The sequence below is a fragment of the Sphingomonas flavalba genome, from assembly GCF_004796535.1.
GTDB lineage: Bacteria > Pseudomonadota > Alphaproteobacteria > Sphingomonadales > Sphingomonadaceae > Sphingomonas_L > Sphingomonas_L flavalba.
In genome coordinates this window covers 1-49,420 of sequence record NZ_SPHY01000016.1, presented here as the reverse complement: position 1 = coordinate 49,420, position 49,420 = coordinate 1, and the positions used below count along the sequence as shown (strand labels likewise).

Annotated in this window: 51 protein-coding genes, 1 tRNA gene and 1 pseudogene; 21 read left to right on the top strand and 32 right to left on the bottom strand. The window is 68.0% G+C overall.

Going from position 1 to position 49,420, the window contains the following annotated elements:
• A partial coding sequence (locus E4A53_RS13020) for an ABC transporter ATP-binding protein (RefSeq protein ID WP_136163542.1) occupies nucleotides 1-379 on the top strand: 379 nt, incomplete at its 5' end.
• Nucleotides 376-1,017, top strand: coding sequence for a heme exporter protein CcmB (ccmB, locus tag E4A53_RS13015; RefSeq protein ID WP_136163541.1), 642 nt, complete (start codon nucleotides 376-378; stop codon nucleotides 1,015-1,017). The genes E4A53_RS13020 and ccmB, both read left to right, overlap by 4 nt.
• A gap of 7 nt (nucleotides 1,018-1,024) precedes the next feature.
• On the opposite strand, the gene E4A53_RS13010 is transcribed toward ccmB, so the two are convergent.
• Both E4A53_RS13010 and mutL read right to left on the bottom strand, forming a co-directional pair.
• Nucleotides 1,025-1,357, bottom strand: coding sequence for a YnfA family protein (locus tag E4A53_RS13010; RefSeq protein ID WP_136163540.1), 333 nt, complete (start codon nucleotides 1,355-1,357; stop codon nucleotides 1,025-1,027).
• Entirely contained in the window at nucleotides 1,354-3,105 is a 1,752-nt protein-coding gene (gene mutL / locus E4A53_RS13005; RefSeq protein WP_136163539.1) for a DNA mismatch repair endonuclease MutL, read from the bottom strand. Before mutL ends, E4A53_RS13010 begins: the two co-directional genes overlap by 4 nt.
• A gap of 135 nt (nucleotides 3,106-3,240) precedes the next feature.
• Between mutL and E4A53_RS13000 the strand changes: the two genes are divergently transcribed.
• The 6 genes from E4A53_RS13000 (at nucleotide 3,241) to E4A53_RS12975 (ending at nucleotide 9,021) form a co-directional block, all read left to right on the top strand.
• Complete coding sequence (locus E4A53_RS13000) at nucleotides 3,241-4,284, top strand: rod shape-determining protein (RefSeq protein ID WP_136163538.1); 1,044 nt, start codon at nucleotides 3,241-3,243, stop codon at nucleotides 4,282-4,284.
• 135 nt (nucleotides 4,285-4,419) lie between these two features.
• The gene (locus E4A53_RS12995; RefSeq protein WP_136163537.1) at nucleotides 4,420-5,307 is read left to right on the top strand and encodes a rod shape-determining protein MreC; all 888 of its coding nucleotides are present in this window, start codon (nucleotides 4,420-4,422) and stop codon (nucleotides 5,305-5,307) included.
• Nucleotides 5,307-5,822, top strand: coding sequence for a rod shape-determining protein MreD (locus E4A53_RS12990; protein ID WP_239018301.1), 516 nt, complete (start codon nucleotides 5,307-5,309; stop codon nucleotides 5,820-5,822). Before E4A53_RS12995 ends, E4A53_RS12990 begins: the two co-directional genes overlap by 1 nt.
• Nucleotides 5,819-7,771, top strand: a complete 1,953-nt coding sequence (gene mrdA / locus E4A53_RS12985) for a penicillin-binding protein 2 (protein ID WP_136163536.1) — start codon at nucleotides 5,819-5,821, stop codon at nucleotides 7,769-7,771. The genes E4A53_RS12990 and mrdA overlap by 4 nt, the downstream gene beginning before the upstream one ends.
• Nucleotides 7,768-8,877: a rod shape-determining protein RodA gene (gene rodA, locus E4A53_RS12980; protein ID WP_136163535.1), complete on the top strand. Its 1,110-nt coding sequence runs from the start codon at nucleotides 7,768-7,770 to the stop codon at nucleotides 8,875-8,877. The genes mrdA and rodA overlap by 4 nt, the downstream gene beginning before the upstream one ends.
• Nucleotides 8,878-8,945: 68 nt before the next feature.
• Nucleotides 8,946-9,021, top strand: a tRNA-Lys gene (locus E4A53_RS12975).
• A gap of 349 nt (nucleotides 9,022-9,370) precedes the next feature.
• On the opposite strand, the gene E4A53_RS12970 is transcribed toward E4A53_RS12975, so the two are convergent.
• From E4A53_RS12970 to E4A53_RS12940, 7 genes are all read right to left on the bottom strand, one after another.
• Nucleotides 9,371-10,675, bottom strand: coding sequence for a phage/plasmid primase, P4 family (locus tag E4A53_RS12970; RefSeq protein WP_136163534.1), 1,305 nt, complete (start codon nucleotides 10,673-10,675; stop codon nucleotides 9,371-9,373).
• Nucleotides 10,672-10,851: a helix-turn-helix transcriptional regulator gene (locus E4A53_RS12965; protein WP_239018300.1), complete on the bottom strand. Its 180-nt coding sequence runs from the start codon at nucleotides 10,849-10,851 to the stop codon at nucleotides 10,672-10,674. Before E4A53_RS12965 ends, E4A53_RS12970 begins: the two co-directional genes overlap by 4 nt.
• Before the next feature lie 148 nt (nucleotides 10,852-10,999).
• Nucleotides 11,000-11,626: a hypothetical protein gene (locus E4A53_RS12960; RefSeq protein WP_136163533.1), complete on the bottom strand. Its 627-nt coding sequence runs from the start codon at nucleotides 11,624-11,626 to the stop codon at nucleotides 11,000-11,002.
• A gap of 116 nt (nucleotides 11,627-11,742) precedes the next feature.
• Nucleotides 11,743-11,952, bottom strand: a complete 210-nt coding sequence (locus E4A53_RS12955) for a helix-turn-helix domain-containing protein (RefSeq protein WP_136163532.1) — start codon at nucleotides 11,950-11,952, stop codon at nucleotides 11,743-11,745.
• A gap of 106 nt (nucleotides 11,953-12,058) precedes the next feature.
• Entirely contained in the window at nucleotides 12,059-12,553 is a 495-nt protein-coding gene (locus E4A53_RS12950) for a GNAT family N-acetyltransferase (RefSeq protein ID WP_239018299.1), read from the bottom strand.
• Nucleotides 12,550-12,846: a type II toxin-antitoxin system TacA family antitoxin gene (locus E4A53_RS12945; RefSeq protein ID WP_206366324.1), complete on the bottom strand. Its 297-nt coding sequence runs from the start codon at nucleotides 12,844-12,846 to the stop codon at nucleotides 12,550-12,552. Before E4A53_RS12945 ends, E4A53_RS12950 begins: the two co-directional genes overlap by 4 nt.
• Nucleotides 12,847-12,896: 50 nt before the next feature.
• Nucleotides 12,897-14,039, bottom strand: a complete 1,143-nt coding sequence (locus E4A53_RS12940) for a tyrosine-type recombinase/integrase (protein ID WP_168694390.1) — start codon at nucleotides 14,037-14,039, stop codon at nucleotides 12,897-12,899.
• A 556-nt stretch (nucleotides 14,040-14,595) separates the two neighbouring features.
• On the opposite strand from E4A53_RS12940, the gene E4A53_RS12935 reads away from it, so the two are divergent.
• Entirely contained in the window at nucleotides 14,596-15,342 is a 747-nt protein-coding gene (locus E4A53_RS12935) for an IS5 family transposase (RefSeq protein ID WP_275401808.1), read from the top strand.
• 553 nt (nucleotides 15,343-15,895) lie between these two features.
• Here the strand turns inward: E4A53_RS12935 and E4A53_RS12930 are convergent.
• The 10 genes from E4A53_RS12930 to metX all read right to left on the bottom strand — a co-directional run bounded on the left by E4A53_RS12930 (nucleotide 15,896) and on the right by metX (nucleotide 24,673).
• Nucleotides 15,896-16,243 (bottom strand): hypothetical protein, encoded by a 348-nt coding sequence (locus E4A53_RS12930; RefSeq protein ID WP_136163530.1) that lies wholly within the window; start codon nucleotides 16,241-16,243, stop codon nucleotides 15,896-15,898.
• A 150-nt stretch (nucleotides 16,244-16,393) separates the two neighbouring features.
• Nucleotides 16,394-16,654 (bottom strand): ATP synthase F1 subunit epsilon, encoded by a 261-nt coding sequence (locus E4A53_RS12925; RefSeq protein WP_136163529.1) that lies wholly within the window; start codon nucleotides 16,652-16,654, stop codon nucleotides 16,394-16,396.
• Between the two features lie 9 nt (nucleotides 16,655-16,663).
• Entirely contained in the window at nucleotides 16,664-18,202 is a 1,539-nt protein-coding gene (gene atpD / locus E4A53_RS12920; RefSeq protein WP_239018298.1) for a F0F1 ATP synthase subunit beta, read from the bottom strand.
• Between the two features lie 24 nt (nucleotides 18,203-18,226).
• Nucleotides 18,227-19,102, bottom strand: a complete 876-nt coding sequence (locus E4A53_RS12915; RefSeq protein ID WP_136163528.1) for a F0F1 ATP synthase subunit gamma — start codon at nucleotides 19,100-19,102, stop codon at nucleotides 18,227-18,229.
• Nucleotides 19,103-19,116: 14 nt separating this feature from the next.
• Entirely contained in the window at nucleotides 19,117-20,646 is a 1,530-nt protein-coding gene (gene atpA, locus E4A53_RS12910) for a F0F1 ATP synthase subunit alpha (protein ID WP_136163527.1), read from the bottom strand.
• Between the two features lie 30 nt (nucleotides 20,647-20,676).
• On the bottom strand, nucleotides 20,677-21,231 hold the full coding sequence (locus E4A53_RS12905) for a F0F1 ATP synthase subunit delta (protein ID WP_136163526.1): 555 nt from the start codon (nucleotides 21,229-21,231) through the stop codon (nucleotides 20,677-20,679).
• A 208-nt stretch (nucleotides 21,232-21,439) separates the two neighbouring features.
• Nucleotides 21,440-22,144 carry a PEPxxWA-CTERM sorting domain-containing protein gene (locus E4A53_RS14800; protein WP_206366323.1) on the bottom strand — a complete coding sequence of 235 codons (705 nt, stop codon included), beginning with the start codon at nucleotides 22,142-22,144 and terminating at the stop codon, nucleotides 21,440-21,442.
• A gap of 168 nt (nucleotides 22,145-22,312) precedes the next feature.
• Nucleotides 22,313-22,837 carry a single-stranded DNA-binding protein gene (gene ssb, locus E4A53_RS12895; protein ID WP_136163525.1) on the bottom strand — a complete coding sequence of 175 codons (525 nt, stop codon included), beginning with the start codon at nucleotides 22,835-22,837 and terminating at the stop codon, nucleotides 22,313-22,315.
• 55 nt (nucleotides 22,838-22,892) lie between these two features.
• Nucleotides 22,893-23,561 carry a methionine biosynthesis protein MetW gene (gene metW / locus E4A53_RS12890; RefSeq protein ID WP_136163524.1) on the bottom strand — a complete coding sequence of 223 codons (669 nt, stop codon included), beginning with the start codon at nucleotides 23,559-23,561 and terminating at the stop codon, nucleotides 22,893-22,895.
• Nucleotides 23,558-24,673, bottom strand: coding sequence for a homoserine O-acetyltransferase MetX (gene metX, locus E4A53_RS12885; RefSeq protein WP_136163523.1), 1,116 nt, complete (start codon nucleotides 24,671-24,673; stop codon nucleotides 23,558-23,560). Before metX ends, metW begins: the two co-directional genes overlap by 4 nt.
• Nucleotides 24,674-24,738: 65 nt before the next feature.
• Here metX and hisC point away from each other — a divergent pair, with 65 nt between their 5' ends.
• Nucleotides 24,739-25,851 carry a histidinol-phosphate transaminase gene (hisC, locus tag E4A53_RS12880; RefSeq protein ID WP_136163522.1) on the top strand — a complete coding sequence of 371 codons (1,113 nt, stop codon included), beginning with the start codon at nucleotides 24,739-24,741 and terminating at the stop codon, nucleotides 25,849-25,851.
• Nucleotides 25,851-26,759: a prephenate/arogenate dehydrogenase family protein gene (locus tag E4A53_RS12875; RefSeq protein ID WP_136163521.1), complete on the top strand. Its 909-nt coding sequence runs from the start codon at nucleotides 25,851-25,853 to the stop codon at nucleotides 26,757-26,759. The genes hisC and E4A53_RS12875 overlap by 1 nt, the downstream gene beginning before the upstream one ends.
• A gap of 13 nt (nucleotides 26,760-26,772) precedes the next feature.
• Here the strand turns inward: E4A53_RS12875 and E4A53_RS12870 are convergent, their stop codons facing one another.
• Entirely contained in the window at nucleotides 26,773-29,439 is a 2,667-nt protein-coding gene (locus tag E4A53_RS12870) for a sensor histidine kinase (protein ID WP_136163520.1), read from the bottom strand.
• A gap of 129 nt (nucleotides 29,440-29,568) precedes the next feature.
• Between E4A53_RS12870 and E4A53_RS12865 the strand changes: the two genes are divergently transcribed.
• On the top strand, nucleotides 29,569-30,570 hold the full coding sequence (locus E4A53_RS12865; protein WP_136163519.1) for a threonine aldolase family protein: 1,002 nt from the start codon (nucleotides 29,569-29,571) through the stop codon (nucleotides 30,568-30,570).
• Nucleotides 30,567-31,502 (top strand): DMT family transporter, encoded by a 936-nt coding sequence (locus E4A53_RS12860; RefSeq protein WP_136163518.1) that lies wholly within the window; start codon nucleotides 30,567-30,569, stop codon nucleotides 31,500-31,502. Before E4A53_RS12865 ends, E4A53_RS12860 begins: the two co-directional genes overlap by 4 nt.
• Here the strand turns inward: E4A53_RS12860 and E4A53_RS12855 are convergent.
• Nucleotides 31,403-32,236 carry a Rossmann-fold NAD(P)-binding domain-containing protein gene (locus tag E4A53_RS12855; protein ID WP_136163517.1) on the bottom strand — a complete coding sequence of 278 codons (834 nt, stop codon included), beginning with the start codon at nucleotides 32,234-32,236 and terminating at the stop codon, nucleotides 31,403-31,405. The two genes, E4A53_RS12860 and E4A53_RS12855, sit on opposite strands and share 100 nt — an antisense overlap.
• A 68-nt stretch (nucleotides 32,237-32,304) precedes the next feature.
• On the opposite strand from E4A53_RS12855, the gene panB reads away from it, so the two are divergent.
• The 6 genes from panB (at nucleotide 32,305) to E4A53_RS12825 (ending at nucleotide 37,611) form a co-directional block, all read left to right on the top strand.
• Complete coding sequence (gene panB / locus E4A53_RS12850) at nucleotides 32,305-33,189, top strand: 3-methyl-2-oxobutanoate hydroxymethyltransferase (protein ID WP_136163516.1); 885 nt, start codon at nucleotides 32,305-32,307, stop codon at nucleotides 33,187-33,189.
• A gap of 92 nt (nucleotides 33,190-33,281) precedes the next feature.
• Nucleotides 33,282-33,983, top strand: a complete 702-nt coding sequence (locus tag E4A53_RS12845) for a tetratricopeptide repeat protein (RefSeq protein WP_136163515.1) — start codon at nucleotides 33,282-33,284, stop codon at nucleotides 33,981-33,983.
• The gene (locus tag E4A53_RS12840) at nucleotides 33,980-35,347 is read left to right on the top strand and encodes an outer membrane protein assembly factor BamB family protein (protein WP_136163514.1); all 1,368 of its coding nucleotides are present in this window, start codon (nucleotides 33,980-33,982) and stop codon (nucleotides 35,345-35,347) included. Before E4A53_RS12845 ends, E4A53_RS12840 begins: the two co-directional genes overlap by 4 nt.
• A gap of 117 nt (nucleotides 35,348-35,464) precedes the next feature.
• Nucleotides 35,465-36,865, top strand: a complete 1,401-nt coding sequence (der, locus tag E4A53_RS12835) for a ribosome biogenesis GTPase Der (protein ID WP_136163513.1) — start codon at nucleotides 35,465-35,467, stop codon at nucleotides 36,863-36,865.
• Nucleotides 36,862-37,068 (top strand): sulfurtransferase TusA family protein, encoded by a 207-nt coding sequence (locus E4A53_RS12830; RefSeq protein WP_136163512.1) that lies wholly within the window; start codon nucleotides 36,862-36,864, stop codon nucleotides 37,066-37,068. The genes der and E4A53_RS12830 overlap by 4 nt, the downstream gene beginning before the upstream one ends.
• A gap of 93 nt (nucleotides 37,069-37,161) precedes the next feature.
• Nucleotides 37,162-37,611, top strand: coding sequence for an Hpt domain-containing protein (locus tag E4A53_RS12825; RefSeq protein WP_136163511.1), 450 nt, complete (start codon nucleotides 37,162-37,164; stop codon nucleotides 37,609-37,611).
• Nucleotides 37,612-37,624: 13 nt separating this feature from the next.
• On the opposite strand, the gene bfr is transcribed toward E4A53_RS12825, so the two are convergent.
• The 5 genes from bfr to E4A53_RS12800 form a co-directional block, all read right to left on the bottom strand.
• Nucleotides 37,625-38,104, bottom strand: coding sequence for a bacterioferritin (bfr, locus tag E4A53_RS12820; protein ID WP_136163510.1), 480 nt, complete (start codon nucleotides 38,102-38,104; stop codon nucleotides 37,625-37,627).
• Nucleotides 38,105-38,200: 96 nt separating this feature from the next.
• Nucleotides 38,201-38,371, bottom strand: coding sequence for a (2Fe-2S)-binding protein (locus tag E4A53_RS12815; RefSeq protein WP_136163509.1), 171 nt, complete (start codon nucleotides 38,369-38,371; stop codon nucleotides 38,201-38,203).
• Nucleotides 38,372-38,429: 58 nt separating this feature from the next.
• Nucleotides 38,430-39,761 (bottom strand): DUF418 domain-containing protein, encoded by a 1,332-nt coding sequence (locus E4A53_RS12810; RefSeq protein ID WP_136163508.1) that lies wholly within the window; start codon nucleotides 39,759-39,761, stop codon nucleotides 38,430-38,432.
• Nucleotides 39,683-40,138 (bottom strand): hypothetical protein, encoded by a 456-nt coding sequence (locus tag E4A53_RS12805; RefSeq protein WP_136163507.1) that lies wholly within the window; start codon nucleotides 40,136-40,138, stop codon nucleotides 39,683-39,685. The genes E4A53_RS12810 and E4A53_RS12805 overlap by 79 nt, the downstream gene beginning before the upstream one ends.
• Before the next feature lie 236 nt (nucleotides 40,139-40,374).
• Nucleotides 40,375-41,604, bottom strand: coding sequence for a mechanosensitive ion channel family protein (locus tag E4A53_RS12800; RefSeq protein WP_136163506.1), 1,230 nt, complete (start codon nucleotides 41,602-41,604; stop codon nucleotides 40,375-40,377).
• Between the two features lie 198 nt (nucleotides 41,605-41,802).
• On the opposite strand from E4A53_RS12800, the gene E4A53_RS12795 reads away from it, so the two are divergent.
• Nucleotides 41,803-42,792, top strand: a complete 990-nt coding sequence (locus E4A53_RS12795; protein WP_136163505.1) for an NADP-dependent oxidoreductase — start codon at nucleotides 41,803-41,805, stop codon at nucleotides 42,790-42,792.
• 106 nt (nucleotides 42,793-42,898) lie between these two features.
• On the top strand, nucleotides 42,899-45,304 hold the full coding sequence (locus E4A53_RS12790) for a TonB-dependent receptor (protein WP_136163504.1): 2,406 nt from the start codon (nucleotides 42,899-42,901) through the stop codon (nucleotides 45,302-45,304).
• 87 nt (nucleotides 45,305-45,391) lie between these two features.
• Here E4A53_RS12790 and E4A53_RS12785 read toward each other — a convergent pair whose 3' ends face one another.
• The 6 genes and pseudogenes from E4A53_RS12785 to E4A53_RS14710 all read right to left on the bottom strand — a co-directional run.
• A complete protein-coding gene (locus tag E4A53_RS12785) occupies nucleotides 45,392-46,099 on the bottom strand; it encodes a GIN domain-containing protein (protein ID WP_136163503.1) in 708 nt (235 codons plus the stop codon).
• A 143-nt stretch (nucleotides 46,100-46,242) separates the two neighbouring features.
• The gene (locus E4A53_RS12780) at nucleotides 46,243-46,977 is read right to left on the bottom strand and encodes a head GIN domain-containing protein (RefSeq protein ID WP_136163502.1); all 735 of its coding nucleotides are present in this window, start codon (nucleotides 46,975-46,977) and stop codon (nucleotides 46,243-46,245) included.
• A 116-nt stretch (nucleotides 46,978-47,093) separates the two neighbouring features.
• The gene (locus tag E4A53_RS12775) at nucleotides 47,094-47,636 is read right to left on the bottom strand and encodes a CarD family transcriptional regulator (RefSeq protein WP_136163501.1); all 543 of its coding nucleotides are present in this window, start codon (nucleotides 47,634-47,636) and stop codon (nucleotides 47,094-47,096) included.
• A 228-nt stretch (nucleotides 47,637-47,864) separates the two neighbouring features.
• A complete protein-coding gene (fdxA, locus tag E4A53_RS12770; RefSeq protein WP_136163500.1) occupies nucleotides 47,865-48,203 on the bottom strand; it encodes a ferredoxin FdxA in 339 nt (112 codons plus the stop codon).
• Between the two features lie 86 nt (nucleotides 48,204-48,289).
• Nucleotides 48,290-48,559, bottom strand: a complete 270-nt coding sequence (locus E4A53_RS12765) for a S4 domain-containing protein (RefSeq protein WP_206366322.1) — start codon at nucleotides 48,557-48,559, stop codon at nucleotides 48,290-48,292.
• Nucleotides 48,549-49,420, bottom strand: a pseudogene (locus E4A53_RS14710) (helicase-related protein); the annotation flags it as partial. The pseudogene E4A53_RS14710 and the gene E4A53_RS12765, both read right to left, overlap by 11 nt.

Here is a 49,420-nt window from a genome sequence, read left to right as displayed (position 1 = left end):
GGCCGACGAGGCGGCGGCACTCGACGCGCGGCTGCCGCTGGCCGCTGCGCTTGGCTTCTGGGCGCGACTGGACGGTGGCGGCGCGCGGCTGGCGGCGGCGCTGGATGCGCTGGACCTGACCGCGCTGGCGCGGGTGCCGGTGCGCATGCTGTCGACCGGCCAGCGCAAGCGCGCGACGCTGGCGCGGGTGGTGGCGAGCGGCGCCGGGCTGTGGCTGCTCGACGAGCCGGGCAATGGCCTTGACGGCGACGGGCTGGCGCGGCTGGAGCGGATCATCGCCGCGCACCGGGCTGGCGGCGGCATCGTCGTCGCCGCGTCGCACCAGCCGCTGGGCATCGCCGCGCCGCAGGCGATCACCCTTGGCGGGGCGGCGCGATGATCGGCGCGATCATCCGGCGCGACCTGGCCAACGCGTGGCGCGGCGGCGGGCTGCTGCTGCCGCTGCTGTTCTTCCTGCTGGTCGCGACGCTGTTTCCGTTCGCCATCGGGCCGGACGCGCCGCTGCTGGCGCGGATCGGCGGCGGCACGTTGTGGGTGGCGGCGCTGCTCGCCGCGCTGCTGCCGGTCGACCGGCTGATCGAGCCGGACCGGGCGGCGGGCGTGCTCGACCAATATGCGCTGCGCGGCATTCCCGACGAGACGGTCGCGCTGGCCAAGGCGGCGGCCCACTGGATCGGATTCGGCCCGCCGCTGATGCTGGCGGCGCTGCCGGCAAGCGTGTTGTTCGGCATGGACGGCGATGCGTTGTGGCGGGTGGAGCTGGGCCTGCTCGCCGGCACCCCGGCGCTGGCGGCGCTGGCGGTGGCGGTGGCGGCGCTGACCGCCGGGCTGCGCAGCGCCGGGGCGCTCGCCGGGCTGCTGATGCTGCCGCTGGTCGTGCCGGTGCTGATCTTCGGCGCCGGGATGCTCGACCCGATGGGCGCCGGCGCGCTGAAGCTGCTGGCGGCGACCGCGCTGCTGATCGTCGCCGCTGCCCCGTTCGTGGCCGGCGCGGCGCTGCGCGCGGCGCGGGACTGAGCCTGGCTCAGCGGGGGCGCGGCCCCCACAGGATCAGCGCCGCGCCGAGCAGGCAGAGCAGCGCGCCGGCGACGTCCCACCGGTCCGGCCGGGTGCCTTCGACCAGCCACAGCCAGCCGAGCGCGCTGACGATATAGATGCCGCCGTAGGCGGCGAAGGCGCGGCCGGCATGATCGGCGTCGACCAGGGTCAGCAGCCAGGCGAACAGGCAGAGCGCGGCGATGCCGGGCGCCAGCCACAGGACGGAACGGCCAAGCTTCAGCCAGGCCCAGAAGGCGAAGCAGCCGCCGATTTCGGCCAGCGCCGCGGCGAGGTAGATCAGGAAGGTCGGTGCGGTCATTTACGACCGAACAGCTTCTCGATGTCGGCATGTTGCAGCTTCACCCAGGTCGGGCGGCCGTGGTTGCACTGGCCGCTATGCGGCGTCACCTCCATTTCGCGGAGCAGCGCGTTCATTTCCGCGACCGACAGCAGCCGCCCGGCGCGGACCGAGCCGTGGCAGGCCATGGTCGCGGCGACCAGATCGAGCCGTTCCTTCAGCGACAGCGCCTGATCGAAGGCGGCGAGTTCGTCGGCGAGGTCGGCGACCAGCCCCTTTGCGTCGCCGGTGCCGAGCAGCGCCGGCATCGCCCGCACCAGCATCGCCGCCGGGCCGAAGCGTTCCAATTCGAGCCCCAGTTCGGTCAGCTCGGCGGCGCGCGCCTCCAGCCGGTCGCAGGCCGGTTCGTCCAGTTCGACGACTTCGGGCAGCAGCAGCGTCTGCCGGGCGACCGCGCCGTCCGCCGTCGCCCCGCGCATCCGTTCGAGCACCAGCCGTTCATGCGCGGCATGCTGGTCGACGATAACCAGTCCGTCTTCCGCCTCGGCGACGATATAGGTTTTCGCCACCTGCCCGCGCGCGACGCCGAGCGGGTGGGCGACAGTTTCGGGCGGCGGCGCATAGGCCGGCTCCGCCCGCGCCATCGGCGGGGCGGCAAAACGTGCCGGGCGATCCCACACCGCATGCTGGGCGGGGGTGACTGGCAATGGCGCGGCGGCGGGCGCGGCCGGCACCTCTGCCTGCCAGGCGCCGAGGGCGGCGGCCGACGGGCGCTGGACACTGCGGAAACCGGCGGCGTCCAGCGCGTGGCGCAGGCCGCTGACGATCAGCCCGCGCACCAGCCCGGGATCGCGGAAGCGCACTTCCGTCTTGGCCGGATGGACATTGACGTCGACGGCGTCGGCCGGAACGTCGAGGAACAGCGCGACGACGGGATGGCGATCGCGCGCCAGCACGTCGGCATAGGCGCCGCGCACCGCGCCGACCAGCAGTCGGTCGCGCACCGGCCGGCCGTTGACGAACAGATATTGGTGGTCGGCGACGCCGCGATTGAAGGTCGGCAGCCCGGCGACGCCGCCGAGCCGCAGCCCTTCGCGTTCGAGGTCGACGGCGACGCTGTTGGCGGCGAGCGCGCGGTCGGTCAGCGCAGCGACGCGCGCCGGCTGCTCCTCCCCCGGCGGGACGGTCAGCACCACGCGCCCGTCATGTTCGACCGAGAAGCCGATGTCGGGCCGCGCCATCGCCAGCCGGCGGACGGTGTCGAGGCAGGCGGCGTATTCCGACCGGGGCGAGCGCAGGAACTTGCGCCGCGCCGGCACCCTGGCGAACAGCGATTCGACGCGGACGCGGGTGCCCGGCGGCAGGGCGGCCGGGCCGTCCGCCACCCGGTCGCCATTGTCGACGGTCAGACTCCAGCCGTCCGACCCGCGCGGGCGGCTCTCGATCGTCAGCCGGGCGACGCTGGCGATCGACGGCAGCGCCTCGCCGCGAAAGCCGAGGGTCGCCACCGCTTCGATCCGGTCGTCGGGCAGCTTGGAGGTGGCGTGGCGCTCCAGTGCCAGCGCCATGTCGGCCGGGGTCATGCCGCAGCCGTCGTCGGTCACCTCGACCAGATCGGTGCCGCCGGCGGCGAGGCGGACGGCGATGCGCGTGGCACCGGCATCGACCGCGTTCTCGACCAGTTCCTTCAACGCGCTGGCGGGCCTTTCCACCACTTCACCGGCAGCGATACGGTTGACAAGATGCGGCGGCAGGCGGCGTATTGACATGCGACAGGCTCTAGCCCAAGCGACCTCACTTCGCACCCCGGCGTTTACCGAATTTTTGTGTCGCGGCACCCGCAACGGGCGACGGATCGGGAAGGCGCGGGGGCATCGCCGGCACGCAGTACGGACAGGATACCGATGGCATTCACCCGCTTCTTCAAATTCATGTCCCACGATATGGCGATCGACCTCGGCACGGCGAACACCGTCGTCTACCTGCGCGGGCGCGGCATTGTCCTGAACGAGCCGTCGGTGGTGGCGATCGAGACGGTTGACGGCATCAAGCGGGTCAAGGCGGTTGGCGACGACGCCAAGCTGATGATGGGCAAGACCCCCGGCACGATCGAGGCGATCCGGCCGCTGCGCGACGGCGTCATCGCCGACATCGACGTCGCCGAGCAGATGATCAAGCACTTCATCCACAAGGTGCACGGCGGCAAGTCGCGGCCCTGGCGCTTTCCGGAAATCGTCATCTGCGTGCCGTCGGGGTCGACCAAGGTGGAGCGCCGGGCGATTCGCGATGCCGCGTCCAACGCCGGCGCCAGCCAGGTGTGGCTGATCGAGGAGCCGATGGCGGCGGCGATCGGCGCCGACATGCCGGTGACCGAGCCGATCGGATCGATGGTCGTCGACATCGGCGGCGGCACGACCGAGGTGGCGGTGCTGTCGCTGCGCGGCCTGGCCTACACCACGTCCGTCCGCGTTGGCGGCGACAAGATGGACGAGGCGATCGTCAGCTATGTCCGCCGCAACCACAACCTGCTGATCGGCGAGGCGACGGCGGAGCGGATCAAGAAGGAAGTCGGCATCGCCAAGCCGCCGGCGGACGGGGTCGGCCAGACCATCCAGATCAAGGGCCGCGACCTGGTCAACGGCGTGCCCAAGGAGATCGAGATCAACCAGGGCCAGATCGCCGAGGCGTTGAGCGAGCCGGTCGGCACGATCATCGAGGGTGTGCGCATCGCGCTGGAGAACACCGCGCCGGAACTGGCCGCCGACATCGTCGACCAGGGCATCGTCATCACCGGCGGTGGTGCGCTGCTCGAGGGCATCGACGAGGTGCTGCGCGACGAGACCGGCCTGCCGGTGACCGTCGCCGACGATCCGCTGACCTGCGTTGCGCTCGGCACCGGCCGTGCGCTTGAGGACCCGATCTATCGCGGCGTCCTGCTGAGCGCGTGAGGCGCATGGCGGCCGCATATCCCCCTTCATTCCCGCGCCGTCGGACCTTCGGAGACGCTGCCGGCATACGCCGCGTGGCCGGCGGCTCCCGGCTTTCCGCCTCCGCGAGGCTGACGCGCGCCTAGGCCGGCGGCGATGATCCCGCCGAAGAACCGCCGTCCCGGTTATTCCCGCCGGGCGCAGTATGGCCTGTTCCTCAGCTATGTCGTCGCGATCGGCGGAGCGCTGTTCGCGCTGCTGATGCTGGTCGTCGCCGCGATCGATCCGACCGGCTTCGGCGCGATCCGCACTGTGGTCAGCGACGCGACGGCGCCGATCTCGTCCGCCGGGCGCGGCATTGCGCGGGGTAGCGGCATGATCGTGTCGCAGCTGTCCGACTATGTGTTCGCCGCGTCCAAGAACCAGGCGATGCGCGCTGAGCTGGAAAGCCAGCGCGCTGAAGTCGCCCGCGCCCACGGGATCGAGATCGAGAACCGCAAGCTGAAGGCGCTGCTCGGCATCGTCGAGCAGGCGCCGGCGCGGGTCGCGGTGGCCCGACTGGTCAGTTCGTCGGTGACCAGCAGCCGCCGCTTCGCCGTGCTCGGCGCCGGGCGCGGCGCCGGCATCCGCGCCGGCATGCCGGTGCGCGCCGCCACCGGGCTGATCGGCCGCGTCGTCGCCGTCGGCGGATCGAGCGCGCAGGTCGCGCTGCTGACCGACGGTGGGACGATGGTGCCGGTCCGCCGCTCGCGCGACGGCTTGCCGGCGATCGCCACCGGCACGGGCAGCGGCGCGGTCGACGTCCGCGCGCTCGGCGCTGGAGACAATCCGTTCCGGGTCGGTGACGTGCTCGTCACCTCCGGGGTCGGCGGCATCTACGCCCCCGACATCCCGGTCGCCATCGTCGTCCGCGTCGCCGGGGACGAGGCGATGGCGCGGCCGCTGGCCGACCCGTCGCGGATCGACTTCGCGCTGGTCGAGGCGCCGTACCAGCCGACCGTCCAGAATCCGCTGGCGCCACCGCCGCCGGCCCCGGTGCGCTGATGGCGCGGATCATCGGCATGGAGACCAGCCCGCTGACGCTGAGCGTCCGGGCGCGGGCGGTACCGATCCTGTCGACGATGGCCGGCTCTCTGGTCAGCCTGCTGCCGGTCGTCGCGCAGGCGCCGCTGGTGCCGCCGGCCGGTTTCCTGATGCTGATCGCCTGGCGGCTGTTGCGCCCCGAATTCTGGCGGATCTGGGCGGCCTTGCCGCTCGGTGCGTGGGACGACCTGTTCAGCGGCCAGCCGCCGGGCAGCGCGATGCTGACCTGGACACTGGCCTTTCTGCTGTTCGATGCGGTCGACAAATGGCTGCTGTGGCGCGATTACTGGCAGGACTGGTTCGTCGCCGCCGCGGTGATCACACTGGTGATCGTCGGCGGCTTCGCGCTCGCGCTCGCTACCGGAGGCGGAGGCTTGGTCCTGGTCGTCGTGCCGCAGATTGTCGCATCGATCCTGGTCTTTCCGCTCGCCGTCCGGCTGTGCGCGCTGCTCGACCGCTGGCGGCTGCTGGGATGAAGCTGTTCGGCAAGCGCGTCATCACCGATGCAACCCAGGGTTTCGTGTTCACGCGGCGGGCGCTGGTGCTGGGCGCCGCGCAGGGTGGCGTCGGCCTGCTGCTTGCCGGGAGGATGGCCTGGTTGTCGGTCGTCGAGAACGAACGCTACAGCTTGCTGTCGGAGAGCAACCGCGTCAACCTGACGCTGGTGCCGCCAAGGCGCGGCTGGATCGTCGACCGCACCGGCAAGCCGATCGCGATCAACCGCACCGATTTCCGCGTCGACCTGATCCCGGAACGGCTGACTGACCGCGACAAGACGCTGGCGGCGGTACAGCGGCTGCTGGCGCTGTCCGACGACGAGATGCAGCGTATCCGCGAGGAGCTGGACGGCGCGGCGGGGTTCCAGCCGGTGCAGATCGCCGAGAATCTCGACTGGAACCGCTATGCCGCGGTCAGCGTGCGGCTGAACGACCTGCCCGGCATCATGCCGGGGCGCGGTTTTTCCCGTTTCTACCCCGATGGTGCCGCCGTCGGCCATCTGGTCGGCTATGTCGGCCCGGCATCCGCCGCCGAATACGAGAAGGCGAAAGACCCGCTGCTGATCACCCCGGGGTTCAAGGTCGGCAAGGAGGGGCTGGAAAAGACGCTGGAGCCGGCGCTGCGCGGCAAGCCCGGCGCTAAGCGGGTGGAGGTGACCGCCCACGGCAAGATCGTGCGCGAGCTGACCACTCGCCCCGACATCAGCGGCGGCACCGTGCGCCTGACCATCGACGCCGGCTTGCAGGCCTATGCCGCGCGCCGGCTGGGCACGGCATCCGGCTCCGTCGTCGTCATCGATTGCGCCAATGGCGACATACTGGCGATGGCGTCGATGCCCGCCTACGACCCGAACAGCTTTTCCGACGGCATCAGCCATGACGAATGGGACATGCTGTCGCAGGACGATCATCTGCCGCTGCTGAACAAGGTGCTGCAGGGGCTGTATCCGCCGGGGTCGACGGTCAAGCCGATGAATGCGTTGGCGCTGCTGGAAGCCGGTGTCGGGCCGCAGGAGACGGTGTTGTGCACCGGCGCCTATCGCGTCGGCAGCGGCCTGTTCCACTGCCACAAGCGCGGCGGCCATGGCATGGTCGACATGCGCCGCGCCGTCGCGCAGAGTTGCGACGTCTATTTCTATCACATGGCCCGGCGCCTTGGTTACGACCCGATCGCCCGCATGGCCCGGCTGGTCGGACTGGGCGAGCGCTACGACCTGCCGGTCGCGTCGCAGCGTTACGGCACCGTGCCGGACAGCGCGTGGAAGAAGGCGAAATACAATCGCGACTGGACGGCGGCGGATACGGTCAACGCGTCGATCGGCCAGGGATACATGCTGACCAACCCGCTGCAACTGGCGGTGATGGCGGCGCGGATCGGGTCCGGCCGGATGTTCGCGCCGCGCTTGCTGGCAACCAGCGCGCCGCCGGCGGCCGCCACGCTGCCGGTGCCAGCGGAGCATCTGGCGATCGTCCACGATGCGATGGACGCGGTGGTCAATGGTGGCGGGACCGGCGGCCGTGCCCGGTTGCAGGTGCCCGGCGTGCTGATGGCAGGTAAGACCGGCACCGCGCAGGTTCGCCGGATCACCCTGGCCGAACGCCGTACCGGCGTGCTGGGCGACGCGGCGCTGCCGTTCCGCCTGCGCGACCATTCGCTGTTCATCGGCTTCGCCCCGGCCGACGTGCCGCGCTATGCGGTGTCGTGCATTCTGGAACATAGCGGCCATATCGTCACCGCCGCGCCGATCGCCAGCGACGTGGTCAGCTATCTGTTCGACAAGGACAAGGCACTGGCCCGGCTGGAACGGCTGGAGGCGGAGTGGGGCGGCACCATCGCCCAGCGGATGGCGGCACAGGCGCGGGCGTTCCGTGCCGCCCGCCATCCGGCGGCCGCCGTCCCCGACCCTGCCGAGGAGGATGCACGATGAGCGGCCCCGGCATCGTCCCGGCGCCGCTGAAGCAACTGCCGTGGAAGCTGCTGCTGCTGGTCGTCGCGATCACCGGTTTCGGGCTGGCGGTGCTCTACTCGGCGGCCGGCGGACACATGAAGCCGTGGGCGATCTCCCAGGGCGTGCGCTTCCTGCTGTTCCTGATCGTCGCCATCGCGCTGTCGCGGCTGCGCGAGGAGTTTTGGAAGCAGACCGCCTTTCCGACCTATGTCGTCGTCGTCGTGCTGCTGGCGGTGGTCGAGCTGATCGGCAAGGTCAGCGGCGGCAGCCAGCGGTGGATGGAGCTGGGCATCGTCCGTCTGCAGCCGTCCGAATTCATGAAGCCGGCGATCGTGCTGGCGCTAGCCCGCTTCTACACGCTGCTGCCGGCGACCGAGTTGCGCTCCATGCACGCGATCTGGCCGGCGGCGGCGATGATCGCGGTGCCCGCCGGGCTGGTGCTGCTCCAGCCCGACCTCGGCACCGCGACGATGATCGTCGTCGGCGGCATCACCGTCATGTTCCTCGCCGGCCTGCCGCTGCGGCTGTTCGTCGCCGGCGCGGCGACGCTGGCGGCGTCGCTGCCGATCGCCTTTTCGATGATGCACGATTACCAGCGCAATCGCGTGCTGATCTTCCTCAACCCGGAATCGGACCCGCTCGGCACCGGCTATCACATCAGCCAGTCGAAGATCGCGATCGGATCGGGCGGGCTGTTCGGCAAGGGTTTCCTGAACGGCACCCAGAGCCACCTCGACTACCTGCCCGAAGGCCATACTGATTTCGTGTTCGCGACGATGGCGGAGGAATGGGGGCTTCTTGGTGGGCTGTTCCTGATCGGCGCGTTCATGCTGCTGGTGAACTGGGGCGTGCGCGTCGGCCTGCGCGCCGAAAGCCGTTTCGCCCGGTTGGCCGCCGCCGGGCTGGCGACGACGATCTTCTTCTACGTGGCGATCAACCTGATGATGGTGATGGGGCTGGCGCCGGTCGTCGGCATTCCGTTGCCGCTGGTGTCGTTCGGCGGATCAGCGATGATGACGGTGATGATCTGCGTCGGCATCCTGATGTCGCTCGACCGCCAGCCGCGCCGCGGCCGGATCGGCTGATGCGATAAAATTTGCCCATACGGCTTGACTGAGCGCGCCCAATCCACCATTCCGCCGGCCTCCCGAGTGGACGCATAGCTCAGTTGGTAGAGCAGCTGACTCTTAATCAGCGGGTCCTAGGTTCGAGCCCTAGTGCGTCCACCATTTTTCACCAGTAAATACAGCAGTTTACTGCACCCGGCACGGGTCTTACACGCCACCCGTGGAGGTCATGTAAGAGCAGTGTAAGAGTGCGCTGCGCGCAGCCTATCCTGCACCTATGCGCTGACGACTAGGGTCGCCGTCTCCAAGAAGCTGGAATATCCCGCTCTGGCCGACGCACACATTCCAAGGCAGCCGTGGCAGTGGTCTGCCGGGTCCAAAGCACTCGCTGAGGCGAAGAAGGCCCTAACCGCGACGATAGACGGACCTTTCTGCGAGCACTTGAACAGTTGAGGGCGTATAATTGACGTAGCGTGGAAGCGCATCGATCGCGATTATACGCCCCGGCTGTTCAACTGTTCACCTTCAGCCGTAGCCCGATGAAACAGCGGGTGCGCACCCCACCCTTGTGGGCCTTTGTGAGTTGGCGCTGATAGCCTTTCGCGCTCAGTTGTCGCCCGAAATAGCTCGCGTCCACCTCCGGCATGTTCCACGACCTCAGAAAGCGATTGTAGCTGTCGCACAGGGCCGACGACGGGGTGACCGCTCCCTCTGACCACCGTGTCTTCTCGCGAAGCCAGACGCCCATGACGTCCTGCTCCTCGAAATACTCGTCGGTTGCCCGCATGACCGATGTGGGCGGATTGAGACCCTGCTTCCGCCACTCTCGCGCGCCTTCCAGCATCCATGCGAGGATCGCCTCATGCTCATCGCGCAGGTGGGCCTCTAGATCGGAGTCCGGCCGTTCCGGCACAAAGTCCAGTTCGAGGAGATGGATGCGCCGCCGCATAGCTGGACCGACCGATTTGAGCTTAGGCAGGTGATTGGTCGCGATCCAGATTTTGTAGGTCGGGCGGTAGGTGAATGGATTCTTATACAGGAATCGCGCCGTTACGGAGTCGCCCGCCACTGCGCGTTTCATCGTCGCCTCGTTCCAGCTTCCGCCCTGATCGGTTTCGCTGGAGGTTACCATTCGAGCGCCCGCGATAAACGCCATTGCGGTTTCATGGGTTCGGCTTTTACCCTCAACGAAGGTGTCCGGGGTTGCTTCCCGATGGTAGCTGCCCATGATCGTCGCCAGCGTGTTGATCAGCACGCTCTTCCCGTTTCCGCCCGGCCCATAGATCATGAGTAGGGCGTGTTCCGCCACGCTGCCGCTAAGACTGTAGCCGGCCCAGCGCTGGAGGAAGTGGACAAGTTCCATGTCTCCTTGGCAGATTTGCTTGAGGAATTTTATCCATCGTTTCGGGACAGTACCAATGTCGGGGTCAACCGAAGTCCGATTGACGACGTAGTGTCGCGACCTCGGCTTTATCGGCCTGTGTGACCGGAGGGAGTGAACACCGGTCTTCGTGCCGACCAATAGCGGATCGGCGTCGATCTCGCTTGCCGACAGGTGCAAAGCTGGGTCTCGCTTGGCAAACCCCTTGACGTTGCGCACGACGTTGAGAGAGCCTTTCCATTCGGATTCGATGTCTTCCCGGCTATCCAGCAGACCACGGATCAGATCATCGACGCGAAGCGCAGTGTCGAACCCCCATATCTTTCGATCTCTGATGATCCACTCGTCGCGCTCAGGAACGTAGCGGACAAACTTGCGGCATTCCTCTCTGAACAGGTGCGCTGCCTCGCTTTCAGATTTGATTGGTTCGCTCATCGGCCGTCCCCCCGCGACGCCGCTAGGTCGGCAATGTAGGCGTCAATTTCGGCGGCCATCCACGCTACCGAGTTTGTGGAAACGCGGACACGTCGCGGAAACGCTCCCTTTTTTCGAGGCGGGCAATCGTCGAATCTGAAATCTTGATCCCGCGCCGACGCAAATCGGCACGGCAAAGCAGCAGGCGATCGAGCGCCCGCGCATTCTCGGTTTCTGGCATGTTGGTTTCCTTCATCTTGTGGATGAAGGTGCGCACCTTCCTGACTGAAAATGACGCGGATCGAGCCGTTATGCCAAAATTGTTCGTCTCACATTCGTCTCAGATTACGCGTTGAGAAAATGCGCTTGGACGCGCTTTCTCGCTTCATCGATCAGTCGATAGGCAGTCGCGCGTGAGGGCATAAATTCCTCTGGCAATATCTTGCCCAAATCGCGGAACACCTCGCACCCGCGTGTATCCAATGGGCGATCGTTGAAGTAACGGTCCAACTCCTCCTCGAATCTGAGAAAGTTCCGGTGCGGCCCGGTCCGATTAGCGGAAGGATTGGGGAATTTCCGGCGCAGAACGTCAGAGAGGTCGGAAGCATCGACCATGCAAGGGTGGATATCACCGCCATCCAGCTCGATCTGCCCTTCTAAATCGTCCGTGGGCTGCGGATATAGCGCGTGAAGCGTCGGCCCGTCTGAAGCATCGAAATACCGCACGCGCCTGCTACCTACGAAATAGACAAGCGGCAGCCACCCGTTCTCGACACACTGCCTGAGCGCCTTGAGCGCCCAATTCCCTCGCGCGCGCTTCTCCCGATCCCGGCTTCGCTGCCCCAACCTCACCGCCCTCGCCATATCCTTGGTCCAGCGTTGACCGAAGCGGTGTCGACCGATCAGGTCGAAGGCATTGCCGAGAGGAACAAGGTCATCGGCGGGGAGACTGAATTCTGTTATCGACGGCATTGGCGCGGTCCTTTCTAACGTCCGTTCACAGAGAGGATGCGCGCCAAAGGTTAACCGAAACTAACATGATTAAAAATTTCTTAAGGCTGACGTTATGTCCGCCTGAACCGCGCGGCCTATTGTGGTCGGTTGACTTCGATCGAACACCCGAGCGTCGCAAGGACGGTGAGCGCTCGCCCAAGTTGAGCCGTCGGCTTACCTCGCTCGAGTTCGACGAGAAAGCGCACGCCCACGCCGCTCGCGGCGGCAAGCTCGGCCTGGCGCAAGCCTTGGGCTTTGCGCTCCTCCCGGATGATCTGCCCTACCGCTGCGCTATCGAGCTTCATCGAATTTTCCCGACCGGGAATATTTTGGCCCAAATTCCGTTAAATCCACTGATTGTTCCCGATCGGGAAAATATTGCGGCTAGGGCCGTCAGTGAAACGGCTCTGCTCACAAGGCCGCCGCCAGATCGCCGAGCGGGATCATCAAGGCCAAGTCGTTCGTGGGCGACGGTAACATGCCAAGATTGAGATAGAAGGCCTTGGCATCCTCGGAAATGGCGTGGACCACAAGCCCCCGAATGCCAATCTCCCCGGCAGCCGCAAGGACGCGCATTGCCGCATCGCGCATCAGCCCCCGTCCGATTTTCCTGCCTTGATAAGCTTCATCCACGGCCAAACGCGCCAGCACGACGACCGGAATGGGATCAGGCATGTTGCGCCGCATTCGGCCAGTTGCATCGCCGCACGCAATCGCGCTCGATGCCAGCGCATAATATCCCACGACCCTATCGCCGTCGCAGGTGACGAAAACGCGACTTGCGCCAGCGATTTGATTGGGTCGGGCGCGACGAAGCAACCAGTCGTCGAGCGTGGGGACGCCTGACCGAAATTCATCCAGAATATGGCAATCGGCGAGCAACGCCGGAGCGGTCAGACCTGTCACTGATCCCAAGGCGCTTTCGTGCGCATGAGTTTGACCAACTCTTCGCTCACTTCCGGCGGACGCTCCAAGATCGCCAGAAAGTGATCATAACTCTCCTGGCTGACCATGATGACCCGTTGGTCGAGGATCGCGTCTTCAGCGGCGCGGCGCGCTGCCTCGATCATGAAGTCCGTCCGCGAACGACCTTGAATGCTGGCCGCCTTGTCGATCAGCGCGCGCGTGTCCTCACGGACGCGCAAATTCACAGCCTTCAGCTCGTGGGCGCGGTTCGCTCGATCGGGGGACATATCCATCGCGATTTCCTTTCACGGCGATCATATCACAAATGATACACGCTGTGTATCTAATTCTGATCTGCCAATGCGGACAGCGTTTCGCCCCACTTCTCCAATGCCGCGCATCGTTCGGCGTCGTAGGCGTAGCGGTTGTAGACCGCCGCCACCCCGCTCACATGGTTCAGCACCTTCTCGACAACGTAGGGTGCAACTCCCGCCCTCGCCATCCCCGACGCCGCCGTGCGCCGAAGATCATGCATGTGCCAGTCGGATGTCTCCGAGTGCTCGTGCAGCCACCGCAATGCCTTACTGAACCCACTCACGGGTGACCGGCGCGTGGTCGTAAACACATAATCGCAGTCGACGAATTGCGGCACCTCGTCCAGCAGCGCCAATGCGAAGTCGCTCAGGTAGACGATATGCGGTTTGCCGTTCTTGGCGCGCTCGGCAGGGATCACCCAAGTCCGCGCCTCAAGGTCCAACTCACTCCAACGCATATTCGCCAGTTCACCGCGCCGCTGAGCGGTTGCGAGCAACAGCGGGACGAATTGCCGAAAGGGATAGGCATCCAACCGCGCCGCATTCAGCACGCGGCGGATTTCACCATCGTCAAGAACCCGATCCCGCGACAACTCCCTTGTGGGCGCTTTGAGGCCCGCGATCGGCGTTGCCTCGACGATCCCGCGTTCGAGGCACCAATTGAATAGCTTGCGGATCGTCGCAAGGATGCGGTTGGCCTGATAACTGGCCCCTCGCTCAAGCGCCGCATCCATGATTTCCAAGACATCGTGCCGCTTGATTTGGCGGATGTTCCGTTGTCCGTGGACCGTGACGAACTCGCGATTGAGGATACGCTCAGTCTCGCGCCAGTTGCGGTTGCGCGGTTTCGCATATTGCCGGATGAACGCCGCGCAAATTGCTTCAACCTGCATATCGGGCTGGCGACGGCGGCGCGAAGGATCGATTCCTTCCTCCACTTGCCGCAACGCCTCGATCGCTTTTTCACGGGCTTTGACAAGGCTAACGACCGGATAGCGGCCAAGGCCGTAGCGACGCTGCTTTGTGCCGTAGCGATATCGAAGTGCGAACGACCTCAGTCCACTTTCAAAGACGCGAACGGTCAGGCCCGGACAATGCATGTCATGAACGTCATAGACCCCCTTGCGAGGTTTCAGGGCTTGAATCGTCTTATCGGTTAGCGCCTTACGCACACTGTCATCCTTTCGATGACAGCTCAAAAATCACAGTATTCCGCTAATCTCAAAGGATTTTCCGGTTTTGACGAGGCTTGCATGGGAAAGGTGCAGCCTGCTTCGAATTGGCGAATTGATTGTCGCGTGATCTGGCGGGAATATTCCTGACACGCCCGATCCAATGCGATATGCACGATATGACCGGGGGGTGGTTTAGACCAAACTCCTCGCCGATACGCCGCACCAGATGCCGCGCGACATTCTCCAGAAAATCGATCTCAATAAACTGCGTGTCTTCCACGCAGGACGCATATGGGTACCAGACGCCTGAATTTGGGTGCCGAAGAGTGAAGATGAGTGAAGCGATCCGCCGGACGCGAGACCCGCTGATTTTAATGACTTGTGGCCCGCTTTGACGGGTTTTGACAAGCTATAATAGGATCTTAAGCCACGCTCTTAATCAGCGGGTCCTAGGTTCGAGCCCTAGGTGGTGTGGACTCTTAGGATTCCCCTGGTTGCGAAAGTCTGATTCAAGGCTGTCTTTTTGGAGGCGGCGTTGGGTGTGATGGATTGATTGGTGTTGAGCGATGCGGCTTGGGACCGGATGGCGCCGTTGATAATCGGTCGCCCTGATCAGAAGGGTTCGACAGGCCGGGACAACAGGATGTTCGTTGAAGCGGTGCTTTGGATCGTGCGGACGGGTTCTCCCTGGCGCGATCTTCCCGAGGTGTTTGGGGACTGGAACAGCGTGTTCCGGCGCTTCAGCCGATGGAGCGCGAAGGGGGTATGGTGGCGGATATTCGAAGCGATGTCCGATGATCCGGACTTCGAGTATCTGATCGTCGATTCCACCGTGGTTCGCGCGCATCAGCATGCGGCGGGGGCCAAAAAGGGGGGGTCTGAAGATCAAGCCATTGGCCGTTCCCGCGGCGGTCTGAGCACCAAGATCCATCTCGCGGTTCGCGGCCTTGGTTGCCCAGTCCGGTTCGCATTGACTGCCGGTCATCGCGGCGATGTGCCGCAAGCCGCACCGCTGATCGATGGTCTGCCCGCCAAGGTCGTCATGGCCGATACCGCCTATGACGCCGATCACTTCCGACAAGCCATAGCTGCAAAGGGCGCTGTCGCCGTCATCCCCAGCAACCCGTCGCGCGCCCGCAAGCATACGCTCGACAAGCATCTCTACGCCCAGCGCCATCTCGTCGAATGCTGCTTCAGCAAGCTCAAGCAGTTCCGACGCGTCGCAACCCGATTCGAGAAAACCGCTCGAAACTACCTCGCCGTCATCACTCTCGCCGCTACCGTACTATGGCTTAGATAAGTGTCCACACCACCTAGTGCGTTCACCACTTTTCGTCCTAAAAACAGTTGCGTACGCCCTTCGGGGCCGCTCTTGCACATGGCCGTCAGGGGTTGTGTAAGAGCAGTGTAAAATGCGCGGCGGATCGGCGCACGAGGTGGCAGCGGTCATTCCACAAGCCCCGCGCAACCCTATGCTGCTACCGGCGAGCATATGCCTGCCGCCATGTAACGTCCGATTCCCATGCTCGGAGGGCAACGACGACCCGCCGGTCCAGCGCCCCGCTTTCAATGCTCGGCAGCACTTCACGCTCAACCCGTGCGCCAAACAATCAAACAGGAGCGTGAACGAGGGCGGTCGCGGCTTCCCGGCATCTTCCAGCTTCACGAACCGCTTCTGAAGCGTCCGGGTGTCCGCCATTGTGGTTATTACAGCCCGTATGGCGGCGGAAGTCGAAGAGCAGGCCCGGCGTGTCGCGGCCGATTGCAGGTGGCGCGGGAACGGATGCGCGACCGGCTCAGGTTCGGGGATGGCCACAGGTGCCGCGACAAACAGCGGGAGCGTGCCGGATCGACTAGAAGGCGCGTTTGACCTCGACCAGCGTGCATTGGCCGCGATCGACTACGCCGAAAGTGGAGCGCTGGAACGCCAGGTTGGTGCGATCGACCGAGAAGCCGTTGAACGTCACCTGTTCGGCGGTGAAGATGCCGCGGACCGTGTAGGCGCGCGCCGCGGTAGGAAAGGCGTAGGTAACCGTCCCGGCGTCTTCGTTGAGAGTTATGTCCATCGGCGCGCTGGCGGCCAGATCTTGCCCGCCGGCGCCGCCTTTCGTGCCCGGGGCCAGCTGGCATTTGAGATAGACCGGTGCGGCCAGGGCCGGGCAGGGGACAAGCGCCAGGACAAGCGCGGCGGCATGTTTCATAAAAGCCTCCATCGTCGGACGGCCGCTACACGCCAAGGTTTTAACAGAATGGGGCATGACCACTCGCTTCGCGAGCTGGCGGAGAATCCGGCGTTGCGGGCATGGATTGGCGGCGCGGTGGCCGCGCCCCGCTCCGGCCGCCGGGCGGGGTCAGTCCTCGATGACGCGTTCGGCGAGGACGGTCAGGCCGTTCTCGCCGACTTCGGCGAAGCCGCCGACGACATGAATCTCGCGCGGGGCGGCGCCGTTGCTGTCATAGACATGCAGCGCGCCGTCGCGGATCGTCGACATGAACGGCGCATGGCCCTGCAGCACACCGAAGTCGCCCTCGGTGCCGGGCACGGTGACCATGTAGACATCCTGCGAGAGGACAAGCCGTTCCGGGGTCACGAGTTCGAAGTGCAGGGCCATGATGCTTCCTTACGCCTCGGCGGCGAGCTTCTGGGCCTTGGCGACCGCTTCCTCGATGCCGCCGACCATGTAGAAGGCGGCTTCGGGCAGATGGTCATATTCGCCGTCGACGACCGCCTTGAACGACTTGATCGTGTCCTCGATCGCGACGAACTTGCCGGGGATGCCGGTGAACACCTCGGCGACGTGGAACGGCTGCGACAGGAAGCGCTGGATCTTGCGCGCGCGCTGGACGGTCAGCTTATCTTCTTCCGACAGTTCGTCCATGCCGAGAATGGCGATGATGTCCTGCAGCGACTTGTACTTCTGCAGCGTCACCTGCACGGCGCGGGCGGTGTCGTAATGTTCCTGCCCGACGACGCGCGGTTCGAGCACGCGGCTGGTCGAATCGAGCGGGTCCACCGCCGGATAGATGCCGAGTTCCGAAATGGCGCGGCTGAGCACGGTCGTCGCGTCCAGGTGCGCGAACGAGGTGGCCGGCGCCGGGTCGGTCAGGTCGTCCGCCGGCACGTAGATCGCCTGCACCGAGGTGATCGAGCCCTTGTTGGTCGAGGTGATCCGTTCCTGCAGCGCGCCCATGTCGGTGGCGAGCGTCGGCTGATAGCCGACCGCCGACGGGATGCGGCCGAGCAGCGCCGACACTTCCGAGCCGGCCTGGGTGAAACGGAAGATGTTGTCGACGAAGAACAGCACGTCCTGCCCTTCCTGGTCGCGGAAATACTCCGCGATAGTCAGGCCGGACAGCGCGACGCGAGCACGGGCGCCCGGCGGCTCGTTCATCTGGCCGTAGACCAGCGCCACCTTGGACCCCTCGGAAACCGGGTTGCCGTCGGCATCCTTGGCGATGACGCCCGCGTCGAGGAATTCGTGATAGAGGTCGTTGCCCTCGCGCGTGCGCTCGCCGACGCCGGCGAACACCGACGTGCCGCCATGGCCCTTGGCGATGTTGTTGATCAGTTCCTGGATCAGCACGGTCTTGCCGACGCCGGCGCCGCCGAACAGGCCGATCTTGCCGCCCTTCGCGTAGGGGGCGAGCAGGTCGATGACCTTGATGCCGGTGACGAGGATGCTCGCCTCGGTCGACTGGTCGACGAATTCCGGCGCCTTGGCATGGATCGGCGCCCGCAGATCGGTGCCGACCGGGCCGCGCTCGTCGATCGGCTCGCCGACCACGTTCAGGATGCGGCCGAGCGTCTTCGGGCCGACCGGTACGCGAATCTGGTCGCCGGTGTCGGAAACCGGCTGGCCGCGGGTCAGGCCCTCGGTCGAGTCCATCGCGATGGTGCGCACGGTGTTTTCACCCAGATGCTGCGCCACCTCGAGCACCAGGCGGTTGCCGTTGTTGTCGGTTTCGAGCGCCGACAGGATCGCCGGCAGCCGGCCCTCGAAGGTCACGTCGACGACGGCGCCGATGACCTGCGAGATGCGGCCGGCACTGCCGTCGGCGGCGGGCCTGGCGGTCGCGGCCGTGCCGGCAGCCTTCGGCTGGGTGGCCTTGGTCGCGCGGGGCTTGCGCGCGGGCTTCTCGGTGGTCGGGGCGGTTGCCATGCTGCTTTCCTTGCCTTCGTGTCCTTAGAGCGCTTCCGCGCCCGAGATGATCTCGACGAGTTCGGTGGTGATCGCCGCCTGGCGGCTGCGGTTATATTCGATGGTCAGGCGATTGATCAGGTCGCCGGCGTTGCGCGTCGCATTGTCCATCGCGGTCATCGAGGCGCCCTGCTCGCTGGCCTGGTTTTCCAGCAGCGCCTTGAAGATCTGGATCGCGATGTTGCGCGGCAGCAGATCGGCGAGGATCGCCTCCTCATCCGGCTCATATTCCACCGCCGCGCCGGTGCCGGCCGGCGCATCGGCCGGGATCGCCGCCGGGATAAGCTGCTGCTCGGTCGGAATCTGGGCCAGCGCGGAACGGAAGGTCGAGAAGAACAGGTGCGCGACGTCGAATTCGCCGGCGAAATACCGGTCCGACACGTCCTGCGCGATCGCCCGCGCCTCGGTGAAACCGGGCTGGCGGACGGCGGCGGTATCGAACTGACCGACGATCATGCCGGGGAAGCTGCGGCTGATCACCGCGCGGCCCTTGCGACCGACGAGATAGAACTTCACCGTCTTGCCCTGCGCGATCAGCGCGCGGGCATGGGCGATCGCCGCCTTGACGATATTGGCGTTGAACGCGCCCGACAGCCCCTTGTCGCCGTTGGCGACCAGCAGCAGATGGGTGTCGTCGCGACCGGTGCCGGCGAGCAGGCGCGGCGCGCTGTCGCTCTTGCCGACCTTGGATGCCAGGCTGGCGACCACGCCTTCAAGGCGCTGGGCATAGGGGCGCGCGGCCTCTGCGGCGGCCTGCGCCTTGCGCAGCTTCGCCGCCGCGACCATCTGCTTCGCCTTGGTGATCTTCTGGGTCGATTTGACCGAGGCGATCCGAAGCTTGAGTTCCTTGAGGCTGGCCATTCGCCCGGCGTCCCTTAGGCGAAGCTTTTGCCGAAGGCGTCGAGCACGTCCTTCACCTTCGCCTTCACGCCGTCGCCGAAATCGCGGCTGTCGCGAATCTCGGCAAGCAGATCGGCATGATTGGCGCGGAAGTGGGCGAGCATCGCCGCTTCGTACCGGACGACATCGGCCGCCGACAGGTCGTCGAGATAGCCGGCGGTACCGGCGAAGATCGACACCGTCTGCTCCTCGAACGGCAGCGGGCTGAACTGCGCCTGCTTGAGCAGTTCGGTCAGCCGCGCACCGCGGTTGAGCAATTTCTGCGTCGAGGCATCGAGGTCCGAGCCGAACTGGGCGAAGGCCGCCATTTCGCGATACTGGGCCAGTTCCAGCTTGATCGAGCCGGACACCTTCTTCATCGCCTTGGTCTGCGCCGAGGAGCCGACGCGCGACACCGACAGACCGACGTTGATCGCGGGGCGGATGCCCGCGTTGAACAGGTTGGTTTCGAGGAAGATCTGGCCGTCGGTGATCGAGATCACGTTGGTCGGGATATAGGCCGACACGTCACCGGCCTGCGTCTCGATGATCGGCAGCGCGGTCAGCGATCCGTTGCCGTTGGCGTCGTTCATCTTGGCCGCACGCTCAAGCAGGCGGCTGTGCAGGTAGAACACGTCGCCCGGATAGGCTTCGCGGCCCGGCGGGCGCCGCAGCAGCAGCGACATCTGGCGATAGGCGACCGCCTGCTTCGACAGATCGTCATAGACGATGACCGCATGCATGCCGTTGTCGCGGAAATATTCGCCCATCGTGCAGCCGGTATAGGGGGCGAGGAACTGCAGCGGTGCCGGTTCCGACGCGGTGGCGGCGACGACGATGGAATACTCCATCGCGCCGTTTTCCTCCAGCTGGCGGACGATCTGCGCGACGGTCGAACGCTTCTGACCGACGGCGACATAGATGCAGTAGAGCTTCTTGCCTTCGTCGTCGCCGGCGTTGATCGCCTTCTGGTTGATGAAGGTGTCGATCGCGACGGCGGTCTTGCCGGTCTGGCGGTCACCGATGATCAGCTCGCGCTGGCCACGGCCGATCGGCACCAGACAGTCGATCGCCTTCAGGCCGGTCTGCACCGGCTCGTGCACCGACTTGCGCGGAATGATGCCGGGCGCCTTCACCTCGACGCGCTTGCGCTCGGTATAGTCGATCGGCCCCTTGCCATCGATCGGGTTGCCGAGGCCGTCGACGACGCGGCCGAGCAGCCCCTTGCCGACGGGCACGTCGACGATGGTGCCGGTGCGGCGAACGGTGTCGCCCTCGCGGATGCCGGCATCGCTGCCGAAGATGACGACGCCGACATTGTCGGCCTCGAGGTTCAGCGCCATGCCCTGGACGCCGCCGCCGAACTCGACCATCTCGCCGGCCTGGACGTTGTCGAGGCCGTGTACGCGCGCGATGCCGTCGCCGACCGACAGCACCTGCCCGATTTCAGACACTTCCGCCTCGGTGCCGAAATTGGCGATCTGGTCCTTGATGACCTTCGAGATTTCTGCGGCGCGGATATCCATGTTCAGCCTTTCCCAACGGCGTTGACGCCGTCAGCCTTTCATTGCGTGCGCGAGGGAGTTCAAACGGGTGCGGATCGACGAATCGATCATCTGCGAACCGATTCGGACGACGAGGCCGCCGAGGATGGCGGGGTCTACCGACAGGTCGAGGGTGACGTCGCGGCCGAGTCGGGTCTTCAGCTGGGCCTTGAGCGCCTTGACCTGATCGGCGGTAAGCGGATGAGCGGAGGTGACCGCCGCCGTCGTCTCGCCGCGCTGGCCGGCGGCGAGGGTGCGGAACAGCGCGGCGATCGCGGCGAGTTGATCGAGCCGGCGATTCGCGGCGAGGACGCCGACGAATTTCGTGGTGAGCGGATCGGTCTTCAGCGCTTTGGCGGCGGCCGCGATGCCGGCGCCGGTTTCGGCGCGGGACAGCACCGGGCTGGTGACCAGGCGGTGCAGGTCGGCGACTTCGGCAATGGCGGCGCTCAGCGTCGCCAGGCTCTTCTCCACCGCGTCGAGGGCCTTAGCCTCGCGCGCCAGGTCGAACAGCGCCGTTGCGTAGCGCCCCGCTAGGCTAGCCTGAATGCCGCCGGAATTCTCCACGCGCCTTGTGCCCTTCCCGAAGGATGTTTGCCCCATAACAAAAGGGGGCGGCAAAGCGCCCCGCCATGGGTTGGCGGGCTGCTAGCATCCGCGGCGGGGGGATGCAAGCCGGGCGGGATGCCGGCCCGTGGACCCGGGGCCGCGCATAGGAAAAGGGGGCCGGCCACCGGGCCGACCCCCTTTTTCGGATCAGACGTTTCCAGTCGAATCAGGCGTAGGAAACGGTGGTGCGCCGCCGGCGGGTGGCCGCGCCGACCAGACCGAAACCGGCGATCAGCATCGCCCAGGTTGCCGGCTCCGGTACCGCCGCCGACAGGAAGACCTGGCTCTGGTTGGTCTTGCTGTAGAGCAGCTCGAGCTGCTGGCCGGCGACCGGCGTCCATTCGTTGCTGACCACCTTGCCCAGATATTCGTCGGCAAGAGCGCGCGCTGCGGCGGCGGTGGTGCCGCCGCTGACCTTCAGGTCGCCGCCGGTCAGCGAGTAGGTGCCCGAACCCTCGAACGCGATCTCCCATACCGCCAACTGGGTGGCGGCGGAGATCTTCTGGCGTTCCGCCAGCGACAGCGCCGAGTTGAGCAGCGGATCGGTGTTGGAGATGAGGGCGAGCAGCTGCTGCTGGCGCAGCGAATCGGTGACCAGCGTCGACAGCGGCTGAATTTCGAACAGGCCGCTGTGCACCGTGTGGAAGATGTCGATGCAATAGGTCAGGTAGGAAACCGGGTCGCCGCCGGGAACCGTCGTCCCGTTCATCTGGAAACGGCCGATGCTCAGTCCGTTCAGCACGATCGAACCGGGCGTGTAGCTGAGGTTGCCGGTCAGATAGCCGGGGTCGCCGGCGATGCTGGAGATATTCACCGACGCGTTGGCGGTGCCGGTAAGGGCGGTGGCGGCCAGCAGGGCCGTCGCGATCATCAGTTTCCGCATGTTGAGCAAGCTCCCCGAAAAACAGAGCCTGCGTCTTATGCAGGGCTGCAGGGGTTAGGGAGGTTAAAACAGCGTTAACACTGACCGGAAATGGGACTGTCCCGGCTTGGGACGGTTTAGTAACGATACTGGTTACCCGCGGCGCGGCGACGGCGATCAGAACGGGACGTCGTCGTCCAGGTCGGCGTCGAAGCTGGACGGCCCGCGCGCAGGATCGGAGTCGCGCGGCGCGCGCTGACCGTAGCCGCCGGAGGAGGACTGGCCGCCGGAAAAGCCGCCGCTGCGTCCCTCGTCCCCCCAACTGCCGCCGCTACCCCCACCAGCACCGCCTTCGCGGCCGCCGAGCAGGACCAGCTCGCCGCGGAAGCGTTGCAGGACGATTTCGGTCGAATAGCGGTCCTTGCCCTCGTTGTCCTGCCACTTGCGGGTCTGGAGTTGGCCTTCGAGGTAGACCGACGAGCCCTTGCGCAGATACTGTTTGGCAACCTTGCCGAGATTTTCGTTGAAGATCACCACCCGGTGCCATTCGGTGCGCTCCTGGCGCTGGCCGTCGCGATCGTTCCAGCGCTCGCTCGTCGCGACGGACAGGTTGACCACTTCCCCGCCGTTGTTGAGCGATCGCGCATCGGGGTCGGCGCCGAGATTGCCGACCAGTATGACCTTGTTGACGCTGCCAGCCACGCTTCGTGCTCCTTTGCGGGAAAGAGGACGTGGCTAGCGCCTTGGCCGCGGCCCTTCAAGCCGCTCCGTCGCTGGAGGGCGCAATTGGCGGCGTGGCGGTGCGGCGCAGCAGGAACACCGCATGTTCCGCGCGGAAATTGGCGGCGGCGGCGCTGGTCGGCCGGCCCCGGTTCAGGAACCAGGCGCCCTCGACGCTCAGCCCGCGCTCGGCGACATAGGCGCGGAAGTCGTCGACGGTGACATGGTGGATGTTGGGCGTTTCGTACCACGCCATCGGCAACAGCCGGGTCACCGGCATCCGCCCACCCCAGAGCAGCGACAGCCTGACCCGCCAATGGGCGAAGTTGGGGAAGGAGACGAAGGCGCGCCGGCCGATACGCAGCAGTTGGTCGAGCACGCGGTCCGGGCGCTGCGTCGTCTGCAGCGTCTGGCTGAGAATCGCATAATCGAAGCTGTCGTCAGGGTAGCCGGCAAGGTCGATGTCGGCGTCGCCCTGGATCACCGACAGGCCGCGCGCCACCGCCGCCGCGACGTCCGTCGCGTCAAGCTCCAGCCCGCGCGCGTCGACCTGTCGGGTGTCGCGCAGCGCCGCCATCAGCGCGCCGTCGCCGCAGCCGACGTCCAGCACGCGCGCGCCCGCCGCGACATGGGCGGCGATGACCGCCAGGTCCGGCCGCAACGCGCCGAGGCCGGGTTCCTTCCACGGATGGCCCCCGCCCGTCATTCGCCCGCTCGCAGGAAGCCGTCGATTACGCGGTTCATCTCCGGCACGTCGAGCAGGAAGCTGTCATGGCCGAACGGCGAGGCGAGTTCGACGAAGCTGACCGGCGCGCCGGCGGCGTTCAGCGCCTGGACGATCGCCCGCGATTCGCGGGTCGGATAAAGCCAGTCGGTGTCGAAGCTGACCAGGCAGAAGCGGGTGGCGCTGCGCCGGAACGCATCGGCCAGCCGGCCACCATGTTCCTCGGCCAGATCGAAATAGTCCATCGCCCGGGTGATATAGAGGTAGGAATTGGCGTCGAAGCGGTCGACGAAGGTAATGCCCTGGTGGCGCAGATAGCTCTCCACCTGGAAATCGGCGTCGAAGCCGAAGCTTTTCGCCTCGCGCGCCTGCAGCCGGCGGCCGAATTTATGGGTCAGCCCGGCTTCGGACAAATAGGTGATGTGCGCTGCCATCCGCGCGACGGCGAGGCCGGCGGTCGGCGCGTCGCCGTCGTAATAATCACCGCCGGCCCAGCGCGGATCGGCCATCACCGCCTGCCGCCCGACTTCGTGGAAGGCGATGTTCTGGGCCGAATGGCGCGCGGTCGACGCGATCACCACCGCCGCCGCGACCCGTTCCGGAAAGGTCGCCGCCCAGCTGAGCGCCTGCATCCCGCCCATCGACCCGCCGATCACCGCGCGCAACCGGGGGATGCCGAGATGGTCGAGCAGCAGCGCCTGCGCCCGTACCATGTCGCGAACGGTGATGACCGGGAAGCGCATCGCATAGGCGGCACCGGTGGCGGGATCGATCGACGCCGGGCCGGTCGACCCCATGCAACTGCCGAGCACGTTGATGCAGATCACGCAGTGGCGCGCCGGGTCGACCGGCTTGCCGGGGCCGATCATCCGCTGCCACCAGCCGGGCTTGCCGGTGCGCGGGTGATTCGACGCGGCGTGCTGGTCGCCGGTCAGCGCGTGGCAGACGAGGATCGCGTTGGACCGATCGGCATTCAGCGTGCCGTAGGTTTCGTAGCCGACATCGATGGCGGCGAGACTGGCGCCGCCGTCAAGGGCGAGCGGGCCGGGCAGCCGGACATGGCGGGCAAGGCCGAAGCGGGTATCGTCGGGCACAGGCCCGCTATGCGGCGGTAGCGCGCCTTGTCAATCGGCCCGCGCCGGCGCTAGGGACCGCGGCCATGACAGACGCCGCGAACGCCCCCCGCCCCAAGGACTGGATCATGGCGATCGCGCCTTATGTGCCGGGGCGGTCGAGCACCGGCGACGGGCGCAAGGTCGTCAAGCTGTCGTCCAACGAGAATCCGCTCGGCACCGGCGCCGCCGCCCGCGCGGCCTTTGCCGCCCATGCCAACGGCCTCAGCCGCTATCCCGACGCCAGCGCCGCCCTGCTGCGCGAGGCGATCGCCGCCAAATATGGGCTGGACCCGGCGCGAGTGATCTACGGCACCGGATCGGACGAGGTGTTGCACCTCGTCGCCGGCGCCTATGCCGGGCCGGGTGACGAGATCGTCTATGTCCGCTACGGCTTTGCCGTCTACGAGATCGCAGCGCGGCGGGTAGGCGCAGAGCCGGTGGTCGCGCCGGACCGCGACTATGCGACCGACGTCGACGCGATTCTGGCGGCGGTGACGCGCAAGACGCGGGTGGTGTTCGTCGCCAACCCCAACAACCCGACCGGCACCTTTTCGCCGCGCGCGGAGATCGCCCGGCTGCACGCCGGCCTGCCCGCTGACGTGATGCTGGTCATCGATCAGGCCTATGCCGAATATCTGGACGCCGACGAGGATGACGGCGCGCTAGCGCTGGCGACGACCGCGCCGAACGTCATCGTCACCCGCACCTTTTCTAAGATCCACGGGCTGGCGGCGGAGCGGATCGGCTGGGGCTACGGCCCGGCGGAAGCGGTGCAGGCGATGCACCGGATTCGCGCGCCGTTCGACATCACCAGCGCCGGGCAGGCGGCGGCGATCGCGGCGACAGGCGACGACGGCTTTGTCGCCGAAAGCCGGGCGCATAATGCCCGCTGGCGCCAGTGGCTGGCCGAGGAGATCGGCGCGCTCGGCAACCACGGCATCCGCGTCGTGCCGTCCAAGGCGAATTTCCTGCTGGTGCTGTTCGCCGGCGCGCTCAGCGCCGAACATGCCTATAAGGGGCTGATGGACGCCGGCTACATCACCCGCTGGCTGCCGGGGCAGCAGCTCGGCCACGGGCTGCGGATCACCGTCGGGACCGAGGAGGAGACGCGCGGCGTCGCCGCCGCGCTCCGCGCGCTGGCTGAAGCTCAAGGCTGATGCTGCCCTTTGCGCGCATCGCGATCCTCGGCCTTGGCCTGATCGGTTCGTCTCTGGCGCGGGCGGTGGGCGAGGCGATGCCGACCGCGCGTGTCACCGGTTATGACCATGACCCGGCGGTGCGCGATACGGCGCGGCGGCTTGGCCTGTGCGACGACGTCACCGACACGCCGGGCGCGGCGGTGACCGATGCCGACTGCGTCATCCTGTGCGTGCCGGTGGGCGCGATGGCGGAACTGGCCGCCGCGATCGCCGACGACCTGGCCGACGGTGTCATCATCAGCGACGTCGGTTCGTCCAAGGCCGGGGTGGCGGCGGCGCTGCGCGCGGCATTGCCGGCCCGGACGATCGTGCCCGCCCACCCGGTGGCGGGCACCGAGCGCAGCGGGCCTGAAGCCGGCTTCGCCAGCCTGTTCCGGGGCCGCTGGTGCATCCTGACCCCCGCCGACGACGCCGACCCGGCCGCCGTTGCCCGGGTCGAGGCGTTCTGGCGCGCGCTGGGCGCCGAGGTCGAGACGATGGCCGCCGACCATCATGACCTGGTGCTGGCGATCACCAGCCATCTGCCGCACCTGATCGCCTACAGCATCGTCGGCACCGCGTCTGACCTGGAGGCGGTGACCCGGTCCGAGGTGATCAAATATTCGGCCGGCGGCTTCCGCGACTTCACCCGCATCGCCGCATCCGACCCGACGATGTGGCGCGACGTGTTCCTGGCCAACAAGGACGCGGTGCTGGAAATGCTCCAGCGTTTCACCGAGGACCTGACCGCGTTGCAGCGGGCGATCCGTTGGGACGACGGCGAGGCGCTGTTCGACCTGTTCACCCGCACCCGCGCGATCCGGCGCAGCATCATCGAGCAGGGGCAGGATGACGAGCGCCCCGATTTTGGCCGCAGCCACGCCTGAGTGACGCCGGGGTTCAGGCCCCGCCGTCCGGCCTGGCGCGGCTGGTGCGGACGATCAGCGGTTCCGGGAAGTCGAGGGTGAAGGCGGCGCCGCCCTCCGGGCGGCTACTGGCAGTCGCGGCGATCTCCATCGCGTCGGCGAAGCCCTTGACGATGGCGAGGGCAAGGCCGCTGCTGCCCTGACGCGCGGCATCCTGCCCGAACGGGCCGAACACCGCGTTGCCGTCACCGGCCGGGAGGGTCGGGCCGTCGTCGAGCACGGTCAGGCTCAATCCGCCCTGCCGGCGCGCACCCTCCACCCGGATACGGCCGGCGCCGTGCTGCGCCGCCTCCGCGAGCAGGTTGACGAGAATGTGGTGGAGCAGCCGCGGATCGGCCATCACCGGCGGCAGCGATGGCGGTACCGCCAGCTCCACCCGCCCGTCGGCTAGGCTGCCGCGCAGCGCCTGCACCGCGCCCGCCACCGCTTCGCCCAGGTCGACCGGTTCCGGCGTGACGGTCAACGCGCCGCCATCGAGCCGGGCCATATCGAACAGGTCGTCGAGAAAGCGGCCGAGCCGGCCGATCACCCGGACCAGCGTCGCCACTCCCGGTGATTCGGGATGGGCGCCGTTCAGTTCGGTGACCGCCTTGCGCGCGACATCGAGCGGCGCGCGCAAGTCTTGCCCTATCGAGGACAGCAGGGCGGTCCGCAGCCGGTCGCGCGCCTTCAGCAGGCCGAGCTGGCGCATCTCGTCCTCCAGCGCGATGCGTTCATGGGCCAGCGCCGCCTGCCCGACCAGCGTCGACAGCAGCACGGTGCGATCGGACGGTACAGGATCGCCCCCGTCGTCACGGGCGATGCCCAGCACCGCCAGCACGCCGAGCGATGTCTTCAACGGGTGGAATTGCCAGTCGGCGGCGGTCAGCGTCGCGGTCCCCCGCCCCGCCGGCTCGCCCCGCGCGAAAGCCCAATCGGCGGCGGCGACATCGACCGGCCCGATCCGTTCGATCGGCGGGTTAGACCGCAGGATGCGGACGCCGCCTTCGTCGCGGACGAGGACCAGCGCGTTGACGCCGAGCAGGTGTGACACCTCCGCGCAGATTGCCGCCGCGGTCGAGCCGGCGTCCGACACCCGCGCCAGCGTCTGGGCGAAGCCGGCGATCGCGGCATTCTCGCGGGCGCTGCGCACGCCAAGCGCGGCGCGGGAGCGCAACTGCCCGGTCAGCTTGCTGGCGAAGGTGGCGACGGCCAGCAGGATGACGACGGTAAACAGGCTTTCCGGGTCGCCGACGTTGAAGGTGTAGTGCGGCGACAGGAAGAAGAAATTATAGGCGAGCGCGCAGGCGACGCTGGTGATCAGGCCGACGCGCAGTCCGTACAGGGCGGCGACCCCGATCGTCGGCACCAGATAGACGAGGTCGATGCCGCCGGCGCCGATCAGCGGCTCCGCCAGCGCGGCGACGCCGGTGGCGACGGCAACCAGCAGCAGGATCAGCGCATAGGTCGCGGGCGAACCGTGGCGCTGGCGCGTGCGTTGGCCGCGCGCGCGGGCCGCGGCCTCGCCGGTCCGGGCGGCGGGGATGACGTGGATCGCCAGCCCCTCGCTATGGCGCAGCAGCCGATCGACGACCGAGCCGTGGCGCAGTTCGAACAACCAGCTACGCTGCGACTTGCCGATGACCAGCTGGGTCGCGCGCATGCCCTGGATCTGGGCGACCAGTCCGGCGACGACATTTTCCGCCGGCACGGTGACCAGCGTCGCGCCGAGCGTGCCGGCGAGGCGGAAGGCGGTGGCCAGCCGCTTGCGTTCGTCGGCGGTGAAGCCCTCGGCGCGCGGGGTTTCGACGAAGACGGCGGTCCACGGCGCGCGCAGCGCATCGGCCAGCCGCTTGGCGGTGCGGACCAGCGTGTCGGCGCCGGGCAGTTCGCTGATCGCGACCAGCACGCGCTCGCCGCCGGCGAAGGGCGCCGCCGGCGCGCCGCCGTCCAGGTCCTCCAGCATCTGGTTGTCGACCCGCATCGCGGCGCGGCGCAGTGCCAGTTCGCGCAGCGCCGACAGGTTCGGCCTGGAGAAATAATGGGGTGCGCGCGTCGCGTCGTCGGGGACCGCGACCTTGCCTTCCTTCAGCCGCTCGATCAGCTCGTCGGGCGGCAGGTCGACGACCTCGATCTCGGCGGCGTCGAGGATGTTGTCCGGCACCGTGTCGTGGACTGGCAGGTGGGTGAAGCCGGCGACGACGTCGCTCAGGCTTTCGATGTGCTGGATGTTGAGGGTGGTGTAGACGTCGATCCCGGCGTCGCGCAGTTCCTCTACGTCTTGCCAGCGGCGCGGGTGGCGGCAAGCGTCGGGATTGGCGTGGGCGTAGTCGTCGATCAGCACCAGCGTCGGGGCGCGGGCCAGGATCGCGTCCAGGTCCATTTCCTCGAGCGTGCCGGCGGCATGGGCGACGGCGATGCGCGGGATGCGCTCGAATCGGGCGGCCATCGCCTCGGTTTCCGGCTGGCCGTGGGTGTCGACGACGCCGATGACGACGTCGACACCGGCCGCCAGACGCTGCGCGGCGCTGCTCAGCATCTCGTAGGTCTTGCCGACGCCCGGCGCGGCGCCGAGGAAGATCTTCAGCTTGCCGCGCGGTGCCGGCGCCGGTTCGGTGGCAGGAGCGGCGGGCTGCTCCGCGGAATGTGTCGCGTCGGTCACCGCGCGGCATTAGCGCAACCCGGGGGAGGGAGTCGATTTGTCATGGCGGCGGCCGGACACACCGATATTCGGCCCACGTCGCCGCCCGGCGGCTTGACGCTGGCGACCGCCGGCCGCAATGGCCCGGACATGCGGTATTTTTCGGACAACGCGGCGCCGGTCTGCCCGGCTGTGCTCGATGCGATCGGTGGGGCGAACCGGCTCGACACCGGCTATGACGGCGATGCGCTCAGCCGATCGCTCGACGCGGCTTTTTCCGAACTGTTCGAAACCCCGGTCAGCGCGCTCTGGGTGTCAACCGGCACCGCCGCCAACGCGCTGGCGCTGGCGGCGCTTTGCCCGCCGCACGGCGGCATCGTCTGCCACCGCGACTCGCATATCCAGAACGACGAGTGCGGCGCGCCGGAATTCTACACCCATGGCGCCAAGCTGCTGCCAGCCGAGGGCGATGGCGCCAAGCTGACGCCGGAAGGGGTGCGCGCTGTCGCCGACGCGATCGTCGACGATGTCCACCGTGTCCAGCCGCGCGCCCTGTCGATCACCAACGCCACCGAATACGGCCTTGCCTACCGGCCCGACGAGGTCGGCGTGCTGGGCGAACTGGCGCGGGAGAGGGGCTGGGGCTTCCACATGGACGGCGCCCGCTTTGCCAATGCCGTCGTCCACAGCGGCGCCAGCCCGGCGGCGCTGACCTGGCGGGCGGGGGTCGACATACTGAGCTTCGGCTTCGTCAAGAACGGCGCCCTGTCGGCGGAAGCACTGGTCTGCTTCCGGCCGGAGCTTGCCGGGCTGATCGCCGTCCGGCGCAAGCGCGCCGGTCATCTGCTGTCGAAGGGACGTTATCTAGCCGCGCAGATCCTGGCGATGCTGAAGGACGATCTGTGGCTGGCCAACGCCCGTGCCGCCAATGCCAGCGCGGTGGCGATCGCGGCGGCGGCGGGCGGGCGGCTGGTCCATCCGGTCGAAGCCAACGAGATCTTCCTGCGCGCGACGGCGGAGGAAGCGACGGCGCTGCGTGCGCAGGGTTTCGATTTCTACGATTGGGAGCCGGGCGTGGTGCGGCTGGTGACGAGCTGGGATCAGGACGCGGCGACGGTGGCGCCGCTCGCTCGCGCGATTGCCGCGCTGTGACCGCGGCAGCCGGCGTGGTGCGCCCTGCGCGGTGGCGCCCCAGGGTGGTGGTGCCGTTCGTGCTGGTGACGCTGCTGTGGGGATCGACCTGGCTGGTCATCCGCGACCAGCTGGGCGTGGTGCCGACGAGCTGGTCGGTGACCTACCGTTTCGCCATCGCCGGGACGACGATGCTGGGCGTCGCGCTGTGGCGCAAGGAGAGCCTGCGGCTGGCGCCGCGCGACATTGGCTTCGTCGCTTTCCTTGGCGTCGGGCAGTTCGCGCTCAATTACAACCTCGTCTACCGGGCCGAGTTGTATGTGACATCGGGGTTGGTGGCGGTGGTGTTCGCCCTGCTGCTGGTACCCAATGCTGTGCTCGCCTGGCTGTTCCTGGGGCGGCGCATGTCGCGAACCTTCATCGTCGGGTCGGCGGTGGCGATCGCCGGTATCGTCATGCTGTTCGCGCACGAGGCGCGGATGGCGAGCGTCGGCAGTGGCGCGGTGATGGAGGGGGTGGCGCTGACGCTGGGTGCGGTGCTGTTCGCGTCCGTCGCCAACGTCATGCAGGCGACGGAGCGGGGGCGGGCGATACCGATGACGGTGCTGCTCGGCTGGGCGATGCTGGGCGGAGCGGCGGTGGATTCGGTGGTGGCCTACGCGACCAGCGGACCGCCGGTGATCGAGATGCGGATCGGCTATGTCGCCGGGCTGCTCTATCTGGGGGTGCTGGCATCGGCGCTGGCCTTCGCCCTTTACTACCAGCTGATCCGCGACATCGGCCCGGCGGCGGCAGCCTATACCGGCGTGCTGATCCCGGTGATCGCGATGGGGCTGTCGACCGTGTTCGAGGGCTATCGCTGGTCGGGGCCGGCGGTGGCGGGCGGGCTGCTGACGCTGGTCGGGCTGATCATCGCGCTCAGCGCGCGCAGCCCGGAGCGGAAGTCCGGGTAGAGCGGGCGCCAGCCGAGCAGGCGCTTCGCCCGGCCGTTGGCGACGCGGCGGCTGGCGGCGTAGAAGGCGCGGGCGGCGGGGGGCAGCGCGGCGGGCGGGACCAGCGGCGGCGGGGCGACGCCGAGCAAGGTTGCCGCATAGGTTGTCACGGTAAACTGGGGTGCCGGATTGTCGTCGGCGAGGTTGTAGGATCCGGCCGGGCCGCCTTCCAACCCCAGCAAAACCGCGGTTACGATGTCGTCGACATGGACACGGCTGAAAACATGACCGGAAAGTTCGACGCGGTAGGCGGTGCCCGCCGCGACCCGGTCGAGCGCCGAGCGGCCGGGGCCGTAGATGCCGGGCAGGCGGAAGACGAAGCTGTCGGGTGACAGCGCCGCCCAGGCGCGATCGGCGGTGGCGCGGCCGGGGCGACGGCCGGGGACGAGCGGCGCGCTTTCGTCGATCCAGCCGCCGCCGCTGTCGCCGTAGACGCCGGTCGACGACAGATAGGCGATGATCCGCCCGCTGGCGGCGAGCGCCGGGCCGTGGTGGGCGAGCACCGGATCGGCGCCGTCGTCGCCGGGCGGCACCGACGACAGGATGTGGGTCGACCAGGCGATCGCGTCGGCGACACCGCCTGCGTCGGCGAGCGCCGCCCGGTCGATCGCGCGTGCCGCCCAGCCGCGCGCCCCGGCCGCCGCCATGATCCGCGTCGCGGTGTAGCCGGGGCCGAAGACGAGCAGCCGGCTCATGCCGCGCGCCTGCCGATGTTCGTCGCCATCTTCTTTCCTCCCGCACGCCAACCGGCTAGGCAGGCCCGATGTCTACCACCTTCACCATCGACACCGCCACCAGCCGCGCCACGCCGACCCCGGCGCCGATGAAGCGGCTGACCATCCCCGCCGTCCGCGCCCGCAAGGGCGGCGAACCGCTGGTCATGCTGACCGCCTATACGGTGCGGATGGCGCAGTTGCTGGACCCGCACTGCGACCTGCTGCTGGTCGGCGACAGCCTGGGCCAGGTGATCTACGGCCTGCCGTCGACCGTCCCGGTCAGCCTGGAGATGATGTGCGCCCATGGCGCGGCGGTGGTGCGCGGCAGCTACCACGCTGCCGTCGTCGTCGACATGCCGTTCGGCAGCTACGAGGGGTCGAAGGAGCAGGCCTTCGCCAGCGCAGCGCGGATCATGAAGGAAACCGGCGCCGCCGCCGTCAAGCTGGAGGGCGGCGAGGCGATGGCCGAGACGATTGCCTTCCTGTCCGCCCGCGGCATTCCGGTGATGGCCCATGTCGGCCTGACCCCGCAGGCGGTGAACGTGCTCGGCGGCTACGGCGCGCGCGGGCGCAGCGAGGCGGAGGAGAAGAAGCTGATCGGCGACGCGAAGGCGGTCGCCGACGCCGGCAGCTTCGCGATCGTCGTCGAAGGGGTGATCGAGTCGATCGCCGACGCGATCACCGACGCGGTCGCCTGCCCGACGATCGGCATCGGCGCGTCGGCCCGCTGCGACGGGCAGGTGCTGGTCACCGAGGATATGCTGGGGCTGTTCGAGCGGACGCCGCGCTTTGTGAAGCGTTACGCGGCGATGGCCGATCTGGTCAGCGATGCCGCCGTCGCCTATGCCGGCGAGGTCAGGGCGCGCAGCTTCCCGACCGCCGACCAGACCTATCGCCGTGCCGCCGCCGGGCCGACGGCGAAAACCGGCTGACCGGCCGCACCCCCCAACCGCGATTTGGCGGCTTTTCTCAACATGCGGGCATCGCTAAGGTCCGCGCAGCTTAGCGCCGACGGAGACAGAATTTGGCTTTGACGCCATCCGACAATCAAGCCTTCATCCGCGAGGTCGACGAGGAACTGCGCCGCGACCAGTTGGCCCGGTTCGGCAAGACCTACGGCATTGCGCTGGGCGCCGCGATCCTGATCGGCCTGCTGCTGTTCGGCGGCTATCTCTGGTACCGCAACTACGACGCCGGACGCGCCGGGCTGCAGGGCGACGAGCTGGCGACGGCGCTCGCCACGCTCGGCGCCAACAAGGTCGACGAGGCGAAGCCGAAGCTGGAGGCGCTCGCCAAGTCCGACCGGCCCGGCTACAGCGCCGCCGCCCGGCTGGCGCTGGCCGACATCGCCTTGCAGAAGGACGATACCAAAGGGGCTGCCGCGCAATACAAGGCGATCGCGGAGGATAGCGGCATCGGCCAGCCGTTCCGCGACCTGGCGCTGGTCCGCCAGACCGCCGCCGAATACGACGTGTTGCCGCCCGAAACGGTGATCAGCCGGCTGAAAGGGCTGGCGGTGCCCGGCAATCCGTGGTTCGGCAGCGCCGGCGAGATGGTCGCCGCCGCCTATGTCCGCGCCAACAAGCCGAAGGAAGCCGGCGCGCTGTTCGGCAAGATCGCCGCCGATGCCGGCGTGCCCGCGAGCATCCGTTCACGCGCGGTGCAGATGGCCGGGGTATTGGGGGTCGATGCCGTCGATGCGGCGAAGGAAAGCGTAGCCAAATGAAGCGTGTCATCGCAACGGCCGTAGCCGTCGCCGCCCTGGCCAGCCTGAGCGGCTGCGGCGTGTTCAAGGGCAGCAACAAGCCCAAGACGCCGGTGCTGGGCAACCGCATACCGGTGCTGGTGTCCGAAGCCAGCGTCGACGTCGACCCGTCGATCGCCGATGTCGAGGTCCAGCTCCCCCCGCCGGTGGAGAATGCCGAATGGGCGCAGCCCGGCGGCAACGCCGCCAAGGCGATGGGCCATCTGGCGCTGGCCGCTTCGCCGCAGCGTGCCTGGTCGGTCAAGATCGACGCCGGGTCGAACCGCGCGCGGCTGGCTTCCGCCCCGGTGATCAGCGGCGGCCGCGTCTATATCGTCGACACCCGCGCCCGACTGCGCGCGTTCGACAGCCGGACCGGCAACCTGGCCTGGCAGGCCGACGTCGGCGCGGCGCAGGATGTCGAGGGCGGGCCGAGCTTCTGGTCCGGCGAGATGAAGGGGACGAGCGGCGTCGTCTTTGGCGGCGGCGTCAGCGTTGATGGCGAGCATCTCTACGCGACCAACGGGCTGGGCGACGTGGTCGCGTTCAACGCCGCCGACGGCAAGGTACTGTGGAAGAAGCGGCCGGGCAGCCCGCTGCGCGGCGCGCCGACGATCGCGCTCGGCAATGTCTATGTGATGTCGCAGGACAACCAGCTCTATGCGCTGCGCGCCAGCGACGGCAACCTGGAGTGGACGACCAGCGGCACGATCGAGACCGCGGGCATTTTCGGCGTCGCCGCCCCGGCGGTGGCGCAGGGCACGGTGGTTGCCGGTTTCTCGTCCGGCGAGCTGAACGCCTATCGCTACGAGAACGGCCGCCCGGTGTGGCAGGACGCGCTGTCCAAGACCAGCATTTCGACCCAGGTCGGCATCATCAACGATGTCGACGCCGATCCGGTGATCGACCAGGGCCGCGTCTTCGCGATCGGCCAGGGCGGGCGGATGGTCTCGCTGGAGCTGGTGACCGGCCAGCGTCTGTGGGAAATCAATGTCGCCGGCCTGTCGACGCCGTGGATCGCCGGCGAATGGCTGTATGTCGTCGCCGACGACGGGCGGGTACTGTGCGTCGCGCGCGCGACCGGCAAGGTGCGCTGGGTCACCCAGCTGCCGCGCTGGGAAAAGGAAAAGAAGAAGAAGGGGCAGATCGCCTGGTCCGGCCCGGTGCTTGCCGGCGGGCAGCTGGTGCTGGCCAGCACCCGCGGCCAGATTGCCTATGTTTCCGCGACGACCGGCAAGGTGAACAGCACGGTCAAGTACAAGACCCCGATCTTCCTGCCGCCGGTGGTGGCGGACAAGACGCTCTATACCGTAGACGAGAAAGGCAGGCTGACCGCCTGGCGGTGAAGCGGCGGCTGGCCAAGCGACGGCGCCGGGGTTGCCGGCCTGCGCCGGCATGACGGGCGGGGTGTTTGCCGTTCGCGTTCGACAACCGGCACCGATAGCGGCTAGGGCGCGGGGGCCATGCCCCGCACCCCGCACCATGCCCTGCCCGTCATCGCCATTATCGGCCGGCCCAATGTCGGCAAGTCGACGCTGTTCAACCGGCTGGTCGGCAAGAAGCTGGCGCTGGTCGACGACCGGCCGGGGGTGACGCGCGACCGGCGCGAGGGCGATGCCGACCTGCTCGGCTGCCCGTTCCGGATCATCGACACCGCAGGGTTCGAGGAGGACGACCCGCAGAGCCTGCCGGGGCGGATGCGGGCGCAGACCACCGCCGCGCTGGCCGAGGCCGACGCGGCGCTGCTGATGATCGACGCGCGCGCCGGGGTGCTGCCGCTCGACGCCGAGATTGCCCGCTGGCTGCGCGCCGGCGACACGCCGGTGGTGCTTGTCGCCAACAAGGCGGAAGGGCGCGCCGGCGAGCAGGGGGTGCTGGAGGCGCTGGCGCTCGGCTTCGGCGACCCGGTGCAGATGTCCGCCGAGCATGGCGAGGGGCTGGCCGACCTGTTCGAGGGATTGCGGCCGTTCATCGAGCGCGACGCGGAAGACAGCGAAAGCGAGGACGGCGGCGGCGATGAGGACGAGGAGGGCGATGCCGACGGCGTGGCGACCGGGCCGCTCAAACTGGCGATCGTCGGCCGGCCCAATGCCGGCAAGTCGACGCTGATCAACCAGATGCTGGGCGAGGAACGGATGATCACCGGGCCGGAGGCCGGGATCACCCGCGATTCGATCGCGATCGACTGGGCCTGGCGCGACCGGCCGGTGCGGCTGATCGACACCGCCGGCATGCGCAAGCGCGCGCTGGTCAAGGACAAGCTGGAGAAGCTGTCGGTCGCCGATGCGCTCCACGCCGTCGATTTCGCCGAGGTCGTCGTGTTGCTGCTCGATGCGACGCGCGGGCTGGAGGCGCAGGACCTGCGGATCGCCGACGCGGTGTTGCAGGAAGGCCGGGCGTTGATCGTCGCGCTCAACAAATGGGACGTAGCGGACGAGCCTAGCGCGCTGTTCAACGGGGTGCGCGCCGCGCTCGACGACGGGCTGGCGCAGGTCAGGGGCCTGCCGCTTCTGACCGTCTCGGCGGTGACCGGCAAGGGCATCGACCAGTTGCTGGAGGCGGCGTTCGCGGCACGCGACGCCTGGTCGAAGCGGGTGCCGACCGGGCAGCTCAACCGCTGGTTCGAACGCGCGATCGAGCAGAACCCGCCGCCGGCGCCGGGCGGCAAGCGGATCAAGCTGCGCTACCTGACCCAGGCGAAGACGCGGCCGCCGGGCTTCGTGCTGTTCGGCACCCGCGTCGACCAGTTGCCGGAAAGCTACCGGCGCTACCTGATGAACGGCATCCGCCGCGACCTGGGCTTTGGCGCGGTGCCGGTGCGGCTGACCCTGCGCGCGCCGAAGAACCCGTTCGGCGGCAAATGATCGACGCGCGCGGCATGCACTGCCCGTGGCCGGCGCTGATGCTGGCCAAGGCGCTGCGCGACGCGGCGGAGGCGGTGATCGTCGCCGACGACCCCGCCGCCCCGCGCGAGATTGCCGCGTTGGCCGCCGAACGCGGCTGGACGGTGACGGCGGAGGAGACGCCGATCGGCGCCGGCGCGCGGGTGCGCCGCGCCGGCGCCTGAATTTTGCCGGGCGCGGCCCGGACATCAACCGGCCTTTTACGATTCCGGTCTATTGCGGGAAAACGGGGCCGCGAAGGAAGGATGCGGGCGACAGTGTCCGGACAGGAAAGCAGTTTGATCGATTGGGCGATGTTCCAGCAGGTGCGAGCCGAGCTGGGCGCCGATTTCGTGCGGATTCTCGGCTATTTCCGGGAGGACGGCGCCAAGGCGCTCACCCGGATCGAGGAGGCGCTGCGCGCCGGCGACGCGGCGGCGCTGGTCGTCCCCGCCCATACGCTGAAAGGCGAGGCGCGCCAGTTCGGCGCCGGGCTGGTCGCCGACAGCGCCGAGACGATCGAGATGGTCGCCCGGCGCTGCGTCGAGATGCACCAGGCGCCGGACGAGCTGATCGCGGAAGCGGTGCGGCTGAAGCCGCTGTTCGCCGAAACGCTGGCCCAGTTCGACCGCGAGACCAACCCGCTGGTCGAACGGCGCCCCGCCTTCGGGCGCAAGGCGCAGGCGCTGGCCGAAGGGATGGGGGCCGAGGGGATGGGGCGGGGCTGAAACCCCGCCGCCGTCAGTCCTCCTCTGGCTTCGACTGGAGCTGGATGTAGTTCTGCAGGCCCATCTGGCGGATCATGTCGAACTGGCGTTCCAGCGTGTCGACATGCTCTTCCTCGCTGGCGAGAATATCTTCCAGCAATTCGCGGGTGACATAGTCGCGCACGCTTTCGCAATGGGCGATGCCGTCGCGCAGCAGCGGGATCGCCTCATTCTCCAGCGCGAGGTCGGCCTTAAGGATCTCCTCGACCGATTCGCCGATCCGCAGCCGGCCGAGCATCTGGAAATTGGGCAGCCCGTCGAGGAACAGGATGCGCTCCGCCAGCTTGTCGGCGTGCTTCATCTCGTCGATCGATTCGCCATATTCGAACTTGGCGAGGCGCTTAACGCCCCAATGGTCGAGCAGGCGGTAGTGCAGGAAATACTGGTTGATCGCCGTCAGCTCATTCTTGAGCGCGTCGTTCAGATACTCGATGACCTTCGCGTCACCCTGCATGACATTCTCCTTCCGCAGGCCGCTATCATAGCGGTGCCGGCTGGAAGAATCACCCGAAAAAACCGCAGAAATCCGCGGTTTATCCAGTTGCAAGCGTTATGCAGTAGCCCGTTCTTCAGTGATAATCTCTCGCGCGAACGGCACGCACTGGCCGCAGCGGGGACGGCGGCCGAGGCTGGCATAGGCCGAAAGCGGGTCGCCGCAGCCCTGACGCGCGGCCTCGCGCACGTCCTTTTCCCGTATTGCGTTGCAGACGCAGACGACCATCGGTTCCGCCCTCTCTCTCGCAACCCAAATATAGCTATTGAGAATGGATTGCAAGTGATCAGTTGCGGCGAAAGCGTTGCGGCCGGCCGCGCGCCAGCGAGCGCCACAGCCATTCGAGCGGCCCATAGGCGAATCGGTCGAGCCAGGGTTTCGACCACAGCAGGATCAGCGCCCACACCCCGGCGACGACGCCGTAGCATTGCCAGCGTTCCAGCCAGCCGTACCAGCCAAGGCCGTAGCCGTAGAACAGCAGGGTGCAGACCAGGCTGGTGCCGACATAATTGGAAAAGGCCATCCGCCCGGCGGCGGCCAGCCGTTCCGCCAGCCAGCGGGCGTGGCCGGACTGCACGAACAGGATGACCAGCGCCGCGTCGGCGACGGCCAGCAGCGGGCGCAGCAGGGTCAGGTGCAGCGCCTCCGTCATCAGCAGGGTGACAGGGGAAAAGCGGATGGCGTCGATCCACGCGACCAGCGGCAGATAGAGCGGCACGCAGACCAGATAGCCGGCGAGCGCGACCTGCCGGTAGCGCCGCCGGCTCCACCCGCCGCTGAAGAAGCCGGTGCGGAACAGCGCCATGCCGAGCGCGATCAGCGCCAGAGTGTCCGGGATGACCAGCGGCAGGATGCGCTGCTGGTAGCGCAGGGCGGTTTCGGCACGCGCGGCCTGCACGCTGGCCCAGCCGCCGCGATAGGCGGTGAGGTCCGTAGCGGCGGTGGCCGGCGGCGGCGCCATCGAGTCGCGATAGGCCTGCCAGCCCGCGCGCAGCGCCGGGTCGGACGCCGGGTCGGTCGCCGCCGCCTCGTACCGCGCGGCGGCGTCGTACTGGACGGCGCCGACCGCCAGCTTCGCGGCGAGCAGTGCGGCGGCAAACACGAAAAGCGTGCGCGCCGGCAGTCGCCAGGCGAGGAAGGCAGCCGCGCCGCACAGCGCGTAGAGGACGAGGATGTCGCCGGCCCAGACCAGATAGGCGTGGAGCATGCCGATGACGCACAGCCAGAGCATCCGCGCATAATGGACGCGGGCCGGGCGCGCGCCGGACGCCAGCGCCCGATCCGCGATCAGCAGCATGCTGGCGCCGAACAGCATGGTGAACAGCCCGCGCATCTTGCCGTCGGCGAGGACGTAGGCGAGCGCCCAGGCGACGAAATTCGCGCCGTCCGCCCCGCCGTAATAATGCGGGTCGACATAGGCATAGCCGGGCATCGCGAAGGCGATGATGTTGAGCAGCAATATGCCCATCACCGCGACGCCGCGCACGGCGTCGACGGTAGCGAGGCGGGGCGGCGTGCCCGCCGGGGCGGCGGTGGCGGTCAGGCGCGCCCCGATCGGAGCGCGCGCGCCGCGACCAGCGCGATCGGTATCCCGACCAGGATCAGGTGGCACAACCACTGGCCGGCGATCGCCTGCGGATCGGTCGGGATGCCGATCGCCGGCCAGCGCAGCGGCCGGACGATCCAATACATGATGAACCACAGCAGCAGGCCGTAGGCGACGCCGGCGACCAGCGGCCGGGCGACCAGCACCGGCATCCGCCGGGCGGCGGCGATGAAGGTCGCCGCCATCGCCGCCATGATCGCGTAATGGACGGCGACGCCGACAGCCATCCAGCCGCCGGAGCCGGTGAGAGCAGCGTCGCCGAACGGCCCGCTGGCGACGAAGCGCAGCACCGCTGCCGGCGCCATGCCTGCCGCACCGGCAAAGACGAAGGCGGCGATCAGATCGAGCGTGCCGGCGATCGCGGTGGCGACGAGGACGGGTTTCAGCATGGCGGCCCTCCTTTCGGGCGGCGGAGTTCACTTGGCCGGGGCGGGCGAGTCAAGCCGGGCTTTGGGCGGCGTTGCCCCTGGGTGTGACGACGCATGGAGCGCGGCGATTGCCCGGAGGGTGGTGGCGGGTTGATCGCCACGCTCCCTGCAGGGATTCGCGATGGCGGGGTGGGGGCGGGGTGGGGGATGACTCCTCTGCTCCTGCTTGCGCGGACGTGCAGCGCTGGGGGGGGCGGTCAGCTGGTGGACAGGGCGTTTTGCAGGTCGAGGCCGCTGGGTTCCTGAAACAGACGCAGGCCGAATTCGGGTAGAATCGCCAGCAGATGGTCGAAGATGTCGGCCTGGATCGATTCATAGGCGGCCCAGGCGGTGGTGCTGGTGAAGCAGTAGATTTCGAGCGGCAGGCCCTGCGACGTCGGCTGGAGCTGGCGAACCAGCTGGGTCATGTCCTGCGCGATGCGGCCATGGGCCTGGAGATAGGCGATCACATAGGCGCGGAAGGTGCCGATATTGGTGATCCGCCGGCTGTTGACCGGGTCGCGGCCCTGTTCGGCAAGGCCGGCGTTCCACGCGTCCAGTTCGCCCTGCTTGCGGTCGAGATAGCCGTCGAGCAGCGCGAAACGGCGCAGCGCCGCCTGCTCGGCGGCGCCCAGGAAGCGGACGCTGTTCTGGTCGAGCAGCAGCGCGCGCTTGATCCGCCGCCCGCCCGATTCCGACATGCCGCGCCAGTTCTTGTAGCTTTCGGTGATCAACCGGTGGGTCGGGATCGAGGTGATCGTCTTGTCCCAGTTCTGCACCTTCACCGTGTGCAGCGCGATGTCGATGACGTCGCCGTCGGCGTTGAGCTGCGGCATTTCGATCCAGTCGCCGACACGCAGCATGTCGTTGGAGGTAAGCTGGACCGAGGCGACCAGCGACAGGATCGTGTCCTTGAACACCAGCATCAGCACCGCCGCCATCGCGCCAAGGCCGGAGAGCAGCAGCAGCGGCGACTGATCCATCAGCGTCGCGACGACGAGGATCGCGGCGGCGACGAACAGTAGGATCTTGACGACCTGGACATAGCCCTTGATCGGCCGGCTCGCCGCGTCCGGCCGGCGCTGGTAGAGCAGGTTGACCAGATCGAGCGCGGCGCTGATCGCCAGCACGATGGTCAGGATGACGAACACGCTGACGCCGTTGCGGACGAGGTTGGCGACGCCGGCATGGAGGTGCGGCACCGCGTCTATGCCGCGCGCGACGATCACCGCCGGGACGATATTGGCCAGCCGCGCGACGATCGGCGCCGGGGTCGGCCCGTCGGCCGGCAGGAAGCGCAGCGCCAGGCGCAGGATCAGCTTCTTGACGACCAGATTGGCGAGGAAGGCGACCGTGGCAAGGATGGCGAGGCCGGTCAGCGTTTCCGCCCAGGGCGGCGAACTGGCGAGGAAGGGCAGGGCGGAGGCGGTGGGTGCAAGGCCGGTCATGACAGCTTTCATCGACGCCGCCCGTGTGAACGGGCACGTCCTTTATTCCTCCTGGCTGTGATTGCGGTCGGGCGACAGTGCCGTCGGGCGGCGGGCCTGTCAAACGCTGTCGCCCGGCAAGCCGGGTGCCGCTTTTGCTTGGTACGGTGATCGGTTTCGGAATAAGACGGATCATAATATGGCGAACAGGAGAGAGCGATGGCGCGCGCATGGCATCTGGCGTCCCGGCCTGACGGTATGCCGACGATCGACAATTTCGCGCTGAAGCCGCTGCCCGATATGCCGCTCGCCGAGGGGCAGGCGCGCGTCCGTAACCTGTGGCTGTCGGTCGACCCCTATATGCGCGGGCGGATGAACGACGTGAAAAGCTATGTGCCGCCGTTCAAGCTCGGCGCGCCGATGGAAGGCGGCGCGGTCGGCGAGGTGATCGAGAGCCGCAATCCCGCCTTCGCGCCCGGCGACAAGCTGCTGCACATGGCCGGCTGGCGCGACGAGGCGGTGATCGGCGCCGAGACGATGGCGCAGAAGCTGCCGGCGCTGGGCGTGCCGGACGAGACCTGGCTGCACAATCTGGGGCTGACCGGCGGCACCGCCTATTTCGGGCTGCTGCGCGTGGCGGAAGCCAAGGCGGGCGACACGGTGTTCGTGTCGGCGGCGGCCGGGGCGGTCGGCTCCGCCGTCGTCCAGATCGCCAAGCTGAAAGGCATGACGGTGATCGGATCGGCCGGCGGCGCGGCCAAATGCGCCTGGGTGCGCGAACTGGGCGCCGATGCGTGCATCGACTACAAGGCGGGCGACGTGCTGCCGCAACTGGCCGTCGCGGCGCCCGAGGGCATCGACGTCTATTTCGACAATGTCGGCGGCGAGCATCTCGACGCCGCCTTCGCGCTGGCGCGGCAGAATGCGCGCTTCGCGATCTGCGGGATGATCGACCGCTACAACGACGGCGGCGCGCTGACCCTGAAATACCTGATCCGTACCATCCCGGCGCGGATCCGCATGCAGGGCTTCATCTATACCGATTTCCTGGCCGAGCTGCCCGCCTTCGTGCAGGAGATGGCCGGATGGGTGCTGGCCGGCAAGGTGACGGCGCGGACCACCGTGCATGAAGGGCTGGACAGCATGGTCGACGCGTTCCTCGGCCTGTTCTCCGGCGCCAATACCGGGAAAATGCTGGTTAGAATCTAGGGGTTGGCGGCGAGGCGAAGCGGGGCTTTGCCGCGCGGTAGATTTTTCGCTATTTCTCTACTTAAAAGAGTGAGATTATATTTCTTCCCTCATAAGGGAGGACGACATGCATAGATACCTGCTGATGGCCGGCGTCGGTTACGCCGCGATCCTGGCGCCGCCGCAGGCCGCCCGCGCGGAGAGCGCCGCCGCCGGGGCGGTCGAGGCGGCCGACCCGGCGAGCGGCGACATCGTCGTCACCGCGCGGCGGCGCGAGGAGAAGATCCAGAAGGTGCCGCTGGCGGTTTCGGTGGTCAACGACACCGCGCTGGAGGCGACCGGCAGCTTCAATGTCGGCAAGCTGCAGCAATTGCAGCCGACGGTGCAGTTCTTTTCGAGCAACCCGCGCAATAGCGCCGCCAACATCCGCGGGCTCGGCGCGCCGTTCGGGCTGACCAACGACGGCATCGAGCAGGGCGTCGGCCTGTATGTCGACCAGGTATTCTACGCGCGCAGCGCCGCGACGACCTTCGACTTCCTCGACGTCCAGCAGATCGAGATCCTGCGCGGGCCGCAGGGCACGCTCTATGGCAAGAACACCACCGCCGGGGCGATCAACATCACCAGCCGGCCGCCGAGCTTCTCGCCGGAAGGGCGGATCGAGGTCAGCTACGGCAACCTCGGTTTCGTGCAGGCCAAGGCGGCGGTGTCCGGCCCGCTGATCGCCGACCGGCTGGCGATCCGCATCGCCGCCGCCGGCACCCACCGGCGCGGCACGTTGTACAACATCACCACCGGCAACCGGATCAACGAGCAGGACAATCTGGGCGTGAAGGCGCAGTTGCTGCTGCGCGCGACCGACACGCTGAACCTGACGCTGGCCGGCGATTACAACCGGCAGAACCCGGTATGCTGCGGCCAGGTGTATGTGCGCACCGGCGCGACGCAGCGACCGCTCAACCGGCAATATGCGGCGCTGGCGGCGGCGTTCAATTATGCGCCGCCCAGCCTGAACCCGTTCGACCGGGTGACCGACCTCGACGGCGATCTGAAGGCGAAGCAGTCGCTGGGCGGGGTGTCGCTGCGTGCCGAATGGGAACTGGGGCCGGGGACGCTGACCTCGGTATCCGCCTGGCGCTTCTGGAACTGGGATCCGTCGAACGACCGCGATTTCATCGGCCTGCCGATCACCGCCGTGTCGGCCAACCCGTCGAAGCAGCGGCAATGGACGCAGGAGATCCGCTATGCCGGGGCGGGCGGGGCGGTCGATTACGTGTTCGGCCTGTTCGGTTTCCACCAGACGGTCCACACATCCGGCGCGCAGGTGCAGGGGCCGGCGGCGAGCCGCTGGCTGCTCAACCCGTCTGGGGTCAACGCCAACGACCCGTCGGTGCTGGACGGTCTGCGGTCGGACAACGCCATCGATTTCAGCAACACCAGCCTCGCCGCCTTCGGCCAGTTCACCTGGAAGCTGACCGACCGGCTGCGCGTCCAGCCGGGCATCCGCGTCAACTACGACAAGAAAAGCGGCTCCTACGTCGCGACGGTGGTGACGGGGAGCGGCAGCACCACGCTCAATTCCGACCAGCGCGGGGTGCTGGCGCCGCAAAGCTACCAGCCCAAGTTCAGCGACTGGAACCTGTCCTACGACTTCACCCTGTCCTACGACGTCGCGGCCGACGTGATGGGCTATGCGACCTACGCCAAGAGCTTCAAGTCGGGCGGGATCAACCTGTCCGGCCTGCCGCTGGACGCCGCCAACAACCCGATCCTCGCGGTGCAGACGGTGAAGCCGGAGAGCGTCGACCATTTCGAGGTCGGGCTGAAAACCCAGTTCCTCGACCGGCGGGCGACGCTGAACATCGCCGGCTTCTGGACCGATGTGAAGAATTTCCAGGCGACCGTCACCAACGGGCAGCTTGGCGTGATCCGCGGCTATCTCGCCAATGCCGCCAAGGTCAGGGTGCGGGGCATCGAGGCGGATTTCGCGCTGCGGCCGAGCGACCGGCTCAGCCTGTACGCCAATGGCGCGTTCACCGACGCCAAATATGCGAAGTTCGTCGATGCGCCCTGCCCACCAGAACTGGCCGGCGGCACCGCTGTCGCCGCCGGCCAGACACCGGGGGCGCCCGGCACGCCCGGCGGCCCGAGCCCGGCCTTCTGCGACATTTCCGGCCAGATCCTGCCCGGCGTGTCGAAATGGGCGCTGTCCTATGGCGCGGAATATAATGTCCCCGCGCAGGTGCTGGGGCAGGAGGGCAATGTCTATCTGGGTTTCGACGGCAGCTATCGATCGATATTCTCGTCCAACCCGTCGCGTTCGGCTTACACCGATATCGAGGGCTATGCGCTGTCCAACCTGCGGCTGGGCTTCCGCAGCGCCAGCGGCTGGGACGCCTATGGCTGGGTCCGCAACGCGTTCAACGTCAAATATTTCGATTTCCTGTCGGTCCAGTCCGGAAATACCGGGCTGATCATCGGCCAGCCGGGCGACCAGCGCACCTACGGCCTGACCGTGAAGGCGGCGTTTTAGAGTTGGTCCGCTTCAGGCGGAATCGGCGCCCGGTGCAGCTCGAACAGGACAAACTCTGGGACGCCCGCCCGCGCCGGCATGCCGGGGTCAGCGCGGCGGGGCGTCGCCGCAGCGGACGGTGCCGGAGCCCTGGTGCTGGACGGTGCAGGCGGGAGCGCCGAGGATGGTGACGTCGCCGGTGCCGTTGGCGGCGACGGTGGCGGCGTGGCCGGCGCGGGCGGTGACCTGGCCGCCGCCCTGGCTGTTGACGGTTATGTCGTTGGCGGCGAGCCGGCCGGCGTCGAGCAAGCCGTTGCCGCGGACCACCGCGTTCGCCGCCTTGACGGTGCCGGCGGCGGTCAGGCTGCCCGAACCGGCGAGCGCCAGATCGGCGCGATCGGCGTCGATCCGGGCGACGGCGAGGGTGCCGGCGCCTTCGACGCCGAGGCTGACGCGGGCGCCGCGCATCGCGTCGACGGTAAGCGCGCCGCTGCCGAGCACCCGCGCGACGGTGAGCGCCGGGGTGGTCAGCGCCAGCCGCACCGGGCCGGCCGCCTCGCCCGGATAGCCGCCCCAGGCGCCGCCGCTGGTCCGGACGCGCAGCGTCGTGCCGTCGACGCTGAGCGACAGGCCGTCCAGCCCGCGCAGCGCGCCAGTCGCCCGCGCCGAGACCGCCCGGCCGGTGACGACGCTGACCGCGTAAGGCCCCTCTACCAGAATGCGGTCGAAGCTGGTGATGCCGATCGTCCGTTCGGCGGCGGCGGCGGGCGCCGCGGCGGAGAGGGCGGCGATCAGGAGGGCGCAGCGCGACGGCATCCGCAGATCATGCCCCGCGTCGCGCGCCGCCGCAACGGCGCTGTCCGCTTGAAGCGGAGCGGGCGGAAGCGCCCAAGGTTCCGGCGATGCATGGCATCGTTGGAAAGGTGCTGGAGGGCGGTGCCGCCTAAAGCGGACAGGCCCTAACCTTGACCGGGGCAGTGCACCGAGCCGGAGCCCATGCGCGACACCCGGCAGCTTGCCTTGCCGGTGATCGCGACGTCGCCCGAGCCCATGATCGACACCACCGCTTCGCCGTCGACCCCGGCCTTGACCCCGCCTGAGCCGGCGACCGAGATCTTCGCCTGATCGCTTTTCAGCGCGGCGGCGTCGACATTGCCCGATCCGGCGATCGAAACGGCGATCGCGCCGGCGGTGCCGGCGGCGACGAGGTCGCCCGAGCCGGCGATGTCGAACGATGCGCTCCGCGCGTCGAGCGCGGCGACGCGCAGGTTGCCGGACCCGGCGATGCCGGCGTCGAACCGCTCGCCCGACGCGCGGTCGACGTCCATATCGCCCGATCCGGCGATCGTCGCCTCGGCCAGCTTCGGCAGGGTGACGGTGACCGTGGCGTGGCCGCGCGAGCCGTCGGAGAACAGCACCCAGCCGCTGTTGCGTTTGCGGCCGATGCGGAGACGGCCGTTGCGCACCTCTATCTCCAGCCGGTCGAGCACGGCGGTGTCGCCGGTGGCGGTCACCGATTCGCGCCCGCCGACCTTGACGATCACCCGGTCCGACCCGGCGAGCTGGATGCGATCGAAGCCGCTGGCGGGGAAGCTGCGGCTGGCGGTCTGGCCGCTCGCCCGGCTGCTGTTGGCATTGCCCGGCGTGCAGGCGGCCAGCGCGGTGGCGAGCAGCGCGGCGGCAAAGATGCGCATGGCGGTATCTCCTTACTGTATTGCTATAATAATACAGCAAGGACTGGGTGCCGGTCCACAAAAAAAGGGCGGCCCCGCCGGGACCGCCCCTTTACTTGCCTGCGACGCGACGCGGATCAGGCGTCGACCGCCGCTTCCTTCGCCTTGTTGTGGATGGCGGCGGCCTTGTCGAGGATCTCGTGGATCTTGGTCTGCGCCTTCGGCTCGTCGATCTGCTCCATCGCGGCCAGCTCACGGGCGAGCCGGCTGGCGGCGGCCTCGAAGATCTGGCGCTCGGAGTAGCTCTGCTCGGGCTGGTCGTCGGCGCGGAACAGGTCGCGGACCACCTCGGCGATCGACACCAGGTCGCCCGAATTGATCTTCGCCTCATATTCCTGGGCGCGGCGCGACCACATGGTGCGCTTGACCCGCGGCTTGCCGGTCAGCGTCTGCAGCGCCTCCTGCAGCGTCTTGTCCGACGACAGCTTGCGCATGCCGACGCTTTCGGCCTTGTTGGTCGGCACGCGCAGCGTCATCCGCTCCTTTTCGAAGCGCAGGACGTACAGCTCTAGGTTGATCCCGGCTATTTCCTGTCGCTGGAGTTCGACGACCCGACCGACACCGTGCTTGGGGTATACAACATAATCACCGACATCGAAGCTCAGCGCCTTTGCAGCCATTTGCCTAGCGACCTTTCTTGGATTGTGATGCGCATCCGCACGAGAGCGTTCGCCTGAAGGGCGTGAGGCACTCGCGAGGGCGGGATAGAACAGCCTTTCTTGCGGACGCGATGGGGGACATGCGTTGCGATCGGCGACTGATTTAACAGATTCGCAGCAAAAATGCCAGCCCACCGTCAAAACGGCGGAATTACGAGGCTTTCATCGGGTGCGGTGCTGGCGGGCGACTCAGTCGCCCTGGCCCGGCTCCGGCGAGAAATACTTGTCGTACTTGCCTTCCTCGCCCTTGTGCGCGTCGGCGTCGTCCGGCTGCTCGCGCTTGCGGGTGATGTTCGGCCACTGGGTCGAGAAGGTGGCGTTCAGCTCCAGCCACTGCTCCTGTCCGCTTTCGGTATCGGGCAGGATGGCCTCGGCCGGGCATTCCGGCTCGCAGACGCCGCAGTCGATGCATTCGCTGGGGTTGATGACCAGCATGTTCTCGCCTTCGTAGAAGCAGTCGACCGGACAGACTTCGACGCAATCCATATACTTGCAGCGGATGCAGGCATCGGTGACGACGTAGGTCATGGCAACATGGCTCCCAGGGGCATTCGCCCCCCGCTATTGCGCCGGACTCCGCCCGTCAATGTTTAGCGGCCTGTTGCAAGTCGTTATCACTCCGGCGCCAGATCGGTATAGCAGGCGCGCGCCTCCGCCGCCGGGCCGCGCCGCGCCGGCAGCGCCTCGATGCGGATCACCCGCACCCGCGCGCCGGCCGGGTAGCTGAGCACGTCGCCGACCTTGACCAAGGCATGGGCGCGGGCGACGACCCGGCCGCTGATCCGCATATGGCCGGCCTCGGCGATCGCCTGCGCCGCCGCGCGGCTGCGCGCCAGCCGGGCGAACCACAGATATTTGTCGAGGCGCAACGCCTCACCCGTCATGGCGGCGGAGCGCGGCAAGCGCGGCGAAGGCATTGCCCGGCCGGGCAACGGCGGCGGCCGGGCGCGGCCGGCGGCGCGGCGCCCAGGCCCAGCCCGCCGCCTGCTCCGCTTCGGCCGGCTCGGCGCGGAAGCCAAGGCTTTCCATCAGCCGGGCGAGGGAGGCGGCGCTCAGCCCCATCGACGTCGCCAGCGAGGGATCGGGGGCGAAGCGGCGGCGGCCGTCGCGCGCCTGATGCGCGGCACGGGCGATGCGTTCGACCAGATCGACGCGCAGCATCTGCTCGCCGAGCGGGCGGTAGCCGGCGGCGGCATGGGCCGGATCGCGCGGCAGCAGCGCCGCGCCCGGCGGCGGCACCGGCGGCATGCCCGCATCCGCCTGCGCTGCGGCAAGCGCCAGCCGCCAGCGCATCGCTTCCGGCTTCAGCAGCGGCGCGGCGAACACGTCGAGCGCGCCGATGGTGATACCGAGCCGCCGCGCCTGATAGCGTGTCGCCTTGTCCATGCCGGCCAGTGCCGGCTCGACCGCCTGTCGCGCGATCAGCCCGCCCGCCTCGCCGAGCGGGGCGAGCAGCGCGCGCAGCGGCGGCGGCGTCGCCGGATCGCGCCCGGCGGTGGCGATCCGCGCCAGCGGCTGGAGCAGCCGCGCGACCTGCGTGTCGACCCATGTCGCCAGCCGGGCGGCGATTGCGGCGCGCTGCGCCTCCGACAAGGCGGCGATCGCCCGGTCGAGCCGCAGCGCCGGGCGCAGCAGCCCCTTGCCGCGGGTGAGCGCCGCCACCGGCAGGCCGCGCCACGCGAGGGTAGGCGGCGCGCCGGGGGTGTCGGTCAGCAGCGCGAAGCCGTCGTCGCCGTCGGCGGCGA

Coding starts and splice junctions, on each gene's coding strand:
- ccmB (WP_136163541.1), top strand. CDS start 376: ATGATCGGCGCGATCATCCGGCGCGACCTGGCCAACGCGTGGCGCGGC.
- E4A53_RS13010 (WP_136163540.1), bottom strand. CDS start 1,357: ATGACCGCACCGACCTTCCTGATCTACCTCGCCGCGGCGCTGGCCGAA.
- mutL (WP_136163539.1), bottom strand. CDS start 3,105: ATGTCAATACGCCGCCTGCCGCCGCATCTTGTCAACCGTATCGCTGCC.
- E4A53_RS13000 (WP_136163538.1), top strand. CDS start 3,241: ATGGCATTCACCCGCTTCTTCAAATTCATGTCCCACGATATGGCGATC.
- E4A53_RS12995 (WP_136163537.1), top strand. CDS start 4,420: ATGATCCCGCCGAAGAACCGCCGTCCCGGTTATTCCCGCCGGGCGCAG.
- E4A53_RS12990 (WP_239018301.1), top strand. CDS start 5,307: ATGGCGCGGATCATCGGCATGGAGACCAGCCCGCTGACGCTGAGCGTC.
- mrdA (WP_136163536.1), top strand. CDS start 5,819: ATGAAGCTGTTCGGCAAGCGCGTCATCACCGATGCAACCCAGGGTTTC.
- rodA (WP_136163535.1), top strand. CDS start 7,768: ATGAGCGGCCCCGGCATCGTCCCGGCGCCGCTGAAGCAACTGCCGTGG.
- E4A53_RS12970 (WP_136163534.1), bottom strand. CDS start 10,675: ATGAGCGAACCAATCAAATCTGAAAGCGAGGCAGCGCACCTGTTCAGA.
- E4A53_RS12960 (WP_136163533.1), bottom strand. CDS start 11,626: ATGCCGTCGATAACAGAATTCAGTCTCCCCGCCGATGACCTTGTTCCT.
- E4A53_RS12955 (WP_136163532.1), bottom strand. CDS start 11,952: ATGAAGCTCGATAGCGCAGCGGTAGGGCAGATCATCCGGGAGGAGCGC.
- E4A53_RS12945 (WP_206366324.1), bottom strand. CDS start 12,846: ATGGATATGTCCCCCGATCGAGCGAACCGCGCCCACGAGCTGAAGGCT.
- E4A53_RS12930 (WP_136163530.1), bottom strand. CDS start 16,243: ATGAAACATGCCGCCGCGCTTGTCCTGGCGCTTGTCCCCTGCCCGGCC.
- E4A53_RS12925 (WP_136163529.1), bottom strand. CDS start 16,654: ATGGCCCTGCACTTCGAACTCGTGACCCCGGAACGGCTTGTCCTCTCG.
- atpD (WP_239018298.1), bottom strand. CDS start 18,202: ATGGCAACCGCCCCGACCACCGAGAAGCCCGCGCGCAAGCCCCGCGCG.
- E4A53_RS12915 (WP_136163528.1), bottom strand. CDS start 19,102: ATGGCCAGCCTCAAGGAACTCAAGCTTCGGATCGCCTCGGTCAAATCG.
- atpA (WP_136163527.1), bottom strand. CDS start 20,646: ATGGATATCCGCGCCGCAGAAATCTCGAAGGTCATCAAGGACCAGATC.
- E4A53_RS14800 (WP_206366323.1), bottom strand. CDS start 22,144: ATGATCGCGACGGCCCTGCTGGCCGCCACCGCCCTTACCGGCACCGCC.
- metW (WP_136163524.1), bottom strand. CDS start 23,561: ATGACGGGCGGGGGCCATCCGTGGAAGGAACCCGGCCTCGGCGCGTTG.
- hisC (WP_136163522.1), top strand. CDS start 24,739: ATGACAGACGCCGCGAACGCCCCCCGCCCCAAGGACTGGATCATGGCG.
- E4A53_RS12875 (WP_136163521.1), top strand. CDS start 25,851: ATGCTGCCCTTTGCGCGCATCGCGATCCTCGGCCTTGGCCTGATCGGT.
- E4A53_RS12865 (WP_136163519.1), top strand. CDS start 29,569: ATGCGGTATTTTTCGGACAACGCGGCGCCGGTCTGCCCGGCTGTGCTC.
- E4A53_RS12855 (WP_136163517.1), bottom strand. CDS start 32,236: ATGAGCCGGCTGCTCGTCTTCGGCCCCGGCTACACCGCGACGCGGATC.
- panB (WP_136163516.1), top strand. CDS start 32,305: ATGTCTACCACCTTCACCATCGACACCGCCACCAGCCGCGCCACGCCG.
- E4A53_RS12840 (WP_136163514.1), top strand. CDS start 33,980: ATGAAGCGTGTCATCGCAACGGCCGTAGCCGTCGCCGCCCTGGCCAGC.
- der (WP_136163513.1), top strand. CDS start 35,465: ATGCCCCGCACCCCGCACCATGCCCTGCCCGTCATCGCCATTATCGGC.
- E4A53_RS12830 (WP_136163512.1), top strand. CDS start 36,862: ATGATCGACGCGCGCGGCATGCACTGCCCGTGGCCGGCGCTGATGCTG.
- bfr (WP_136163510.1), bottom strand. CDS start 38,104: ATGCAGGGTGACGCGAAGGTCATCGAGTATCTGAACGACGCGCTCAAG.
- E4A53_RS12815 (WP_136163509.1), bottom strand. CDS start 38,371: ATGGTCGTCTGCGTCTGCAACGCAATACGGGAAAAGGACGTGCGCGAG.
- E4A53_RS12805 (WP_136163507.1), bottom strand. CDS start 40,138: ATGCTGAAACCCGTCCTCGTCGCCACCGCGATCGCCGGCACGCTCGAT.
- E4A53_RS12800 (WP_136163506.1), bottom strand. CDS start 41,604: ATGACCGGCCTTGCACCCACCGCCTCCGCCCTGCCCTTCCTCGCCAGT.
- E4A53_RS12795 (WP_136163505.1), top strand. CDS start 41,803: ATGGCGCGCGCATGGCATCTGGCGTCCCGGCCTGACGGTATGCCGACG.
- E4A53_RS12790 (WP_136163504.1), top strand. CDS start 42,899: ATGCATAGATACCTGCTGATGGCCGGCGTCGGTTACGCCGCGATCCTG.
- E4A53_RS12785 (WP_136163503.1), bottom strand. CDS start 46,099: ATGCCGTCGCGCTGCGCCCTCCTGATCGCCGCCCTCTCCGCCGCGGCG.
- E4A53_RS12780 (WP_136163502.1), bottom strand. CDS start 46,977: ATGCGCATCTTTGCCGCCGCGCTGCTCGCCACCGCGCTGGCCGCCTGC.
- E4A53_RS12775 (WP_136163501.1), bottom strand. CDS start 47,636: ATGGCTGCAAAGGCGCTGAGCTTCGATGTCGGTGATTATGTTGTATAC.
- fdxA (WP_136163500.1), bottom strand. CDS start 48,203: ATGACCTACGTCGTCACCGATGCCTGCATCCGCTGCAAGTATATGGAT.
- E4A53_RS12765 (WP_206366322.1), bottom strand. CDS start 48,559: ATGACGGGTGAGGCGTTGCGCCTCGACAAATATCTGTGGTTCGCCCGG.